At 71.0% G+C, this 42133-nt stretch carries 40 protein-coding genes (1 of these 40 running past the window's edge); 30 read left to right on the forward strand and 10 right to left on the reverse strand.

Features of this window, described 5'->3' with window-relative positions; genetic code table 11:
- Nucleotides 1-419 carry the 3' portion of a 3-oxoadipate enol-lactonase gene (gene pcaD, locus ASG32_RS11940; RefSeq protein WP_056526010.1) on the forward strand. It extends 379 nt beyond the left edge of the window, so the window shows 419 of its 798 coding nt (coding positions 380-798); the start codon falls outside the window, past its left edge; its stop codon occupies nt 417-419.
- Nucleotides 420-477: 58 nt separating this feature from the next.
- Here the strand turns inward: pcaD and ASG32_RS11945 are convergent, their stop codons facing one another.
- The 7 genes from ASG32_RS11945 to ASG32_RS11975 all read right to left on the reverse strand — a co-directional run bounded on the left by ASG32_RS11945 (nt 478) and on the right by ASG32_RS11975 (nt 6854).
- A complete protein-coding gene (locus tag ASG32_RS11945) occupies nt 478-789 on the reverse strand; it encodes a hypothetical protein (protein WP_056526013.1) in 312 nt (103 codons plus the stop codon).
- 337 nt (nt 790-1126) lie between these two features.
- Nucleotides 1127-1540: a histidine kinase gene (locus ASG32_RS11950; protein ID WP_056526017.1), complete on the reverse strand. Its 414-nt coding sequence runs from the start codon at nt 1538-1540 to the stop codon at nt 1127-1129.
- Between the two features lie 194 nt (nt 1541-1734).
- Nucleotides 1735-1980, reverse strand: coding sequence for a hypothetical protein (locus tag ASG32_RS11955; RefSeq protein ID WP_042675621.1), 246 nt, complete (start codon nt 1978-1980; stop codon nt 1735-1737).
- Between the two features lie 98 nt (nt 1981-2078).
- Nucleotides 2079-3698: an ABC transporter substrate-binding protein gene (locus ASG32_RS11960; RefSeq protein ID WP_056526020.1), complete on the reverse strand. Its 1620-nt coding sequence runs from the start codon at nt 3696-3698 to the stop codon at nt 2079-2081.
- Nucleotides 3699-3851: 153 nt separating this feature from the next.
- Nucleotides 3852-4913 (reverse strand): MBL fold metallo-hydrolase, encoded by a 1062-nt coding sequence (locus tag ASG32_RS11965; protein ID WP_056526023.1) that lies wholly within the window; start codon nt 4911-4913, stop codon nt 3852-3854.
- Between the two features lie 140 nt (nt 4914-5053).
- Nucleotides 5054-5290 (reverse strand): hypothetical protein, encoded by a 237-nt coding sequence (locus ASG32_RS11970; RefSeq protein ID WP_020092591.1) that lies wholly within the window; start codon nt 5288-5290, stop codon nt 5054-5056.
- A gap of 307 nt (nt 5291-5597) precedes the next feature.
- Complete coding sequence (locus tag ASG32_RS11975) at nt 5598-6854, reverse strand: transglycosylase SLT domain-containing protein (RefSeq protein WP_056526174.1); 1257 nt, start codon at nt 6852-6854, stop codon at nt 5598-5600.
- 349 nt (nt 6855-7203) lie between these two features.
- Between ASG32_RS11975 and ASG32_RS11980 the strand changes: the two genes are divergently transcribed.
- The 11 genes from ASG32_RS11980 to ASG32_RS12030 all read left to right on the forward strand — a co-directional run bounded on the left by ASG32_RS11980 (nt 7204) and on the right by ASG32_RS12030 (nt 19549).
- Nucleotides 7204-8394: an inositol-3-phosphate synthase gene (locus ASG32_RS11980; protein WP_056526026.1), complete on the forward strand. Its 1191-nt coding sequence runs from the start codon at nt 7204-7206 to the stop codon at nt 8392-8394.
- A 40-nt stretch (nt 8395-8434) separates the two neighbouring features.
- A complete protein-coding gene (locus ASG32_RS11985; RefSeq protein WP_056526030.1) occupies nt 8435-9364 on the forward strand; it encodes a hypothetical protein in 930 nt (309 codons plus the stop codon).
- A 44-nt stretch (nt 9365-9408) separates the two neighbouring features.
- Nucleotides 9409-10590, forward strand: coding sequence for a methyltransferase domain-containing protein (locus tag ASG32_RS11990; protein WP_056526033.1), 1182 nt, complete (start codon nt 9409-9411; stop codon nt 10588-10590).
- Nucleotides 10590-11585, forward strand: coding sequence for a Gfo/Idh/MocA family oxidoreductase (locus ASG32_RS11995; RefSeq protein WP_056526036.1), 996 nt, complete (start codon nt 10590-10592; stop codon nt 11583-11585). The genes ASG32_RS11990 and ASG32_RS11995 overlap by 1 nt, the downstream gene beginning before the upstream one ends.
- 221 nt (nt 11586-11806) lie before the next feature.
- Nucleotides 11807-13408 (forward strand): YcaO-like family protein, encoded by a 1602-nt coding sequence (locus tag ASG32_RS12000; protein WP_056526039.1) that lies wholly within the window; start codon nt 11807-11809, stop codon nt 13406-13408.
- Nucleotides 13405-14277 (forward strand): sugar phosphate isomerase/epimerase family protein, encoded by an 873-nt coding sequence (locus ASG32_RS12005; RefSeq protein ID WP_056526042.1) that lies wholly within the window; start codon nt 13405-13407, stop codon nt 14275-14277. The genes ASG32_RS12000 and ASG32_RS12005 overlap by 4 nt, the downstream gene beginning before the upstream one ends.
- A gap of 85 nt (nt 14278-14362) precedes the next feature.
- Nucleotides 14363-15601, forward strand: a complete 1239-nt coding sequence (locus ASG32_RS12010; RefSeq protein WP_056526049.1) for a glycosyltransferase family 4 protein — start codon at nt 14363-14365, stop codon at nt 15599-15601.
- Nucleotides 15602-15639: 38 nt separating this feature from the next.
- Complete coding sequence (locus ASG32_RS12015; RefSeq protein WP_056526053.1) at nt 15640-16398, forward strand: PIG-L family deacetylase; 759 nt, start codon at nt 15640-15642, stop codon at nt 16396-16398.
- On the forward strand, nt 16388-17017 hold the full coding sequence (locus ASG32_RS12020) for a uracil-DNA glycosylase (protein ID WP_056526055.1): 630 nt from the start codon (nt 16388-16390) through the stop codon (nt 17015-17017). The genes ASG32_RS12015 and ASG32_RS12020 overlap by 11 nt, the downstream gene beginning before the upstream one ends.
- A 152-nt stretch (nt 17018-17169) precedes the next feature.
- On the forward strand, nt 17170-18258 hold the full coding sequence (locus ASG32_RS12025; protein WP_020092580.1) for a lysylphosphatidylglycerol synthase domain-containing protein: 1089 nt from the start codon (nt 17170-17172) through the stop codon (nt 18256-18258).
- Nucleotides 18259-18277: 19 nt separating this feature from the next.
- The gene (locus tag ASG32_RS12030; protein ID WP_199866101.1) at nt 18278-19549 is read left to right on the forward strand and encodes an ATP-binding protein; all 1272 of its coding nucleotides are present in this window, start codon (nt 18278-18280) and stop codon (nt 19547-19549) included.
- On the opposite strand, the gene ASG32_RS12035 is transcribed toward ASG32_RS12030, so the two are convergent.
- The gene (locus ASG32_RS12035; RefSeq protein WP_056526058.1) at nt 19531-20142 is read right to left on the reverse strand and encodes a glutathione S-transferase family protein; all 612 of its coding nucleotides are present in this window, start codon (nt 20140-20142) and stop codon (nt 19531-19533) included. The genes ASG32_RS12030 and ASG32_RS12035 overlap by 19 nt on opposite strands.
- 174 nt (nt 20143-20316) lie before the next feature.
- On the opposite strand from ASG32_RS12035, the gene ASG32_RS12040 reads away from it, so the two are divergent.
- The 3 genes from ASG32_RS12040 (at nt 20317) to ASG32_RS12050 (ending at nt 24521) form a co-directional block, all read left to right on the forward strand.
- Nucleotides 20317-22791 carry a heavy metal translocating P-type ATPase gene (locus ASG32_RS12040; protein ID WP_056526061.1) on the forward strand — a complete coding sequence of 825 codons (2475 nt, stop codon included), beginning with the start codon at nt 20317-20319 and terminating at the stop codon, nt 22789-22791.
- Nucleotides 22788-23249 carry a Cu(I)-responsive transcriptional regulator gene (cueR, locus tag ASG32_RS12045; protein WP_056526064.1) on the forward strand — a complete coding sequence of 154 codons (462 nt, stop codon included), beginning with the start codon at nt 22788-22790 and terminating at the stop codon, nt 23247-23249. The genes ASG32_RS12040 and cueR overlap by 4 nt, the downstream gene beginning before the upstream one ends.
- Before the next feature lie 99 nt (nt 23250-23348).
- A complete protein-coding gene (locus ASG32_RS12050) occupies nt 23349-24521 on the forward strand; it encodes a M20 aminoacylase family protein (RefSeq protein WP_056526067.1) in 1173 nt (390 codons plus the stop codon).
- A 112-nt stretch (nt 24522-24633) separates the two neighbouring features.
- On the opposite strand, the gene ASG32_RS12055 is transcribed toward ASG32_RS12050, so the two are convergent.
- Nucleotides 24634-26034 carry a leucyl aminopeptidase family protein gene (locus tag ASG32_RS12055; RefSeq protein ID WP_082557835.1) on the reverse strand — a complete coding sequence of 467 codons (1401 nt, stop codon included), beginning with the start codon at nt 26032-26034 and terminating at the stop codon, nt 24634-24636.
- 126 nt (nt 26035-26160) lie between these two features.
- On the opposite strand from ASG32_RS12055, the gene ASG32_RS12060 reads away from it, so the two are divergent.
- From ASG32_RS12060 to ASG32_RS12110, 15 genes are all read left to right on the forward strand, one after another.
- Complete coding sequence (locus ASG32_RS12060) at nt 26161-26982, forward strand: hypothetical protein (RefSeq protein WP_091679773.1); 822 nt, start codon at nt 26161-26163, stop codon at nt 26980-26982.
- 436 nt (nt 26983-27418) lie between these two features.
- On the forward strand, nt 27419-30118 hold the full coding sequence (gene acnA / locus ASG32_RS12065) for an aconitate hydratase AcnA (protein ID WP_056526070.1): 2700 nt from the start codon (nt 27419-27421) through the stop codon (nt 30116-30118).
- A 311-nt stretch (nt 30119-30429) separates the two neighbouring features.
- Nucleotides 30430-31116 carry a hypothetical protein gene (locus ASG32_RS12070; RefSeq protein ID WP_056526073.1) on the forward strand — a complete coding sequence of 229 codons (687 nt, stop codon included), beginning with the start codon at nt 30430-30432 and terminating at the stop codon, nt 31114-31116.
- Nucleotides 31117-31333: 217 nt separating this feature from the next.
- On the forward strand, nt 31334-32995 hold the full coding sequence (locus tag ASG32_RS12075; protein WP_056526077.1) for an OFA family MFS transporter: 1662 nt from the start codon (nt 31334-31336) through the stop codon (nt 32993-32995).
- A gap of 76 nt (nt 32996-33071) precedes the next feature.
- Nucleotides 33072-33989, forward strand: coding sequence for a LysR family transcriptional regulator (locus ASG32_RS12080; RefSeq protein WP_056526079.1), 918 nt, complete (start codon nt 33072-33074; stop codon nt 33987-33989).
- Nucleotides 33990-34556: 567 nt separating this feature from the next.
- Nucleotides 34557-35753 carry a site-specific integrase gene (locus ASG32_RS12085; RefSeq protein ID WP_199866102.1) on the forward strand — a complete coding sequence of 399 codons (1197 nt, stop codon included), beginning with the start codon at nt 34557-34559 and terminating at the stop codon, nt 35751-35753.
- 548 nt (nt 35754-36301) lie between these two features.
- Entirely contained in the window at nt 36302-36514 is a 213-nt protein-coding gene (locus ASG32_RS32390) for an AlpA family phage regulatory protein (RefSeq protein ID WP_082557836.1), read from the forward strand.
- 405 nt (nt 36515-36919) lie between these two features.
- Nucleotides 36920-37363 (forward strand): hypothetical protein, encoded by a 444-nt coding sequence (locus ASG32_RS12090; RefSeq protein WP_056526085.1) that lies wholly within the window; start codon nt 36920-36922, stop codon nt 37361-37363.
- Nucleotides 37360-37614 carry a DUF6074 family protein gene (locus ASG32_RS33805; protein ID WP_157861941.1) on the forward strand — a complete coding sequence of 85 codons (255 nt, stop codon included), beginning with the start codon at nt 37360-37362 and terminating at the stop codon, nt 37612-37614. The genes ASG32_RS12090 and ASG32_RS33805 overlap by 4 nt, the downstream gene beginning before the upstream one ends.
- Entirely contained in the window at nt 37611-38174 is a 564-nt protein-coding gene (locus tag ASG32_RS12095) for a hypothetical protein (RefSeq protein ID WP_157861942.1), read from the forward strand. The genes ASG32_RS33805 and ASG32_RS12095 overlap by 4 nt, the downstream gene beginning before the upstream one ends.
- A gap of 309 nt (nt 38175-38483) precedes the next feature.
- On the forward strand, nt 38484-38708 hold the full coding sequence (locus ASG32_RS33810) for a hypothetical protein (RefSeq protein ID WP_157861943.1): 225 nt from the start codon (nt 38484-38486) through the stop codon (nt 38706-38708).
- Nucleotides 38709-38890: 182 nt separating this feature from the next.
- Entirely contained in the window at nt 38891-39163 is a 273-nt protein-coding gene (locus ASG32_RS33815) for a hypothetical protein (RefSeq protein WP_157861944.1), read from the forward strand.
- Between the two features lie 312 nt (nt 39164-39475).
- A complete protein-coding gene (locus ASG32_RS12100; protein ID WP_244491900.1) occupies nt 39476-39883 on the forward strand; it encodes a transposase in 408 nt (135 codons plus the stop codon).
- Entirely contained in the window at nt 39880-40236 is a 357-nt protein-coding gene (tnpB, locus tag ASG32_RS12105) for an IS66 family insertion sequence element accessory protein TnpB (protein ID WP_056526094.1), read from the forward strand. The genes ASG32_RS12100 and tnpB overlap by 4 nt, the downstream gene beginning before the upstream one ends.
- A 68-nt stretch (nt 40237-40304) precedes the next feature.
- Nucleotides 40305-41825 carry an IS66 family transposase gene (locus ASG32_RS12110; protein ID WP_056526097.1) on the forward strand — a complete coding sequence of 507 codons (1521 nt, stop codon included), beginning with the start codon at nt 40305-40307 and terminating at the stop codon, nt 41823-41825.
- Between the two features lie 21 nt (nt 41826-41846).
- Here ASG32_RS12110 and ASG32_RS12115 read toward each other — a convergent pair whose 3' ends face one another.
- Nucleotides 41847-42077, reverse strand: coding sequence for a DUF6429 family protein (locus tag ASG32_RS12115; RefSeq protein WP_056526100.1), 231 nt, complete (start codon nt 42075-42077; stop codon nt 41847-41849).
- Nucleotides 42078-42133 lie beyond the last annotated feature (56 nt).

Here is a 42133-nt window from a genome sequence, read left to right on the forward strand (position 1 = left end):
TGCAGAGCTGGGACGAGCGCGCCGCGACCGTGCGCGCCCAGGGGACGGCGGCCGTGGTCGAGGCGACGCTGGGGCGCTGGTTCACGCCGGGTTTCGCGGAGCGCGCCCCCGAGACGGTACGGGCTGTCCGCGAGCGATTCCTGGCCTGCGATCCGGCCGGCTACGCGGTGTGCTGCGGGGCGATCGGGCGCATGGATCTCCGTCCCGCGCTCGGAGCCATCACCGCGCCCACCCTGGTGATCGCCGGCCGCGACGATCCCTCGACGCCCCCGGCCATGGCCGAGGAGATCTGCGGCGGCATCGCCCAGGCCGAACTCGTCGTGCTGCCCCGGGCGGCGCACCTGCTCGCCGTCGAGCGCGCCGAGGCGGTCGGCGGCTACCTGCGCGCCTTCCTCGACCGCGCCGCGCCGGGCGCGTAGGCGGGCCGCGGCGGCGCCGTCCCGTCAGTCGCCCGAGTGTCCGGGACCGCGCGCCGCTTCAGTGGCAGGCGATCCCGACATCGGCGGGCGACATCCCGCGCGCCAGGCGCCGCCCGGTCCGCAGCAGCGCCTGCCCGAGCAGCGACACGGTCAGCGCGTCGCCGTCCTGCTCGGCCAGTCGATAGGCCGCGAGCAGGGCGTCGCCGAGATCGCCGAGCGTTGCCGTCGGCTCCGCGTCCGCGCGCTCCGGCCGGCTCCCGGCAATCCGGTCGCGTCCGTCCGCCGCCGCGCCGTGCGGTCCCTCGGTCAGCGCGACCGGTCTCGCGCGGCGTCTCGCGTTGCCGTCGTCCTCTGGTGAGCCGTTCCGCATCGTCTTGGTCCCTCAACCACCTCGAGGGTGCACCTACAGGTTGCGGACCGTCAACTCCCTCCGATCGCGCCCGGCGAGCGGTCGAGCGTCGCAGCCGCCGCGGCGGTCGGACGGGGTGTCGGACTGGGTGTTGGACGGGGTGTAGGACGTTCCGCAGGCGCGGGAGCGGCCGGAGCCCGCAGAGCAATCGCCGCGATCCACAACTTTTACGTGCAGGCCCCATGGATCGGCGCGTCCGGGCGAAGGTTCAGGGTCGCCATGAACGCAGCAAGGCCCCCGCGGTCAGCGCCGCGGAGGCCTCGCTCATCCACGCTCCATCAGGAGCGCGCGGACGGTTTTACTTGATGAGGGCCAGGAGAGCCTTGCCGGCCTTGGAGTTCAGCTCCTTGGCGTCGAGGGTGCCGTCGTTGTCCGGGTCGGCCAGCTTGAAGCGCTCGCCGACGGCCGCGAGGTACTCCTTCTTGTCGAGGGTGCCGTCGCTGTCCGGATCGGCCTGCTTCACGCCGGAGGCGCTCAGGCGGCCCTTCAGCTCCTTGGCGTCGAGGGTGCCGTCGGCGTCCCTCTCGAGACGGTCGAAGGTCGCCGAGGCCACCGCCTCCACTTCCTTCATGTCGACGGTGCCGTCGTTGTCGGTGTCGATCATCTTGACGGCGCTCGTCCCGCTCATCGGCTTGGCGAAAGCGGCCGGAGCGGAGAGGCCGCACACCGCGAGGGTGACCGCCGCGAAGCCACTGATGAAACGTGAGGTCATTGCCAGATGCTCCCGAAATTTGATGCTCGATCTTCCTAGTCTCCGACTCACCGTGCCGCAAGTGCGAAATTCGACCCTGTGGGTTGCGTGCTGTCCCGGGCCGCGCTTCGGAGACGCGGCATAGAAAAAGGGGCCGGCGCGAGCCGACCCCCGAAGAGAGCGCACAATCGCCGACAGGCGATTCGCGCGGTGATTCAGTATCCGTAGCCGCGCCGCGTCACCGGGCGGTCGTCGTCGAACCGCTGGCGTCGGTATAGACGATCCTCGTCATAGGCGCGGTCGCGCCGATACTCTTCGCGGCGGAAGTCGCGATCCCGCTGGGCGCGGGAGCGCAGGTCGACACTCGGCCCGTCGGGACCGATGTCGATTCGCTGCGCCGCAGCGGGGACGACGCTCGTCAGGGAGGCGGCCAGGACGGCGCCGGCAAGCAGGGTCTTCATGGGACTCTCCTTCGTGCGTTCGGAGTCCAACCCGTCCTCGCGCCGATCGTTCCCGATGTTCTCCCGTTCTTCCCGGAGCCGACACAGATCCGGACTGATCAGGCGAGCGTCGCCAGGTCCTGAAACCAGTGCTGCGCCTGGACGTAGTTCTTCACCCGCGACGACAGAGCGTGCGGATTGGTGTCGTGAACGACCCAGACCTGCACGGCATCGTCCACGACGATTTCGTGGATGCGCGCGAGCAGCCGGTTCTGCTCGGCCACGTCGAGGCTCGCCTTCACCTTGTCGCAGAGGGCGTCGACCTCGGGATTGCGGTAGTGGCTCCAGTTCACGCCGTTCGGCGCAATCTGCCGCGAATCGTAGAAGCGCAGGATCGCGTAGAACGGGTCGGAGGTGACGTAGGCGATGTTGCCGGCGCTGACGCCCTTGAGGCTCGGATCCGCGGCGCCCTGGCGCCACGCGGTGTAGGCCACCTCCAGCTCCACGGTCTTGAACGCCACCTGGATGCCGACCTCGGCCCAGCTCTGCTGGACGAACTCGTTGATCGGCAGCGACAGCATCTGCCCGGTGCCGCCGGTCGGGATCAGGACCGTGGCCTTCACGGGGTTCTTCACCGAGTAGCCGGCCTCCTCGACGAGCTTGCGCGCCGCCTCGACGTCGGTCCGGATCTTGAAGCCCGGCTTGCCGAACCACGGGCTCGACTCCTGAACCTGACCGACGGCGGGCTGGGCGAGGCCGCCCATCAGCTCGACGACGCCCGCGCGGTCGATGGCGAGGTTGGCGGCCTTGCGCAGGCGCAGGTCGCGCCAGGGCGAGCCCTCCACCATCGACAGGTGGTAGTTCCAGACATGGGGCGTCTCGTTGCCCACGACCCGCATGCCGGCGGCCTTCAGGCGCGGCACCGCGTCGGGCGCGGGCGTCTCGATCAGGTCGACGCTGCCGGACAGGAGCGCATTCACCCGGGCGAGGTCCTCGGGGACGCAGGCGAGGGTCAGCTTCGCGAGCTTCGGGACCCGCTTCGGGTTCCAGTAGCCGGCATTCGGCAGCAGCTCGAGGCGCACCCGCGGCACCAGCTGCCCCATCCGGAACGGCCCGGTCCCCGAGGGCTCGAAGGCGAACTTCGCCCAGTCCTTCCCGACCTTCTCGTACTGCGCCGGCGACGAGATCAGGAACCAGAGCATCTGGTAGGGGAACAGGCTGTCGGGCGTCTTGGTGACGACCTGGACGGTCTTGACGTCGACCTTCCGGTAGCTCGCGACGCCGGGCAGGCGCGGGCGGACCTGGGACGCCTGCCGCTGGTCGAAATGCGGCGCCTCCTTGTTCAGCACCTTGTCGAAGTTCCAGATCACCGCGTCGGCATCGAAGGCCGACCCGTCGTGGAAGGCCACGCCCTCCCGCAGGTGGAAGGTCCAGACCTTGGGGTCGGCCGGGTCGGCCTCCCAGGCGGTGGCGAGGCCGGGCACCATCTTGCCCGGCCGGTCGGCGACGTCGAGTTCCCAGGCGACCAGGGGATCGTAGAGGGTCAGTCCGGTGAACTGGTAGCCGCCCGCGCCCCGGTCCGGCTGGCCGGTCGTGAGCGGCAGGTCGGTCATGGAGATGCCGTAGGTCAGGGCGCCGGGGGCCGCGCCCTGCGCGCCGGCGCGGCCCGCCGCCCCCAGCGCCGCCAGGGCGACGCCCCCGGCCATCAGGGATCGGCGTGTCGGCTTGATCGGGTTCATCGTGTCTCTCGGCTGAAGGCGCGGGCGCCGCACGGAACGGCACCTGCCCTCGGGCGCGCGGCGGCGCGGCCCGGGCCTCCACCCCATGCTGCATACAGAATGATGCACGCATCGTGCCCAATGGCCGCCGGCGTCCCCCGGATAGCCCGGGGGTCAGGCCTCCCAGACCTGGCCGGGCCTCAGGGCGACGAAGCGCTCGGCCGCGATGCCGGCCCCGCCGAGGGCCGCCGCCAGCGCCTCGGCGGGCCGCTCGACGCCCTCGTCCGTGAGCTGGAACGTGCCCCAGTGATGGCCCAGCGCCTGCTCGGCGCCGAGCAGGCCGAAGACCTTCACCGCCTCGGCCGGGTCGACGTGCTGCGCCTGCATGAACCAGCGCGGCTCGTAGGCGCCGATCGGCAGCGTCGCGAGGCGCGGCGGCCCGAACCGCGCCCGCACGTCGGAGAAGAGGGCGCCGTCGCCGAAACCGGTGTCGCCGACATGGTAGTGCACGCCGCGGGGCGAGGTGATCACGAAGGCGCACCACAGCGCCATGCGCCGGTCGTTGACGCCCCGGGCCGACCAGTGGTTCGCGGGCGTCAGGTGGACCTGCAGCCCGTCGCCGAGATCGACCGACTGTCCCCAGTCGCGGGTCTCGACATGCATCGTGTCGTCGTAGCCGCGCAGGATCGTGTCGTTGCCCAGCGGCGCCACGATCAGCGGCTGGTGCGCCTGCCAGAGCCGGGCGAGGCTCGGCCCGTCGAGATGGTCGTAGTGATTGTGGGTGACCAGGATCGCGTCGATCGGCGGCAGGTCGGCGAAGGCGATGCCCGGCGGGTTGACGCGCTTCGGCCCGGCGAAGCGGACCGGGCTCGCGCGCTTGGCGAAGACCGGGTCGATCAGGATGTTCCGGCCGGCGACCTGAACGAGGTAGCTCGCGTGGCCGATCAGCACGACCCGCAGGCCCTCGACGCGCTCGGGCGGCCGGTCGGCCGGGTAGGGGCTGGGGAAGCTCTTGGGCCAGGGCTCGCGCTGCCGCTTGGCCTGCCAGCGCAGCACGTCGGGGAGCGCCTTGTCGGTGGACTGACCGGGCAGGAAGAACCGCAACCCGTCGAAATGGTCGGAGGTCGGGCCGCGGTAGTACGGGTTCCGGCCGCGCCGGTGCGCGGCGTAGCCGACGCCGCCGAGCGTCATGACCGTGGCCGCACTCGCGACCGTGAGCAGGCTGCGCCGTTTCATGGGTCCGAGATGGCCGGAACCGGGGGCCGGTCAAGCACTGCGCGGCGCGGCGGGGAGCCTCAGGGCGGTTTCGGCGCCGTCTCAGGGACGTCGCTCAGCGACGTCTGCAGGGACGCATCAGGCGGCCGGAGCGCGCCGGCTCACTCCACCATCTCGGCAGCGAGGGACAGGCGCGCCCGGTAGACCACCTTGCCGACGCCGTCGCGGACGCAGGCCACGTAATCCTGGCGCTCGACCTCCGGCAGCATGTCGCGGGCGATCGCCGACATGATCCGGGTGACCTTGGCGCGGGCCGCCGGAAGGTCCGGCAGGTCGAATCCGACCTCATCGTGGATCGGCTGGGAGCCGTCGTGCAGGTCGATGAAGTAGCGGGGCATCGGCGCCAAGCATCTCTAAGAGAAGTAGTCTGCCGACAGGATTGGTCTTGCTATGGTTAACAGTGCCTTAAAAGCCGAGCTTTGAGGCCGCTCCACGGTCGGGCGAAGGCCGCTTCCGGCCTCGCTGCGCCGCGCCCGACCCGCCCCGCGCTTCGGGACGCCGCGGGCCGGCGCGGCCCGGCGCGGGAGGCTTCCTCGGCGGACGCGGCCGGGAGAGCCGCCCGTCCGGCGGATCCGGCGGGCCAGATCCGTCGGGCCGAAGCCGCGAGCCGGCCCGCTCAGGCGGGCCGGCGCCGCGATCCGGTTCTCACACGCCGTCCGGCGGCAGCGCCTCCGTCACCTCGACGCGGCGGTTGCCGGCCACCGGAACCGTCTCCTCGGTGGCGGCGACGTCGCTCTGAGCCGGCGCCCTGTCGAGCGCCTCGGCGACCGCCGCCACGCCCTGATAGCGGGTCAGCCGCCGGTCGATCATGCCGTCGATCCGGTCGTGCAGCTCGGACACGGTCAGGCTGCGGCGCTTGCCGCCCGTCTTCTCGGTGAACAGGCCGCGATTGGCCCGCGCCGCGGTGCGAAACTCGCGGCCGGCGACCTCGTCGGGCTTCTCGGAAGAGAGCGACAGGAAGCGCCCGGCGCTCGCGGTGCCGAGGAAATGGGCGAGGTACAGCTCGGTCGTGGTGAGCGCGCGCCCGACCCGGGCCTCGATCCGGTCACGGTCGCGCTTGATCAGCTCGGCCGCCATCAGGGCGGCGACGCGCGGGTCGTTGCGCAGGCCGAGCACCCGGGCGCGCATGCTGCCCGTCACGGTGATCGCGGCGCCCCGACCCTTCACGGCGGCGGCTTCCTCGGCGAGCCCGTAGCGCGCGCCGTAAGCGCGGATCATCTCCAGCCAGGTGCGGGCAACGAACTGGAACAGGCCCTGCGCCGAGGAGGTCGCGGCCTTCGCCGCGGTGTCGAAGCTCGATTCCTTGTCGGCGAGCGCCATCATGTAGACGGGATCGACGCCGGCCTCGTCGGAGGCCTTGACGATCGTGTCGACCACCTTGCGCGGCACGCTGCGCTCGCCGAACTTGACCGCGTCCTGTTCCTGCGTCACCCGCGGCAGGGCCGCGAGGTCGTCCTGGATCAGGGCCGTGGTGGCGGGCTCCTGCTCCGGCAGGGGCAGGCCGTTCCAGGCATCCTTCGCCGGTGCCGATGCCGGTGCCGGTGCGTCTGCCGATGCCGCGGGCGCCTCGGCGGGAACCGCGGGCTCGAACGCGCGTTGAGCGAGTTCCTGAGCGACGCGCGGGCTGGTGTCGACCCGGTCGTGCGCCTGAGCGGCCGGCGCGAAGTAGGCGGGCGCGAAGGCGGCCTGCGGCAGGCCGAACCCGGCGACGAGCCCGAGGGCCAGCGTCCCGGAGATCCGGCTGAGGCCGGTGCGGCGAAGTGACCGGCGCCCTGCGTCGCGCCCGGCCCGCGGCAGCCACGCCACGGCTTCATCCTCGAAATGCCCCGTGCCGGTCAGGGTCTGCGGCACGAGTCGGTTCACGTCGTCGGCGCAACGCGCCGGCTCCGGGAAAACCCCCATCATCGGTCCTCTTCTAGATCGGTCCTTGCGTCCGCCCGGCTCTGACGGCCGGGTTTTTTCTGGAAGCGGCGGCCCTATCGACGCCGGCCGTGACCAGAATGGGACGGCCCCGTGATCCAAGCGTGGCACGGTCAAGGAAGGGTTAACCCTCCCACTTAGGGCCCCGTTAACGCCGCCGACCGGCGGCCGACCGGCCGCGCGCGGGACGACGACGGGGCGATGTTGTCGCATTCGGGTTGGAACGGAGCACCGCCGAGCCAGTTAGGTACGGCCCCGGGGGGGTGAATTTCCGTCCCAGGACGGACCCTTCAAGACGCCACCCGCGTCCGCACAAGGACATCAGTTTCCGATGAGCATGCAGTCCGGTCGCCGCGTCGGTGTCGCCTTCGTTGGCATGGGAGGCGCCGTCGCCACCACCGCCATCGCCGGCATCGAGATGATCAAATCCGGCTCCAACCGTCTCGACGGGCTGCCGCTCGCCGGTCTCTCCGTGGCCGGCATGGCCGACTACAAGGACCTCGTCTTCGGGGGCTGGGACCTGAACGGCGACGACCTCGCCTCCGCGGCGAGCGGGCACGGCGTGCTCTCGAAGGACGACATCGAGAACGGCGCCCAGGTCCTGAAGGGCATTACGCCCTGGCCGGCGGTCGGCAGCGCGAAGTTCTGCAAGAACATCGACGGTCAGAACCGGATCGTCGCCAAGGACCACCGCGAGGCGGTCTCGGTGATCGCCAACGATCTCCGCCGCTTCCAGAAGGAGAGCAACCTCGACGACGTGGTCGTGGTGAACCTCGCCTCCACGGAGCGCTGGCCCGACCTCAGCGACCCGACCCTGAACTCCACCGCCGCCTTCGAGAAGGGCCTGGATTCGAGCGACGAGGCGATCTCGCCGGCGATGCTCTACGCCTACGCGGCGATCAAGAGCGGCATCCCCTACGCCAACTTCACCCCGAGCGTCGCCGCCGACGTCCCGGCGCTCCTCGACCTCGCCAAGGAGCTGAACGTCCCGGTGGCCGGCAAGGACGGCAAGACCGGCCAGACCATGATGAAGACGGTGCTGGCCCCCGCCTTCAAGGCGCGCGCCCTCCACGTCGACGGCTGGTTCTCGACGAATATCCTGGGCAACCGCGACGGCCTCGCCCTGAACGATCCGAACTCGCTGCAGTCGAAGCTCAACACCAAGGGCACGGTGCTCGACTCGATCCTCGGCTACCCGGTCGAGGACCACCTCGTGCACATCCACTATTACCGGCCGCGCGGCGACGACAAGGAAGCCTGGGACAACATCGACGTCACCGGCTTCATGGGCCAGCGGATGCAGATCAAGGTGAACTTCCTCTGCAAGGACTCGATCCTCGCCGCGCCGCTCGTCATCGAGATCGCCCGCGTCCTCGATCTCGCGAGCAAGCGCGGCGACGGCGGCGTGCAGGAGCAGCTCTCGACCTTCTTCAAGGCGCCGATGGTCAAGAACGGCCACGGTCCGGAGCACGCCTTCGGCAAGCAGGAGCAGATGCTCCGCGACTGGCTGGGCGTGCACTAGGTTTCGTCAGAACCAGGGGGCGGCTTTTCGGAACGAGACGATGCCAAGCGAGACTGAGCCGCCCCGTTCCGGGGGCGCCGCGCCGGAGGCGCTGCGCGACCTTCTGGTCGAGATGAACGACCTCAAGCGCGTCCGCTCCGCGGGCCGTACGGGCTCGATCGCCGAGCGGCTGTTCGCGCAGGGCTGGGGGCTGCTGACCGGCGGCGCCGCGCCCGACGATGTCGCCCTCGACATCGCGGCCGTCACGCTGGCCGCGACGCGCCTCTGCGACCTCGACGCGGCCTTCCTGACCGCGGCGGGGCTCTCGGACGAGGCCGCCTCCGCGGTGCTGGTGGCGGGGTTCGACGCCGTCACCGGAGAGTTCGATCCGGACCTCCGCGACCGCCTGCGCGCGCGGCTCGCGCCGCGTCCGGCCGGCCGGCCCGGGCCGCTGCCGGGCTTCGTCGGCGCCCTTGCGCAGCAGCCGCGGGCGGGCGTCACCTGTCCCGGCCGCGCCCGGATCCTGCTGGAGCCGCCGGAGAACCACGCCGAGCACTGCCTGATCGTGGCGGTCTACGGCGTCTGCCTCAGCCCGTTCTACCGGGCCGATCCCGGCACCGTGTTCCTGGCCGCGATGGCCCACCACTTCCACAACGCCGCCATGCCGGATGCCGGCTTCACCGGCGAGATGCTGCTCGGCGACCATCTCGGCCCGATCATGGCCACCACCACCGTCTGGGCGCTCGCCGAGCTCGACGCGCCCCTGCGGGCCCAGGTCGAGCGCGCCCGGGCGGTGCTGCCCGACGACGCCACCGCCGAGGGCCGCGCCTTCCACGCGGCCGACTGCATCGACCGCGTCCTCCAGATCGCCCAGCACCTGCGCGGGGCCTCGACCACGATGGGGATGGTGCTCGACGAGTGGGAACTGGTCCATGCCGGCCCGGTGAAGGGCTTCCACGATCGTGTCCTCGCCGACATGCGCATCCCTTGATCGCCGGACCCGGTCGCCCATCTGCCCGGGCGGCCCCGAGAACCATGATCCCGTTCGAACTCAGATCGCCGGACACCGGCAACCCGCTGAAGGCCGACGGCCCGCACGCCCTGCGCGACGCGGAGACCGGCGCGCGCTGGCCCGTGATCGACGGCATCCCGTACCTGCGGATCAACCGCGCGGGCCTGGTCGAGCGGGTGCTCGCCCATCTCGACGCCGGCGAGCCCGACGAGGCGCTGGCCGCGCTGCTGGTCGATCAGGACGATTGGTGGAACGGGCCGCCGGCCGATCCCGCCGGGATCATCCGCCTGATCAAGACGCGCCGCGAGGCGACCCTCCGCGACGCGGTCGAGCTGCTCGGCTGGGGCCGCGTCGGCGACTACTTCCTGCACCGCTGGAGCGACCCGACCTTCCTGGCCGGCCTGTCGCTGCTGGAGGCGCACTGGAACGAGCCCGTCTGCGTCTTCGAGTTCGCCTGCGGCATCGGCCACTACCTGCGCGAGTTGCAGCGGCGCGGCTGCAAGGTCGCCGGCGCCGACGTGGTCTTCGCCAAGCTCTGGGTGGCGCGCCACTGGGTCGTCGCCGAGAAGGCGCAGCTCGTCTGCTTCGACGCCGGCTCGCCCCACTGGCCGATCCCTGGGGCGCCGGTCGACCTCGTCGTCTGCAACGACGCCTTCTACTTCCTCGACGACAAGGCGGCGCTCCTCGAGAACCTCCGCCAGAACGCCGGCGACGACGGCTGGCTGGCGCTGAGCCACATCCACAACCGCGACTGCCCGGGCTTCTCGGCCGGACGCGCGGTGACGGCCGAGGAGATCGCCGAGTTCTTCCCCGACGCCCTGGTCTACGACGACGCGGAGCTGACCCGGGCGCTGGTCGAGGCGCGGGCGCCGGGCCCGCAGGACCCCGCCGCCCTGCGAAGCTGCGAGGCGTTCTCGGTGGTGTGCGGTCCCGGGATGCGCCCGGCGCCGCGCGCCCTGGTCGACGGCCTGACCCTGCCGAAGCCCGGCACCGTGCTGCGGCTCAACCCGCTCTACGTGCCCGAGGGCGGCGGTTACGTCATCCGCTGGCCCTCGGAGCGCTACGAGGCGGAGTACGCCCCGCGCGCCACGTACCCGCTGCACTCCCCGGGACCGGAGTCGCTGACCTTCGACGAAAGCCTCGATGCGTCGGAAACGCAGCGCGTGCGCGTGCGCGAGTTCGTCGACCTGCCGGAGCGGTGGTGATGGACGCGGTCGGCTGGGGCATCGTCGGCTACGGCTGGGTCGCCCGCGACTACATGGAGCCCGGCATCCGCGCGGCCGGGCACCGGCTGGTGGCGGTCAGCGATCCGAACCCGGAGAGCCGCGCGGCCGCCGAGCGGGCCGGTGCCCGCGTCCACGCCGATCTCGCCGGCCTGATCGCCGAGCCCGCAGTCGAGGCGGTCTACGTGGCGACGCCGAACCACCTGCACCGCGGCGCCGTCGAGGCGCTGGCCGCTGCCGGCAAGGCAATCCTGTGCGAGAAGCCCATGGCGGCGACGCTGGCGGATGCCGAGGCCATCGCGCACGCCGTCGACTCCCAGAGGATCTTCTACGGGACGGCCTTCGACCAGCGGCACCACCCGGCCCACCGGGCGATCCGCAGGCAGGTCGAGGCCGGCCGGCTCGGGACCGTGACGGCGGTGCGGATCGTCTACGCCTGCTGGCTCGGTCGCGACTGGTCGGAGGCCGGGCAGCCCAATTGGCGGATCGACGCCGCCCAGGCCGGCGGCGGTGCCCTGATGGACCTCGCCCCGCACGGGCTCGATCTCGTGGACTACCTGCTCGGCGAGCCGATCGCCGACCTCGCGGCCCTCACCCAGACCAAGGCCCAGGATTACGCGGTCGACGACGGCGCCCTGCTGATCGGGCGGACCGCGGGCGGCGCACTGGCGAGCCTGCACGTCGCCTACAATTGCCCCGACGCGCTGCCCCGCCGCCGCCTGGAGGTGGTCGGCACGAAGGGCATGCTCGTCGCCGAGAACACGATGGGCCAGACGGCCGGCGGCTCGCTGACCTTCGTCGACGGCGCGAGCGGCCGCACGGAGCCGCTCGCCTTCGACGCCGACAGCTCGCCCTTCACCGAGCAGGTGCGCGCCTTCGGCTCGGCGCTGCGCCGGCCCGAGGAGCGGGCCGCGTACGCGGCGTCCCGGGACCTTCACACGATGCGGCTCGTCGCCCGCGCCTACGGGCAGGGGTAGCGGACACAGGATACGCAGCCACGGAGCCACACCCCGGCATCTCCCACCCACGCCCTCATCCTGAGGTGCCCGCGTCAGCGGGCCTCGAAGGAGGGCTCCAGGGATCGCGCGTCCGGCTGGAGCCCTCCTTCGAGGCCTCCGCTGCGCTTCGGCACCTCGGGATGAGGTGCGTGAATGGGACGACGGCACGGCGCACGGTTCGAGGAAGACGGGAACACGACGTGACCAACGCAGACGCCTTCCACGACCAGGACGACCGCGCCCGCCACGAGCGGATCAAGGCGCCGCGCCCCTACCGTTTCGGCGCCAAGCGGCCGATCGAGGGCCTGCCCGAGACCCTGCCCGACCCGGTCAAGGCCTATCTCGACGTGCTGCCGGAGGGGCGCGTCGTCGGCTTCCCGCTGGCGCCGCTCGATCGCACCGGCATCCCGGTCTGGTTCGTGGCCCTGTTCCTCGACGACCCGTTCTTCGTGGGCGCGATGCCGTCTGGGATCGGCTACGGCGCCACCGACGACGAGGCGCTGATCGGCGCCGTGGCGGAGATCGCCGAGAACCTGATGCCGTCCCTCGCGGTGCTGCCCCGCGCGAAGGAGCGGGCGAGCTATACCGATCTCGCCCGCGTCTACGGCGCCAAGTCGGTCGCCGACCCGCTGACCCTGTGCCTGCCCGCCGGCTCCCCGGTCGGCCGCGACACGGTGCTGGAGTGGACGCCCGCGATCCGCCACGCCACCGGCGAGATCGTCCTGATGCCGCTCGACGTCGCCGCCACCGACTATTTCGAGCTGTCGGAGGGCTACAAGCCTTTCACCAACCTGATCACCAACGGCCTCGGCGCCGGGCCCGACGTGCCCTTCGCGCTGGGCCACGGCGTGCTGGAGCTGCTCCAGCGGGACGGCAACGGCCTGCTGTTCCGGGCCCTCGACCAGGGCGTGATGCTCGACCTCGACGGCATCGGCCCGGAGAACGCCGCCATGCTGGCCCGGCTGAAGGCGCTGGGCATCCGGGCGCTGCCGAAATTCGCCACCGACCAGTTCGGGCTGACCAACCTCTACGTCGTCGGCTACGACGAGGATCCGGCGCGCACCCCGGCGCCGATCGCCCTCTCGGCCTGCGGCGAGGCCTGCGACCCGGACCGGGAGCGGGCGCTCCGCAAGGCGCTGCTGGAGTTCCAGGCCGCGCGGGTGCGCAAGACCTTCGGGCACGGTCCCCTCGACATGGCCGCCACGGTGACGCCGCCAGGCTACGTCGACGCCTTCATCCAGAAGGCGCTGCCCAGCCTGGACCTCGAGGAGAGCCGCGCTCTCCAGGCCATGCTCGAATGGATCGAGATGCCGGCGGCCGACCTGCGCGGCGTGCTCGCCGACACGGTCTATTCCGAGCGCAGCACGAAGCGATTTACGGACTTGCCCTCCACTCCGGCCGCCGACGGCCATGCGCGGGGGAAGATCGCCTGCGACCGGCTGCTCGAAGCCGGGTTCGACGTGCTCTACGTCGACTGCACACCGCCGGGCGGCGGGGTCGGCGTCGTGAAGGCGATCGTGCCGGGGCTCGAGGTCGAGACCATGAGCTACTATCGGATCGGCGAGCGCAACACGAAGAAGCTCATCGACCGCGACCATCCGCTCATCCAGTTCGGCACCGAGAGCGAGACTTTGCGGCCGGTGCGTCTGACCCCTGAAGCCCTGGAGCGGTTCGGCGGCCAGCCGCTGTTCGACGTGGCCCTGGCCGAGCGGATCGTCGGGCGGCACTATCCGCTCTACCGCGAGCCGGAATCGCACCACGCGCCGTTCCGCCTCGCCCAGCGGAAGGGGAGGGCGGCGTGACACTCCGGTTCGCCTACAACACCAACGGCGCGGCCAACCACCGCCTCGACGACGCGATCCACCTGATCAAGGCGGCGGGCTACGACGGCGTGGCGCTCACCCTCGACATCCACCATCTCGACCCCTTCGCCGACACCTGGGCGGCGGAAGCCGGCCGGGTGGCGAGCCTGCTGGAGAAGCTGGAGCTGACCTGCGTCATCGAGACGGGCGCCCGCTTCCTCCTCGATCCGTCCGCCAAGCACGAGCCGACGCTGGTGACCGCCGACGCCGCGGGCCGCGCCCGGCGGGTCGGCTTCCTCAAGCGGGCGATCGAGATCGGCGCCATGCTCTCCGCCGAGGCAGTCTCGTTCTGGGCCGGCGTTCCGAAGCCGGGCGTGGATCCCGGCGAGGCCCGGCGCTGGCTGGAGGAGGGGCTCCACGAGGTCGCCTCGTTCGCCGCCGAGGCCAGTGTCGTGCCCTGCCTGGAGCCCGAGCCCGGCATGCTGATCGAGACGCTCGACGACTACGCTTCCCTCTCCGTGCCGGGCCTGAAGCTCGCCCTCGACACCGGCCACTGCCTCGTCACGGGCGAGCGCGCGCCGGCGGCCGCCGTGCGGGAATTCGCCGACCGGATCGGCACCGTGGCGATCGAGGACATGAAGCGCGGCAGCCACATTCACCTGCCGTTCGGCGAGGGCGACATGGACGTGCCGGGTGTCCTCGAGGCCCTGGAGGCGGTCGGCTTCGGCAAGCTGATCTGCGTCGAGCTGTCCCGCGAGAGCCACCGGGCCGACGTGATGATCCCGCAGGCGCTGGAGTACCTCCGCGGCTGCCGGCGCCCCGGCCCGGTCCTGGCCGGCGAGCAGGAGACACGGCGGCAATGGCAGTGAGAGCCGAACCGCGGCGAGGCGAGGATCGGGCACGGGAGAAGGGGCGCCTCGGCGCCTCGCCCGGTCGATGCGAAGGTGCGGCGCGATGAGAATCCTCTTCCTCAGCCGCCGCTACTTCCCGGCGATATCGGGCATGAGCGTCTACGCGCAGAACCTGCTGCGCGAGCTGGTCGGCGCCGGCCACGACGTCACGATGATCTCGCAGTACCGGGGCGACGCCTTCGGCACCCGGGTCTACGGAGGCGGGCCGCCCCCGCCGGTGCCGGGCGTTCGGGTGATCGGCCTGGAGCAGCTCGGCGAGCAGGCGTCGGGCGACTTCGAGCGCGACATCGCCGCGATGGTGGACGCGATCTGCCGCGAGCACGCCCTACAACCCTTCGACATCCTGCACGCGCAATACGGTTACCCGACCGGCTGGGCGGTGCTGCTCGCCGCGCGCGAACTCGGCGTGCCGAGCGTCGTCTCGATCCAGGGCGGCGACGGCCACTGGGTCGGCTCCTGCTGCGAGACCCACCGGGTCGCCATGTGCGAGGTGCTGGCCCACGCCAACGCGCTGCTGATCGGCGGCGCCTCCTTCGTGGACGAGGTCTGCGAGCGGCTCGGGTCGGACCCCGCCCGCTTCACCATCGTGCCCGGCGCGGTCGACACCGACCGGTTCGCGCAGGGCACGCCCGACGGGCTGCCCGCGCCCCATCCGGGCCCAGTGCGGCTGTTCTACCACGGCCGGGTCGACCGCCGGAAAGGCGTGCTCGACTTCATCGAGGCCCTGGCGATCCTGCGCGCGCAGGGCACGCCGTTCGCCGCCACCATCTCGGGGATCGGGCCCGACGTGGACCCGGCCAAGGCGCTCGCCGCCGAGCGCGCCTTCTCGGAGCGCGAGATCGCCTTCACGGGCTACGCCGAGTACGGCTCCGTGCCCGACCTCTACCGCCGCGCCGACGTGTTCGTCTCGCCGACCTATGCGGAGGGCTTCTCCAACACGATCCTGGAGGCGCTCGCGGCCGGGCTCGCTACCGTCTCGTGCCACGCGGTCGGCGTCTCGGACTGCCTGCGCGACGGGGAGAACGGGCTGCTGGTGAATCCGGGCGACGTCCCGGCGCTGGCCGCCGCGCTCACCCGGATCATCACGGACGCCGATCTGCGCCGCCGCATCGCGACGGCCGGCCTGGAGGAGTGCCGGCGCGTCTACTCGTGGCACGCGGTCGGGCGGCAGATCATGGAGGTCTACGCCCGCGTGCGCGGCGAGCGGCCGGCCACCGACTTGTCGCCGGACCTGCCCCACGATCCGACCTGCCGCTTCCGCGCCGAGCCGCACCTGCTCTGAGCGCGCGGCCTGGACCCATCGAGACCGCACCCCGGACCATGCCCACCGCGCTCGCCCTCTCGCCCCATCTCGACGACGCGGCCTTCTCGTGCGGCGGCCTCCTGGCAAGCCTCGCGCAAGCTGGCTGGGGCGTGGTGATGGCGACCCTGTTCACCGGCAGCGTCGCCGAGCCGAGGGGCTTCGCGCTCGCCTGCCAGCTGGACAAGGGGCTCGGACCGGAGGTCGACTACATGGCCCTGCGCCGGGACGAGGATGTCCGGGCTGCCGCGGCGCTCGGCATCGCGCCGCCCGTCCACCTGCCGTTCCGGGAGGCGCCGCACCGGGGCTACGGCTCGGCGCCGGAGCTCTTCGCCGACACGCGCGCCGACGACGGCGTCGCGGCCGAGCTGGCACCGGCCATCGCGGGGCTGATCGCCGCCGGGAGTCCCGATCTCCTCCTGGCTCCGCAGGCGATCGGCGGGCACGTCGATCACGTCCAGACCGTGCGGGCGCTGCGCGGCCTCGCGCCGGCGCAGCCGATCCTATGGTGGCGCGACTTTCCCTACACGGTGCGGGAGGCCGCCCCGAAGGCGCCCCTCGCCGACCTGTTCGCCGACCTCGCCGAGCCGGCGATGCGCCTCGCCCCGGAGGCCCAGACCCGGAAGCGCGCCGCCTGCGCGGCCTATGCCAGCCAGATCGGCTTCCAGTTCGGCGGCGTGGCCGGCCTCGACGCGCGCCTCGCCCGGGAGGAGGGCACCGAGCGCTTCCGCCGGTCGGGCCGCCTCGGCCTCACGATCCCCGGCCTCGATGCCGGCTGAGCCGCGGGCGCCGAAGGCGCTGGCCGATCCGGAAGCCCTCGCGGCCCGCCGTGCCCTGATCGACAGCCCCCACATCGCACCGATCCGGGCGCTGGCGGCGCGCGTCGCGGCCGAGCGCGGCGCCCCGGTCCCGGCGCCCGACCCCCTGGACGGCGGCTTCGGCGCGCGGATGCTCCTCCTCCTCGAGACCCCCGGCCCGGCGGTCCTGCGCACCGGCTTCGTCACCCGCGACAGCGCGAACGGCACGGCCGCGAACCTGTTCCGCTTCCTCGCCGAGGCCGGGCTCAGCCGGGCCGACACGCTGATCTGGAACGCGGTCCCCTGGCTCATCCACGCCGAGGGCGCCCGCAACCGGGCGCCCCGCCGGGCGGAGGTGGCGGCGGCCGCGCCCTATCTGGCCCCGCTCCTCGACCTGCTGCCGCGCCTCGCCGTGGCGGTGCTGGCCGGCCGCTTCGCCGGGGAGGCCGCGCCCGCCCTCGCGGCGCTCCGCCCCGACCTGCCGGTGATCCGGGTGCCGCACCCGAGCCCGACCTATGTCTGCACCGCGCCGGAGGTGCCGGAGCGGATCCGGCGCGGCCTCGCGGAGGCGGCCGCGATCCTCGATCGGACCTCCGGCTGAGGATAGATCGCCCGTCACGGGCCTGCCTTCCCTGGCCTTGCGCCCCGGTTCGGCCTACATGCGGGGCAACGGGCCGCGGTCCGGGAGATTCCGGCACGGGCTGACGGCCTTCGGGCCGGGCCGCGCAGCCGGAAGGGCGGACGCCGATCGGCATGAATTTTCAGGGACAGCACCGGAGCCCGGCCGAGCCGGTCGAGCCGGTCCAGCACGATGCCGAAGCGGGCTCGAAGCGGAAGAGCCGGCGCAGCCGCTATGCCTGGATCGGCACGGCGGCCAGCATCGTGCTGTTCGCCGTCTCCCTCGGCGTCCTGTGGAAGCTCGTGCAGAGCGTCAGCTGGGCGGAGGTGCGCAGCGCCATCGCTGCGGCGACAGCCGAGCAGCTCGGGCTCGCCTTCCTGTTCGTCGGCATCAGCTACCTGTTCCTGACCGGCTACGACGCGCTGGCCCTGCGCCAGCTCAAGATCAAGGTGCCGTACCGGATCACCGCGCTCGCCTCCTTCACGAGCTACGCGGTGAGTTTCACTCTCGGCTTCCCGCTGCTCACCGCCGGGACGATCCGCTACTGGATCTACGCCCGGCAGGGGCTCTCGACGGCCAAGATCGCCGCGCTCACCGTCATCGCCGGCTTCACCTTCTGGCTCGGCATGGGCGTGGTGCTGGGCCTGAGCCTGATCATCGAGGCCGGCCAGCTCGCCGGCCTCGCCTTCACGTCGATCCGGATCAACCAGGGCGTCGGCCTCGCGGCGCTCGCCCTGGTGCTCGGCTACCTCGCCTGGGTCTCGGCCAAGAAGCGTAGCATCACCGTCAAGCAGTGGCGCCTGGAACTGCCGGGCGCCTCGGTCTCCATCGGCCAGATGATCGTCGGGATCGGCGACGTCTGCGCGGCGGCGGCGGTGCTCTACGTCCTGCTGCCGCAGGAGACGACGCTCGGCTTCACCACCTTCCTGGCGATCTACGTGCTCGCCGCCATGCTGGGGATCGCGTCGAACGCGCCGGGCGGGATCGGGGTGTTCGAGGCGACGATCCTGCTCGCCCTGTCGAGCCTGCCGCGCAACGAGGTGCTGACCTCGCTGCTGCTGTTCCGGGGCTGCTACTACGTCGTGCCGTTCGTGACCGCCCTGGCGATGCTCGGGCTGTACGAGATCGTCAAGCGCGCGGGCGGCGCCCGCGATCCCGGGCCTCCGGAGGGCACGGCCGGCCCGTCCGGCCGGGCGTGGCACGACGAGTCCGAGCCCCGCTGAGCGGCCGGCCGCGCCCGCCATGTCCGGCCGCCTGCGCAGCTCCCCCGCCTGGACCGGCGCCGCGATCGCCGCGGGCCTGCTCGGGCTCGCCACCGCCCTGGCCGGGCGGCTCGATCTCCCGCTCATCCTGATCGGCCTCGCGGCGATCTGCCTGGGCGGCTGGCTCGGCGGACGCGGCCGCGAGGCGCCCGTGCCGCGCCCGGCCACCACCACGCCGCGCCACGCCGTCGCCGAGGCGCTTCTCGCCCACGTGCCGGACCCGGTCATCCTGGTCGACCGGCGCACCCTGGTGCTGGAGGCCAATCCCGCCGCCCGGGCGCTCCTGCCGGCCCTCCACCAGGCCCGGCCGCTATCCTTCGCGCTCCGCGACCCGGAGGTCCTCGACGGCATCGAGGCGGTGCTGAGTTCGGGCCTCCCGCGCCGCGTCGCGCTGTCGACCCGGGTGCCGCTGGAGCGGACCTTCGATGTCCAGATCGGCGCCCTGCCGATGCCCGATGGGTCCGGCGTCAGCGCGCTGCTGTTCCTGCGCGACCTCACCGCGGCCCGGCGCCTGGAGGCGATGCGGGTCGACTTCGTCGCCAACGCCAGCCACGAGCTGCGCACGCCGCTCGCCACCCTGATCGGCTTCATCGAGACCCTGCAGGGGCCGGCCCGCGACGACGCGCAGGCCCGGGAGCGCTTCCTGGAGATCATGCGCGTCCAGGCCCTGCGGATGACGCGGCTGATCGACGACCTGCTGTCGCTGTCGCGGATCGAGCTGCGCGAGCACGTCGCCCCCACCGCGATGGTCGATCTCGGGGCGCTCGCCCGCCAGATGGTCGACGCCCAGGGCCCGCCCGCCGAGGCGCGGGGCGCCGCGATCCGGCTGGAGGAGGGGGCGGGCCCCTACGCGGTCCCCGGCGACGCCGACGAGCTGGCGCGGGTGATCGAGAACCTGATCGAGAACGCCGTGAAGTACGGCGGCGGCCGGATCAGCGTCGGGCTCGCCCGCGAGGACGACCCGCGCCTCGGGCGCCGCGTCGTCCTGTCGGTGGCCGATGACGGGCCGGGCATCCCGCCCGAGCACATCCCGCGGCTGACGGAGCGCTTCTACCGGGTCGACGTCGCCTCGAGTCGCGCCCGCGGCGGCACCGGGCTGGGGCTCGCCATCGTCAAGCACAGCCTCAACCGCCACCGCGGCCGCCTCGCCATCGAGAGCGCGGCCGGCGAAGGGACGACCGTGCGGGTCAGCCTGCCCGAGTACGGCGCCGCGCCGCCGCAGTTCGCGGCCGATCAGGCCGGCCCGGTATAGGGGCCGATCCCGAGCCCGGCCTCGACCCGCCCGACCCAGGCGCGGATCGCCGGGTAGTCCGTCAGGTCGAAGCCCCCCTCGTGGGCCATGCGCGTGTAGGCGACGAGCGCCACGTCGGCGAGGGTCAGGATCTCGCCCGCCATGAAGGCCGAGCGCCCGAGGGTGTCCTCCATCAGCCGCAGGGCGTCGGCGCCGCGCTCGGCGAGCTTCGGGTCGAGATCCTCGGGCGCCCGCTTGAGGTAGTGGAGCTGGTAGCGGCGGACCGCGATGTAGGGCTCGTGGCTGTACTGCTCCCAGAACATCCACTGCAGCATGCGGGCGCGGGGCAGGGGCTCCGCGGGGACCAGCGCGGAGCCTTCCGCGAGGTAGACGATGATCGCGTTAGATTCCGACAGCACGGTGCCGTCGGGCAGGGCGACGATGGGCACGCGGCCGGCGGGGTTCAGGGCGAGGAACTCGGGCCTGCGCGTCCCGCCGCCCGGGACGTCGACGTCGCGCCAGACCGCCGGGATACCGAGATGCGCCGCGACCCACTTGACCTTGAGGCAGTTGCCGGAACCCGGGTCGCCGTAGATCGTCAGCGGCTCGCTCATCTGTTTCCCCGTCGCTCCGGTGGGCGGTGACCTTGGCCGGGCGGGCGCGATTCGACAACGGCCGCGGCCCTCATCGACCGGCCGGATCCGGAGCCTCGGTCGCCAGCCCTTGACCTTCCCATCATGGGAAGCCTCATCTGACCGGGCATGGATGCTTCCAACCGGACCACCGCCATGTCGAGATCCGTCGCCCTGACCCTCCCCGTCGCGGGCATGTCCTGCGCCTCCTGCGTCGGCCGCGTCGAGCGCGCCCTCGCGGCGCTGCCCGGCGCCCGGGACGTGGCGGTGAACCTCGCCACCCACCGCGCCAGCCTCGTCCTCGACGGGGCGACGAGCCCGGGCGACGTCGCGACGGCGCTCGCGGATGCCGGCTACCCCGTCCCAGAGACGCAGAGCCTGCTGGCCGTGGACGGGATGTCCTGCGCGAGCTGCGTCGGCCGCGTCGAGCGGGCGCTGGCCGCCGTGCCGGGGGTGACCGGGGCCAGCGTCAACCTCGCCGCAGGCCGGGCCGCGATCCGCCATCCCGAGGGCGTGGTGCCGATGGACGCGCTGGTGGCGGCCGTGGAGACGGCGGGCTACGAGGCCCGGCCGGTCGATGCCGGCCACCCGGTCGACCCTTCGGCCCGTCAGGCCGAGGAGGGGCGCGCCCTGCGCCGCGACCTGATCGTCGCCGCCCTGCTGTCGGTTCCCGTCGTGGTCCTCGACATGGGCGGCCACCTCCTGCCCGCGCTGCACGGCGGCCCGGTGACGGCCCTGGTCCAGGCCGCGCTGGCCACCCTGGTCCTCGCCGGCCCGGGGCGGCGCTTCTTCCTGCGCGGCGTCCCGGGCCTGCTGCGCGGCCATCCCGACATGAACGCCCTGGTCGCCCTCGGGGCCGGCGCCGCCTACCTGTACTCCCTGCTCTCGACTTTGGCTCCGCACCTCCTGCCGGCCGGGGCGGCGCACCTCTACTTCGAGGCGAGCGTCCTGATCGTCACGCTGATCCTGCTCGGCCGGACGCTGGAGGCCCGCGCCAAGGGGCGCACCGGCCAGGCGATCGCGCGGCTGATGGACCTGACGCCGAAGACCGCCCGGGTCGTGCGCGACGGCGCGGAGACCGAGGTTCCCCTCGACGCCCTGCGCCTCGGCGACGTCGTCCGGGTGCGTCCGGGCGAGCGGGTGGCGGCGGACGGCGCCGTGGTGGCCGGTAGCAGCCACGTCGACGAGAGCATGGTGACGGGCGAGCCGGCCCCGGTGCGCAAGGGGCCGGGCGATACCGTGGTCGGCGGGACGCTCAACGGCCGCGGCAGCCTCGACCTGCGGGTGGAGGCCGTGGGCGGCGCCACCGTGGTGGCGCAGATCGCCGCCATGGTGGAGCGCGCCCAGGGCGGCAAGCTGCCGATCCAGGCGCTGGTCGACCGCGTCACCGGGCGGTTCGTCCCGGCGGTGATCGGCATCGCCGCGGTGACCTTCCTGGCCTGGCTGGCGCTGGCGCCGGCCCCGGCGCTGGGTCCGGCCCTGGTCAACGCCGTCGCGGTGCTGATCATTGCCTGCCCCTGCGCCATGGGGCTGGCGACGCCGACTGCCATCATGGTCGGCACCGGGCGCGCGGCGGCGCGCGGCGTGCTGTTCCGCGACGGCGCGGCGCTGCAGGGCCTGCGCGACGTGCGGGTCGTGGCCCTCGACAAGACCGGCACCCTGACCGAGGGGCGCCCCCGGCTCACCGAGATCGTCCCGGCCGCCGGTGTCGCGGAGGACGCGGTTCTGGCCCTCGCCGCCGCCTTGGAGACCCGCTCCGAGCACCCACTGGCCGGCGCCGTCGTGGCGGCCGCCCGCGAGCGCGGCCTCGCCCTATCGGAGGCGGACAGCTTCGAGGCGGTGGCGGGCTTCGGGATCGCCGGACGGGTCGCGGGCCGGTCCGTGGCCCTCGGCGCGCCGCGCTACCTGGAGCGCCTCGGCGTCGCCCTCGACCCGGATCTCGCTGCCCGGGCCGAGGCGCTGGCGGGCGCGGGGCGGAGCCCGATCCACCTCGTCCTCGACGGGCGCCACGCCGCGATCCTGGCGGTGGCCGATCCCGTGAAGCCGGGTGCCCGCGCGGCGGTCGCGGCCCTGAAGGCGCGCGGCCTCGCGGTGGCGATGGTCACGGGCGACGATCCCGTCACCGCCGCCGGCGTGGCGCGGAGCCTCGGCATCGACGCCGTGGCCGCCGGGGTGCTGCCCGGCGGGAAGGTCGAGGCGGTCCAGCGGTTCCGGGCGGAACACGGGCCGGTGGCCTTCGTGGGCGACGGCATCAACGACGCGCCGGCGCTGGCCGAGGCCGATGTCGGACTGGCGATCGGCACCGGCACCGACATCGCCGTCGAGAGCGCCGACGTGGTGCTGATGTCGGGCGATCTGGAGGCCCTGGTCGAGGCCCTGGCGCTGTCGCGGGCGGTGATGGCCAATATCCGCCAGAACCTGTTCTGGGCCTTCGCCTACAACGCCGCGCTGATCCCGGTGGCGGCCGGCGTGCTGGTGCCGTTCGGCGGCCCGGCCCTGTCGCCGATCCTGGCCGCGTGCGCCATGGCGTTCTCGAGCGTGTTCGTCCTGGGCAACGCCCTGCGGCTGCGCCGGGCCGGCGGGCGTCCCGCGGCGGCCGAGGGGCCGGCGCTGTCCGCGAGGCCGGCATGAGCGCGGCGACCCTCACGATCGGCGAGGCGGCGCGCCGGACCGGCGTCTCGGCCAAGATGATCCGCTGGTACGAGGCGACCGGCCTGCTGCCGCCGGCCGCCCGGTCCGAATCCGGCTACCGCCACTACGGCGAGGCGGACCTGCACACGCTGCGCTTCATCCGCCGCGCCCGCGACCTCGGCTTCAGCGTGGACGCGATCGCGGATCTCCTGGCGCTCTGGCGCGACCGCGCCCGGCCGAGCGCCGGGGTGAAGGCGATCGCGCAGGAGCAGATCGCCGATCTGCGCCGCCGCATCGCCGAGATGGAGGGCATGGCCCGGACGCTGGAGCACTTGGCGGAGGCCTGCTGCGGCGACGCGCGGCCGGACTGCCCGATCCTGGACGACCTCGCCGCGGGCGACCATCCACCCGCGCCGCGGCGGCGCGGGCGCGGGATCACGGGGCGTGGGGCGGCGTGAGCGGAGCGCCGCGGATACCGAGCTTGGCCGTTGACGGCGGCTCTGGCCCCGGCTTTGCTGGTCCGGCCCACCCGCAAAGGCCACGAGAGCCCCGCCCCGATGCCCGTCCTCGAACGGATCCGCGCCTTCGCCGACACGATGACGGCGTGGCGGCACGACCTGCACGCCCATCCCGAGCTGCTCTACGACGTCGACCGCACCGCCGGCTTCGTCGCCGAGACGCTGCGGTCCTTCGGCTGTGACGAGGTCGTCACCGGCATCGGTCGGACCGGGGTGGTGGGCGTCATCCGCGGCCGGGGACGCAGCTCCAACCGTGCCATCGGCCTGCGCGCCGACATGGACGCCCTGCCGATCCAGGAGGTGCGCGACCTGCCCTACCGCTCCACCGTGCCGGGCAAGATGCACGCCTGCGGCCACGACGGTCACACGACCATGCTCCTCGGCGCCGCCAAGTACCTCGCCGAGACCCGGGATTTCGACGGGGCGGCCGTGCTGATCTTCCAGCCCGCCGAGGAGGGTGGCGGCGGCGGCGAGGCGATGGTCGACGACGGAATGATGGAGCGGTTCGGGGTCGAGTCGGTCTACGGGATGCACAACATCCCCGGCATGGCGGTCGGCACCTTCGCGATCCGGCCGGGGCCGATCATGGCCTCGACCGATCGCTTCACGATCACGATCGAGGGACGGGGCGGCCATGCGGCCCTGCCGCAGAACGCCGTCGACAGCGTGCTCGTGTCGAGCCACGTGATCATCGCCCTGCAGAGCATCGTGTCGCGCAACCTCGACCCGGTGCAGTCGGCCGTGGTCTCGGTCTGCGCGCTGGAGGCCGGCGAGGCCTTCAATGTCCTGCCGCAGACCGTCACCATGCGCGGCACCATGCGCACGCTGTCCCAGGCCGTGCGCGGCGAGATCAAGGCGCGGATCGAGACCCTGGTGGCCGAGATCGCCGGCGGCTTCGGCGCGCGGGGCGGGGTCGCGTACGGAGCGAGCTACCCGGTGACCGAGAACCATCCCGCCGAGACCGATTTCATGGCCGGCGTCGCCGAGGCGCTGGTGGGTGAGGAGAACGTCGACCGGACGGTGGCGCCGATGATGACCGCCGAGGACTTCTCCTACATGCTCGCCCGCCGTCCCGGCGCCTACATGTTCATCGGCAACGGCGACAGCGCCTCGCTCCACCACCCGCACTACGATTTCAACGACGCGGCCGCGTCGTACGGGGCTTCCCTGTGGGCGCGCCTGATCGAGACCGGGCTGCCGCGCACCGCCTGAGCGCGCCCCCAGCCGCACCGTCATCGCGCGCGCAGCGAAGTGACCCAGGCTGCGCCGTTAGAGGTTGCGCAGCCCTGGGTCGCTTCGCTGCGCTCGCGATGACGAGAGGCGATCAGCTGCCGTAGCGGGCCTTGAGCAGCGCGTAGGTCAGCCGCGCCGTCTGGACCTCGCCGCCCTCCGGCCGTCCGGGCTTGGCGGAGGGGTTCCAGCCGTAGAGGTCGAAATGGCCGTGCGCCTTCGTGTTGGGCGCGAAGCGCCGCAGGAACAGGGCCGCGGTGATCGCCCCCGCGAACGGTCCGCCCGACACGTTGTTGAGATCGGCCACCTTGGAATCGAGCAGGCTCGCGTAGGGCGCGTGCAGCGGCATGCGCCAGACCGGGTCGATCGCCGCCCGGCCGGCCCGCGCCACCGCCTCGGCCAGCGCGTCGTCCTCCGTGAAGAAGGCCGGCAGGTCCGGCCCGAGGGCCACCCGGGCCGCGCCGGTCAGGGTCGAGAAGTCGAGGATCAGGTCGGGGGAGTCCGCGTCCGCGAGGGCGAGCGCGTCGGCCAGGATCAGCCGGCCCTCCGCGTCGGTGTTGCCGATCTCGACGCTGAGCCCGGCCCGGCTCGGCAGCACGTCGCCGGGGCGGAAGGCGTTGCCCGCGACCGCGTTCTCCACCGCGGGGATCAGCAGGCGCAGGCGCAGGTTCAGGCCCGCGCCCATGACCATGTCGGCGGCGGCCAGCGCCGCGGCGGCGCCGCCCATGTCCTTCTTCATCAGCAGCATCGCGGCCGACGGCTTCAGGTCGAGGCCGCCGGTGTCGAAGGCGACGCCCTTGCCGACCAGGGTCACGCGCGGCGCGTCCGCCGGCCCCCAGGTCAGGTCGATCAGCCGCGGGGCCCGGGGCGACGCGGCGCCGACCGCGTGGATCAGCGGGTACCCCTCGGCGAGGGCCGCGCCGTCCGTGACGGCGACGGAGGCGCCGTGGCGCGCGGCCACCGCCCGGGCGGCCGCCTCGATCTCGGCGGGTCCGAGATCGTTGGCCGGCGTGTTGACGAGATCCCGGCCCAGCGCCACCGCGGCGGCGACCCGCTCCACCTCGGCCGCGTCGATGCCGGCGGGCGCCGCGAGCCGGGCCTTCGTGCCGCCGCCGGACCGGTAGCGGCCGAAGCGGTAGCTCCCCATCAGCCAGGCGAGGGCGGCCTCGGCCGGCTCGGGGGCGTTGTCCAGGCGGAAGGTCCCCTCCGGCAGCAGCCCCGGCAGCTTGCCGGCGAGGAGCCTGTCGTAGGCCGCGGCCTCCGGATCGCCGAGGCCGAACAGGACCCGCGCGAGGCCGCCGTCCGGGCCGGGCAGGAGCGCGAGGCTGCCCGCCTTCGGCTTGAAGCCGATGGCCCTGGCGAAGCTCCGCTGGGCGGGCTCCAGGCCGGACTCGACCGCCGCCCAGCCCCCGGTGGTGACCAGCGTCACCGGTACGGCCTGGGTGTCGCCGGTCATGAGCCCGCAGGTCGTCGCCGGAATCTCGGCCTGGATCATGTGCCTCTCGCGTGCCGCCCGGACCGGCGGCTTAACCGGTGATTAGGGTTAACGCTCTATCACCGGCCGGCCGGGAGCGTGAAGCACGTGCCATCGCGTCCGGTCCCGATGCCGGCGGAGCGCACCATGATGACGGCCCTGTTCCGGGTCACCCGATCCCAGGCACGCCCCGGACGCCGCGCCGCCCTCGCGGCCGCCGTCGTCGCGCTGGGCCTGGCCGGCTGCAACACCCGCTCGCCCGAGACGACCGGGTCGATCGGCCCCCTCGGCGGGCCGTCCGCGGCCGCCGCGGCGCCCTCGCGGCAGGACATCGACCGGCTGGCCGAGCGCTACAACGCCGACCCCGCCGACGGGCGCACGGCGATGGCCTACGCCCGCGCCCTGCGGGCCACCGACCAGATCGGCCAGGCCTCGGCGGTGCTGCAGCAGGCCGCCCTGCGCAACCCGCGCGACCAGGCCCTGCTCGGTGCCTACGGAAAATCGCTGGTCGAGGCGGGCCGCTTCCGCGAGGCGATCGACGTGCTCTCCAACGCGCACACGCCCGCCAATCCCGACTGGCGCATCCTGTCGGCGCAGGGCTCGGCCTCCGCCCAGCTCGGCGAGCAGGCCCGCGCCCAGGGCTTCTACGAGGCCGCCCTCAAGATCCGCCCGAACGAGCCCTCGCTCCTGTCCAATCTCGGCCTGTCCTACGCGCTGTCGCGCAACCTCGATCAGGCCGAGCAGACCCTGCGCCTCGCCGCCGACCAGCCCGGCGCCGACGCGCGGGTGCGGGCCAACCTCGCCATGGTGCTCGGCCTCAAGGGCCGCTTCGCCGATGCCGAGGCCGTCCTGCGCCGCGACATGAGCGCCGAGGAGGCGGCCACGAACGTCGCGTCCCTGCGCAGGCTCGCGGCCCAGCCGAATCGGTCGAAGGCCCTGTCCGTCGCGGGCGTGCCCGGGCAAGGGTAGGGCGCCCGCGCCACGCGACTCCCGCCCTTCTGCGGGCTCGCGGACGTACGCAGCAGCACCGGCAACACCCGTGCGGCTCTCCGCTCCCGCTCGGGAGAGGGGGCCTGTCGCGCTCGGCCGCCACCGTCGATGCCCGTTGGAGATGCGCGAGTCGCCCAGGCCTCCGCGGCGCGCGCCCAGTCGCCGCCACGGTCCCCGACAGGAAAACGCACCTGTCATGACGACCCGGTAGCGGCCAGATTCGAAAAGTTCTATATCCCTCCGCGGCTGCGCCGCGCGGCATCACGGGCGTCCAAATCGCCCCCGCGCATCGTCCTGCCCGGGCACTCCCGGGGCGGCGCGCGCCCGTCGGGCGCTACACAGGCCGAACACGGATCTCGTAGCGCAGGTCTTGCCTGCGCGTGTTCGACAACCCGCAGCGAGGATAGAACCAGCCGTGCCCTCACTCGACAGCTTCAAGGCCCGCCAGACGCTCGAAGCCGGCGGCAAGACCTACACCTACTATTCCATTCCCGCGGCCGAGAAGAACGGCCTCGCCTCGGCGGCCGCGCTGCCCTTCTCCATGAAGGTGATCCTGGAGAACCTGCTCCGCTACGAGGACGACCGCTCGGTCAAGAAGGCCGACATCGAGGCCGCCGTCGCCTGGCTCGACCAGAAGGGCAAGGCCGAGGTCGAGATCGCGTTCCGCCCCTCCCGCGTGCTGATGCAGGACTTCACCGGCGTCCCGGCGGTGGTCGACCTCGCGGCCATGCGCGACGCCATGGTGGCGCTCGGCGGCGACCCGCAGAAGATCAACCCGCTGGTGCCGGTGGACCTCGTCATCGACCACTCGGTGATCGTCGACGAGTTCGGCACCCCGAAGGCGCTGGCCGACAACGTCGCCCTCGAATACGAGCGCAACGGCGAGCGCTACACCTTCCTGAAATGGGGCCAGTCGGCCTTTGACAACTTCTCGGTGGTCCCCCCGGGCACCGGCATCTGCCACCAGGTGAACCTGGAATACCTTGCCCAGACCGTCTGGACGAAGTCGGAGAACGGCGCCGACGTCGCCTATCCCGACTCGCTCGTCGGCACCGATTCGCACACCACCATGGTCAACGGCATGGCGGTGCTGGGCTGGGGCGTCGGCGGCATCGAGGCCGAGGCGGCGATGCTCGGCCAGCCGCTCTCGATGCTGATCCCCGAGGTCGTGGGCTTCAAGCTGTCGGGCAAGCTGCCCGAGGGCACCACCGCCACCGACCTCGTGCTCACCGTCACCCAGATGCTGCGCAAGAAGGGCGTGGTCGGCAAGTTCGTGGAGTTCTACGGCCCCGGCCTCGACGACATGGCGGTCGCCGACCGGGCCACGATCTCCAACATGGCCCCCGAGTACGGCGCGACCTGCGGCTTCTTCCCGGTCGACCAGAAGACCATCGACTTCCTGAAGGTCACCGGCCGCTCCGACGACCGGATCGCCCTGGTCGAGGCCTACGCCAAGGCGCAGGGCATGTGGCGCGACGCCCGGACCCCCGACCCGGTCTTCACCGACACGCTGGAGCTCGACATGGGCCAGGTCCGGCCCTCGCTCGCCGGCCCGAAGCGCCCGCAGGACCGCGTGCTGCTCGACGGCGCCAAGCCCGGCTTCGCCGCCTCGATGGAGACCGAGTTCAAGAAGGCCGCCGACCTCGCGCGCCGCTACCCGGTCGAGGGCACCAACTTCGACATCGGGCACGGTGACGTGGTGATCGCCGCGATCACGAGCTGCACCAACACGTCGAACCCCTCGGTGATGATCGGCGCGGGCCTGCTCGCCCGCAACGCCGTCGCCAAGGGCCTGCGCTCCAAGCCGTGGGTGAAGACCTCGCTCGCGCCCGGCTCGCAGGTGGTCGGCGAGTACCTGGAGAAGTCCGGCCTGCAGGAGCCGCTCGACGCGCTCGGCTTCAACCTCGTGGGCTTCGGCTGCACGACCTGCATCGGCAATTCCGGCCCGCTGCCGGAGGCGATCTCGAAGGCGATCAACGACAACGACGTCGTCGCCGCGGCGGTGCTCTCGGGCAACCGCAACTTCGAGGGCCGCGTGAACCCCGACGTGCGGGCGAACTACCTCGCCTCGCCGCCGCTCGTGGTGGCCTACGCGCTGGCCGGCTCGCTGCAGATCGACATCACCACGGAGCCGCTGGGCCAGGGCTCGGACGGCAAGCCCGTCTACCTCAAGGACATCTGGCCGTCCTCGGCCGAGGTCCAGCAGTTCATCGAGGAGAACATCACCTCCGCGCTGTTCAAGTCCCGCTACGCGGACGTGTTCGGCGGCGACCAGAACTGGAAGGACGTCGAGGTCACCGAGGCCGAGACCTTCGCGTGGAACCCGGGCTCCACCTACGTGCAGAACCCGCCCTACTTCGTCGGCATGGAGAAGACCCCCAAGCCCGTCGAGGACATCGAGGGTGCGCGCATCCTCGGCTTGTTCCTCGACTCGATCACCACCGACCACATCTCGCCGGCGGGCAACATCCGCGCGGCCTCGCCGGCCGGCGAGTACCTGCAGTCGCACCAGGTGCGCGTGCAGGACTTCAACCAGTACGGCACGCGGCGCGGCAACCACGAGGTGATGATGCGGGGCACCTTCGCCAACATCCGCATCAAGAACCAGATGGTGAAGGACGCCTCCGGCGGCGTGGTCGAGGGCGGGTGGACGCACTTCCAGCCGTCCGGCGAGAAGATGTTCATCTACGACGCGGCGATGAAGTACGCCGAACAGGGCACGCCGCTCGTGATCTTCGCCGGCAAGGAGTACGGCACCGGCTCGTCGCGCGACTGGGCGGCGAAGGGCACGAAGCTGCTCGGCGTCCGCGCCGTGGTGGCCGAGAGCTTCGAGCGCATCCACCGCTCGAACCTCGTCGGGATGGGCGTGGTGCCGCTGGTCTTCCAGGGCGACACGAGCTGGCAGTCGCTGGGCCTGAAGGGTGACGAGACCGTCACCATCAAGGGCCTCGCCGGCGAGCTGAAGCCCCGCCAGACGCTCACCGCGGAGATCAAGTCCTCCGACGGCTCGGTGAAGCAGGTCCCGCTGACCTGCCGCATCGATACGCTCGACGAGCTCGAGTACTTCCGCAATGGCGGCATCCTGCCCTACGTGCTGCGCTCGCTCGCGGCGTGAGCCTCCGGAGGGCAGCGTCCCCGCTGCCCGCGCGGTAATCAGGCGGCGCCCACCGGGTGCCGCCTGACTCGTTTTCGGTCGGTGCCGTCGTCCGATGCGCCACCCCGTCATCGCGAGCGCAGCGAAGTGATCCAGGGCAGCGCGACGGAGGAAGTCCTTGCGCCGGCTGGATTGCTTCGCTCCGCTCGCAAAGACGGTGGTGACTGACAACCTCGCTTCTGTCGCCGAGCAGGTCGTTTCGCTTGCGCGCAACCTTGTTTCGCGCGTGGGCCGCCCCATAACCCGGCTCCTGAAGCCAGGATGGGACCCCGATGAAGCACCTCAGCAAGACACTCGCCGCCGCCGGCCTGACGGCCCTGCTGTCGAGTGCGGCCTTCGCCGCGCAGGTCGAGCGCGTCCGCGGGACCGTCGACAAGGCCGACGGCGGCACGGTCACGATCAAGACCGACGACGGCAAGACCGAGACCGTCGACGTGAGCGGCGCCAAGTTCGCCTGGGTTGTCCCGTCGAGCCTCGACGCGATCAAGGACGGCGTCTTCATCGGCACCGCCACCAAGGGCGAGAACCCGATGACCGCCCTTGAGGTCGTGCTCTTCCCCGAGTCGATGCGCGGCACGGGCGAGGGCCATTACGGCTGGGATGCGATCACCGACCACACCGCGGGCGCCGGCGCCAAGGTGAAGAGCGCGATGACCAACGGCACGGTGAAGGCCGAGTCGTCGAACGCCCCGAAGGTGAAGAGCGCGATGACGAACGGCACCGTGAAGGCCGACAAGGCGGCCTCGGGCGGCGAGCGCACGCTGACGGTGAGCTACGGCAAGGACGGCTCCAAGGAGATCGTGGTGCCGGCCTCGGCGCCGATCGTGGCCTTCGAGCCCGCCGACAAGGCGATCCTGACCCCCGGGTCGAAGGTGTTCGCCGTGGTCGCCAAGGACGGCAGCAAGGCCGAGGGCAAGCTCGTGGCGGTCGGCAAGGACGGCCTGACCCCGCCCATGTGAGGGCGGCAGCCGCTGCGGGCGCCGGACAGACCGGCGCCCGCAGCGGCGGTCCATACGGCCTCCGGACGGCGCGTTGACGAGGAATCCGCATACAGTCGGCGCCGGACTGGATTAAAATCGACGTCTCAGCGTGTCGCGCGCTGGCACCCTGCACACAAATCGCGCATCGTCCGCCGCCGCGAGGCCCGCAAACGAGGCCGCGGCGGAGGAGTCCATCATGGGTGCTGGAGTGGCAGGCGCGATCGCGCCTGAGGGAACGCCGAGTCTGTTGTCGCGCGAGCGGATCGTCGCCAAGCCGGGCTTCAACCGGTGGCTGGTGCCGCCGGCGGCGCTGGCGATCCATCTCTGCATCGGGATGGCCTACGGCCTGTCGGTGTTCTGGCTGCCGCTGACCCGGGCGCTCTCCGTGGGCAAGCCGGCGCCCGCCGCCTGCCCCGACATGGGCGTGATGACGGCCCTGTTCACCACCACCTGCAACTGGCGGGTCAGCGACCTCGTCACGGTCTTCTCCATCGGCATCGTCGTGCTCGGTCTCTCGGCTGCCCTGTTCGGCGGCTGGCTGGAGCGGGCCGGACCGCGCAAGGCCGGCATCGCGGCGGCCCTCTGCTGGGGCGGCGGCTTCCTGATCGGCGCCTTCGGCGTCTACATCCACCAGCTCTGGCTGGTCTGGCTCGGCATGGGCCTGATCGGCGGCATCGGCCTCGGGCTCGGCTACATCTCGCCGGTCTCGACCCTGATCAAGTGGTTCCCGGACCGGCGCGGCATGGCGACCGGCATGGCGATCATGGGCTTCGGCGGCGGCGCGATGATCGGCTCGCCCCTGGCCGACAGCCTGATCAAGAGCTTCCGGACCGCCGATTCGGCCGGCGTCTGGCAGACCCTCGCGGTGATGGGCGTGGGGTACATCCTGTTCATGCTGGGCGGCGCGTTCGGCTACCGGGTGCCGCCGGCCGGCTGGCGCCCGGACGGCTGGACCAGCCCGACCGCCAAGAACGCCATGATCGCTTCGGGGCACGTCCACCTGCGCGACGCCCACAAGACCGTCCAGTTCTGGATGATCTGGCTCGTCCTGTTCCTCAACGTGTCGGCCGGCATCGGCGTGCTGGCGCTGGCCTCGCCGATGCTCCAGGAGATCTTCGGCGGCGAGCTGATCGGCCTGCCCGGCACCGGCTTCTCGGCCCTCGACGCCGGCCAGAAGGCGCAGGTCGCGGCCATCGCGGCCGGCTTCGTCGGCCTGCTCTCGCTGTTCAACATCCTGGGCCGGTTCTTCTGGGCCTCGATGTCGGACCGCATCGGCCGGAAGGTCACCTACGCGATCTTCTTCGCCCTGGGCGGCCTCCTGTACGCGGCGGCACCCTGGGCCGCCGGCATCGGCTCGCAGGCGCTGTTCGTCGCGATCTTCTGCGTGGTCCTGTCCATGTACGGCGGCGGCTTCGCGACCGTGCCGGCCTACCTCGCCGACGTGTTCGGCACGCAGTTCGTGGGCGCCATCCACGGGCGCCTGCTCACCGCCTGGTCGATGGCCGGCATCGTCGGGCCCTTCGTCATCACCAAGATCCGCGAGGCGCAGGTCGCCGCGGGCGTGCAGGGGGCCGATCTCTACGGCCGGACCATGTACGTGCTGGCGAGCTTCCTGGCGGTCGGCTTCCTCTGCAACCTGCTCGTCCGGCCCCTGGCGCAACGCTGGTTCATGTCCGATTCCGAGCGGGCCTCCCTGGACGTCCGCGCCGGCGCCACGGCCTCGGGGCCGTCCGGCTCCTTCGGGATCGGCCGCGGCGGCTTCAGCGCGGGGGCCGCGCTGGCCTGGGCGGTGGTCGGCATCCCGATCGTCTGGGGCATCGGCATCACCCTGTCGAAGGCGTTCATCCTGTTCCGCTGAGCGGGCACGCTCGGTTGTGGCGGGCCCGGCGGGCCGCTAGGTTTCCGGCGCCTCGCCGTGCCGGGATGCCTTCGTCGTGATCGACAAGCTGGACTTCCTGCTCGCGCTCGCGCGCGAGCAGCATTTCGGGCACGCCGCCGAAGCCTGCGGCGTGACCCAGCAGACCCTCTCGGCCGGCGTGAAGCAGCTGGAGAACCGGTTCGGCGTGCAGCTCGTGCTGCGCGGCTCCCGCTTCCAGGGCTTCACCCCCGAGGGCGAGCGGGTCCTCGAATGGGCGCGGCGCATCGTGGCCGACGCGCGGGCCATGCACGAGGAGGTCACCGGCCTGCGCCGGGGCCTGACCGGCCATCTCCGCATCGCCGCGATCCCGACGGCGCTGCCGATGATCGTGAACCTCACGACGCCCTACCGCGAGCGGCACCCGGACGTGCGGCTGACGGTCGAATCGGCCACCTCCGCCGACATCTTCTCGCTGATCGAGAACCTGGAGGCGGATGCGGGCCTGACCTACCTCGACAACGAGCCCCTCGGGCGGGTGATCTCCGTCCCGCTCTACCGGGAGCGCTACCGCCTCGTGACGGCGATCGGCGGGCCCTTCGAGGGTCGCACCAGCGTCACCTGGGCCGAAACCAGCCGCCTGCCCCTCTGCCTGCTCACGCCGAACATGCAGAACCGGCGGATCATCGACCAGCAGATCCGCGAGGCGGGTGCGGATCCCGCCGCGACCCTCGAGTCGAACTCGATGATCGTGCTGCTGACCCACGTGCGCACCCTGCGCTGGGCCTCGATCATGCCGGAGAGCCTGGTCGACGCCCTGGGCCCCATGGAGGGCGTGCGCACGATCCCGATCACCGCACCCGACCTGGAGCACACGATCGGCCTCGTCGCCCCGCGGCGCGAGCCGTCCACGCCGATGGTGACGGCGCTCGTGGCTATCGCGCGGTCCCTGGCACGGACGCTCGATCCGGATCTGGCCGCGCCGGGCCCTTCCTGAGCGGTCGGCTCCGGGCGCGGGCCGGAACGCGGCGTTCCGCGAGCAAGCCGCGGGTCGCCCGAAGCGCGTACACCGGCAGCGTCAGGACGCGCCAGAGCGCGAGGATCGCCGCGGTGATGAGAATCGCCAGCAGGATCCGCTGCATCGAACCCGCCCTCCAACCGCCGAGCTGGCCGAGAACGCGGGCCGGTGATCGGCCGGCGGGTCGGGCAGCGTCCGGGACGAGCGACGGTTAACGAGTCGTGCTGGCGCCGGGCTGTCGGCCGGCCAGGTCGCGGTTCGGGAGATCCCGGCGACGCCGTGCGCGGGAACGCGCTGGGCAAGGAAAAAGCCGCCCCGTCTCCGGAGCGGCTTCCCGTGGGCGGTCAGGCCGCGAAGCGGCCCGCGGCCTTACTTGATCTTGGTACAATTCCCATGAAATTCGAGGGTGCCGCCTGAAACGAGCAAGCGACTGTTTTGTAATCGCTTTGCGTCTCAGCTTGTTTCGCCGCCATCCGTCCTGTAGCGTGGATCTGTGACCCGGACGTGACCCGGGAAATGGCTCGCGAGGCGCGGTTGCCGGCTCAGATGTTGACGGATGCGCAGGTGCGATCGTTGAAGGCTGACGGTGCATCGCGCCTGATGATCTACGACGCCAAGGCTCAAGGCCTCTGCCTGCGTGTCTCTGCCTCTTCGAAGTCGTGGAGTTTCATCTACCGCCCGAAAGGCAGCGCCAAGCAGCGGCGGTACACGATCGGTGACTATCCCAGCTGGAGCCTGGCCCAGGCCCGCGAGAAGACATTCGCGCTTCGCCGGACTGTCCAGGAAGGCGGGGATCCCGTGGCGGCCGCGCAGGAGCGTATCGCGGCGCTCACGGTCGCCGGCTTCATAGAGCGGTACATCGAGCGGTACGCCAAGAAGAAGCTGCGCTCCTGGCGCGATTACGAGGGGTTGCTCAATCGCGACGTTGTCCCGGCGCTCGGGCAGCGCCGAGCCGAGGAGCTGACCCGTGCCGAGGTGGCAAACCTGCTCGATAAGATCGCGGCCCGCGCGCCGGTTGTCAGCAACAGGGTCCTGAACACACTGAGCGCCGTCTACTCCTGGGGCGTCTCCGAAGGGCTCGTGCCATCCAATCCGGTCACCGGCCTGAAGCGCCGGCATCTGGAAGCTCCCAAGGAGCGGTATCTGTCGGACGAGGAGATCGTAGCGTTCTGGAACGTGACCGAGTCCGCGGCGCCAGCTTACCGAGACACGTTCAGGCTGATCCTGCTGACCGGTCAGAGGCCAGGCGAGTGTGCTGGCATCCGAGCGGAGGAGGTCGATCTCGCTACCGAGATTTGGACGCTGCCCCCCTCTCGAACGAAGAACGGTCGCCAGCACAAGATCCCATTGGTCGGTAGGGCCCTGGAGATCGTGCGCCGGCTCCGTGCGGATCGATCGGCCGGAGCGCTGATCGTCAGCCCTCGCGGTAGACTGATCACGCCTCAGAACCTCGCCAAGGCCTTCGAGAACTTACGGGAAGGCGTCTTCGAGACGAACGTGACGCCGCACGATCTGAGGCGCACAGCCGCGACGCTGCTTGGGAAGCTCAGCGTCGGGCGCCTTACCCAAGGGTATGTGCTCAATCACGTGAGCACGACCAAAAGCTCGGTGACGGGCTCTGTGTACGATCAATATGATTATATTTCCGAGAAGAAGATAGCATTGAGAGCGCTGGACGCGCAAATCATCGCGCTTATTGAAGGTGGCGAGATGGCTTCAAACGTTATTGCGCTGAGAGTGTGAGATGGGCCGCGTCGCACATCTCGAGACTCAATGGGAGGCCAAGAACCTGCGCCGGAACGGCGAGAAAGAGGAATATGCGCACCCTGTAAGTTTTCGAAATTTGACGAGCGAACTTCAGGTGCTACGTCGATTGACATTTGATAAAAGAATTTTAGATGCAATAAGTCTTGTAGACCAGGTATGTAAGGAGAATGGTCTGGTCGATAATCAGGGGCGTTGGAGGAAAAGCCAGCGACCAATTGATGAGCTTCCATCACCAGATATAGCGAGGAAAGCGTCTCAGCTGATCCTTATGGGAATCAGCAAGCGAGAAGCGTTCGCTACCGTCGCGGTCCGATGCTCAGTCCGTGCCGCCAGCTGGGAAGCGGCAATCGCCCAAGTGAAGAGGGCTTGGGAAAAGGGGCGGCCGCAAATTGCCCAATCGGAATCGGACAGGACGGGGGTGCTCAGGAATCCATAGTTAGACATCTGGAGGGTTCCCAAAAATCCTATGACAGCCTGAAAAAGCCTGCACATTGTTCGTGTCGCCCGACGAATGGAGCGACGCGATGGAACAGAGAAAAGGATTGGTTCGCTGGCCGCAGGTGCGTGAGCGGACCGGGCTCAGCCGCACCACGGTGTGGCGGCGGGTCAACGAAGGCAGCTTCCCCGCCCCTGTTAGGATAAGCGCGCAGCTCGTGGCGTGGCGCGCTGCCGATCTCGATGCCTGGGAAGCATCGCTGCAGCCGATCGGCACCGCTGGCTCAAAGGTGGCGGCATGAGAGCGCCCGGCACCCTTGCCAGAGATCGTTGCGTCTATGATGGGCGGCGCCTCGTCGGCACCGTCCGCAACAGTACCAGCGGCGTCCTGGCGTTCGACGCCGACGGCAAAGTGATCGGGACATTCGCCGATCAGAAGCTGGCGACAGCAGCTCTCATACGGATGGGAGAGGGCCCATGAGGGTCCTGCCTCCCCTTGCCGACCTCCGGCGCATGAAGCGGCCGGACCTCGTGGCGACACTGAATGCGTGCGCTCGTCACCACCGGGAAGAGATCGCCCGGATCCAGGCGGTGAGTGAGACCGCCCTGTCTCCCAATGCGCGAACATCCCTCGTGCAGCACCGCCGAGGTCTCAGCAAGGTGCTGCTGCGGGCCAGTCTTGCCAGGATCAATGTGGGAGGTGCGCCATGACCGCTGATCTGAAGGAAGCCTTCCACGTCGCTGCCGTTCGCTTCGTCGGCTGGCGCATCGCGAACGAGGTGCAGTCCCAGTGGGGCATCATTCACAATGAGCTGGGGCGGCGCGCTTATGAGCTCGAGCCGATGGTGGAGTTCTTCGGACGCGCATTCTCGGCCTCCGAAATATGCGCTCATGCGGCGGTGCTGAATGGCCCGCTGCCCCCGCACATCCGCGATCTGTTCGTAGTGATTGAAGACCGAATTGGCGATCCGATCCCCGAGACATACCCCGAAGCCGTTGAGGCGCTGGAAGCGGCCATCGACGTCGAGCACGACCGTCAAAAGGAATACCCGCTGACGGAGCTGCCGATGGTCGAGAAAATTCGGGCTCGATCCTTTGAAGAAGGCGCAGCAGCCATCGTCAAGGCCGTCCAGGGAGCTGCAAAGGCATGAGCGGGCTGATTCTTCCCTTTCCGCGGTCACGGGATCGCGGGTTCATACGCCGCCATGCTGGCCTGATGGCCAGTGCGCCAACTGCGGCGAAAGCCGAGGCTCACCTCCAACGGCAACTGCGGATTCAACGCGAGACACTGATGCGGCGCGGCGTTGATCCGGAACGTATCGAGGCCGAGCTGATCGCGATCGCCGGCAACATCCGCGCGGTGGCCTGCGGCCTCATGCTGGCACCAGGAGGGGCGGCATGACCGGTGCGCAAATTTTCGCTCGTAAGGTCGATGCCACCGGCCGCTCGACCTCTCAGCCGGCGAGTTCAAAGGATCGCAAGCGCAATCGCCCACCTGAGGGGCCATGGGTATGGTTCACCTCGGAAATGATGGAGAGCCCCGCATGGCGAGCTATGTCGTTGAACGCTCGCTTGGTCGTTGATCGCATCACCGTCGAGCATATGGCGCACGCCGGCACGCAGAACGGAGCGCTTCCCGTCACCTTCGACGACTTCGAACGGTTCGGGATCCGCCGCGGCAGCATCGCCGCGGCGATCCAAGAGGCGGCAGCAATCGGCTTTGTCGATATCGCAGAACAGGGCACGCGAGGCTGGGGGGCCTTCAAGGGCCGGGCGACGCGCTTTCGTCTGGCATGGCTCCCGACTGCGGCCGGTGACCCCGAAACGACTCGGTGGCGGCGCTTCACAAACCTCAAAGAGGCTCAGCGCATAGCCTCGCAAGCTCGCCAATCTGGCGATACTCGGCGAGCCTCGAAGAAGGCTTTGCCAGTCACGCAGCCTATGAGAGTGGCCGCGGAATAAATTCAGAAGCCAGTGACGCTGGCGTAACTGTTCCCAGTGACGCACATGGAACTGTTCCCAGTGACGCTAGCGTAACTTCTGTGTCCAGTGACGCTGCTGTTACTACTATTAATATCTCCGGGGGGACTGGGCTGGCGGGCAGCGCGACGCGGGAGGCCTTCGCCACGTCAGCGGCGATCCTGTCTGCATCGTCTTCCCGCCGATCGAGCCCGCCCACTCCTCTGTGTCCGCAATCCGGCTGGCGGCTTCTGCCTTGTCCTGCTCGACGATGATCCAGCTTTCCCCCATAGCCTTGCCAATCGGTGCGAAATGCCCGCTCACATCAAAATCGTTTCCGACCTCCTAGCCAAGGCCGAGCCATCTGACGGCGCGCCAGGAAGCCCTGGGCAGCGGATTTTCTGGGTCGTGCTGTGCGATGACGACGGTGAATGCGTCATGGCGGACAGCTTCGATTACGGTCAGGCGATTGTCGCGGCCCATGATTGCGCGGATGATGGTGGGGCGCGTCTCGAGATCAGGGATGAAGTGATCTGATCCGATCGCAAGCTCGAGGCTGCTCGCCCCTTTCGCCAGCTCGCTGAAGTGCGACGCCGAATGCCAGGACGGCCGATTGCATTCTGTTCGCCACTGGACAGCCAGGAACTGAGAATGCCAGCCTACGGCTTCCGTATCGCACTGAGCGGCATCGCTCGATAAGCGCAGCGGGAGGTTCGCCGATGCTCGATCAGCTCGTCGTGGCGACCAGCCTCTCGATTTCATTCACGCTCGGTGCCATCGCGATTGCGCAAATCGGGCCGTTCGCGGAACGAGCCACACCAGTGCTGGCTTCGGTTGCGATCGGCCTCGGGATGCTAGCGCTGATCGGGGGACTGTCTCAGCTCAATGCAGAAGGTCCAGCTGTCTCTCAGGCGGAAGCGCGGCCGGAATTCGGGATGAGCTGGCGACCACCTGCGCGCAGGCCCCTCGATCACACCGAGCAACGTCCGTAGCCACGTGCGATAGCTCTTATCTATTGATTCTATCGATGATATGGCACGTCGTCTATCGATGGGAGTGATGGATATGCGTCTCGATCTGTTCAGCGACGGCGTATTGATGAGCGTAAGCGCTGTTTGGGCGGCACCTTCCGGCAGACGGTGTGAAGGCGACATACGGAGCGGAATGGGAGCTCCGTCACATGTCAATGTCAGGGCGTATGGCNGTAAGCGCTGTTTGGGCGGCACCTTCCGGCAGACGGTGTGAAGGCGACATACGGAGCGGAATGGGAGCTCCGTCACATGTCAATGTCAGGGCGTATGGCTATGTCGGAGCCGATCCGGCGCCTGGAGCTATTCACCGGGGCCGGTCGGCGGCGGACGTGGTCGGATGAGGAGAAGGCGGCCATCGTGGCCGAGAGCGATGAGCCAGGCACCTCGATCAGCGCGGTGGCACGCCGACATGGACTGAGCGCCTCGCAGCTGTTCACGTGGCGCCGCCTGATGCGTCAGGCTGGGAGGCACGACGGCGAGCACCCACTTCAGTTCGTGCCGGCCGTGATGAGTGCGGGACCGCAGGAGCCGACGTCTGCCGAGCTGAGCCCCGAGCTGAGGGAGCGATGCGGCGGCCACAGCATCGAAGTTGAGATCGCAGGCGCCACGGTCCGCATCACTCAGGGCGCGAGCGCGGCTCAGATCGCCGCGGTGATCCGGGCGCTGAAGGTTTGCCCATGATCGGGCCCTCCGGCGCGGTGCGCGTGATGCTGGCCACCCGGCCGGTGGACTTCCGCAAGGGCATGGACGGACTGGCCGCTCTGGTCCGGGACGCGATGGGCGCGGATCCGTTCTCCGGCACGGTCTACGTGTTCCGGTCAAAACGCGCCGACCGGGTGAAGCTCCTGGTCTGGGATGGAAGCGGGCTGGTCCTCGCGACCAAGCGTCTGGAGGCTGGCCAGTTCTGTTGGCCGAAGATCGAGGACGGCGTGGTCCGGCTGAGCGCGGCGCAGCTCGCGGCGCTCGTCGAAGGCCTGGACTGGAAGCGCGTCCATGCGGCGCGTGCCGTGAGCGTGCCGGCGGTTGCCGGCTGAGCAAAAAGACTGGCAGATGGTCTTCATCGCGGTGGTAAGTCACTGGCGGATCTGCTCTAATCCACTTCGTGGCCGCGCCTGCTTCGCCCTCGTCCGACGATCCCGAGACGCTCAAGGCACTGCTCGCCGAGGAGCGCGCCGAGAACGAGCGGCTGCGCCAGATCATCCTGGCCATGCAGCGCCACCGCTTCGGCCGCCGCGCCGAGAGCCTGCCGGAGGATCAGCTCCTGCTCGGGCTCGAGGAGGCCGAGCAGGTCGAGGCCGCGGGCTTTGCCGCCGAGGAGAGCGAGCCCGCCAAGGAGGCCCGGAGGGTCAAGCGGCGCACGAACCGTGGGACGCTGCCCGCTCACCTGCCGCGGGTCGAGTGCGTGGTCGATGTCGACAGCACCGCCTGTCCATGCTGCGCAGGGACCCTGCACCGGATCGGAGAGGACGTCTCCGAGCGTCTCGACGTGGTGCCGGCTAAAGTACGGGTGCTGGTGATCCGGCGCCCGCGCTACGCTTGCCGCGCCTGCGGGGACGCGATCGTGCAGGCACCCGCGCCGGCGCGGCTGATCGAGGGCGGTCTACCCACCGACGCTCTGGTCGCGCAGGTCCTCGTCTCCAAATACGCCGACCACCTGCCGCTCTATCGACAGGCGCAGATCTTCGCCCGCCAGGGCGTCAGCCTCGACCGCTCGACGCTGGCCGACTGGGTCGGACGCGCTGCCTTCCTGCTCCGGCCCGTGCACGAGCGGCTGCTGGAGACGCTCAAGCGCTCGGGCAAGCTGTTTGCCGACGAGACCACGGCACCGGTGCTCGATCCGGGCCGCGGCCGCACCAAGACCGGCCAGCTTTGGGCGTATGCCCGCGACGACCGGCCCTGGGGCGGGACGGATCCGCCCGGCGTCGCCTACATCTACGCCCCGGATCGCACGGCCGGACGACCGATCGCGCATCTCTGCGGGTTTGCAGGCGTGCTGCAGGTCGACGGCTATGCGGCCTACGAAAGCTTGGCCAAGGGCGGCGCAGTGCGGCTGGCCTACTGCTGGGCGCATGTGCGTCGGCAATTCTATGATCTCGCCGCCGCCTCGCCGATCGCGACGGAGACGCTCTCCCGCATCGCCACGCTCTACCGGATCGAGGCCGAGATCCGCGGGCGCTCGGCCGAGGAGCGACAGGCGGCCCGGCAGGAACGAAGCCGGCCCGTGGTCGATGCACTGGAGGCGTGGTTGCGGGAGAAGCTTGCCCTCCTGAGCCGTAAGAGCAACTTGGCGGATGCGATCCGCTACGCCCTGAGCCGCTGGGCGGGGCTGAGCCTGTTCCTCGATGATGGGCGCGTCGAGATCGACTCCAACACCGTCGAGCGCGCGATCCGGCCGCTGACTTTGAATCGGAAGAATGCCCTGTTTGCGGGATCGGACGGCGGGGGCGAGCACTGGGCGGTGATCGCCTCGTTGATCGAGACCTGCAAGCTCATCGGCGTCGAGCCGCAGGCCTACCTGACCGACGTCATCACCCGCATCGTCGACGGCCATCCGCAGCGGCGCCTCGATGATCTGCTGCCCTGGGCCTACCCGAGCACACCCACGCTCCAAGCCGTGGCCTGAGAAGGCCGCGGCCCTGGCGCGTCAGTCGGCCCGTGTGAACAGGGTCCGAAACAGCGCCTCGGATTGGCGCAGGCCCTCGTCGGTCAGCACAACCGACTTGGCGCGTCCGACCGGGTCGGCGATCAGCCCCTTGGCGTGGAGACGGCCAAGCACCTCCCAGTCAAAGCCCTTCCAGGCCCGACGCTCGTCGTGGAGCGTCAGCCACAGAAGGGCGAGTACCGCCTCGTCGATGCGCTCCTCGTCGACCGCCATCCGCGCAGTTTAGCACGCCGCGCTCAGACCGGGCGTGGTGCCAGCCGATCGGTTAC

The sequence above is a fragment of the Methylobacterium sp. Leaf361 genome (assembly GCF_001424445.1).
Lineage (GTDB): Bacteria > Pseudomonadota > Alphaproteobacteria > Rhizobiales > Beijerinckiaceae > Methylobacterium.

Coding starts and splice junctions, on each gene's coding strand:
- ASG32_RS11945 (WP_056526013.1), bottom strand. CDS start 789: ATGCGGAACGGCTCACCAGAGGACGACGGCAACGCGAGACGCCGCGCG.
- ASG32_RS11950 (WP_056526017.1), bottom strand. CDS start 1,540: ATGACCTCACGTTTCATCAGTGGCTTCGCGGCGGTCACCCTCGCGGTG.
- ASG32_RS11955 (WP_042675621.1), bottom strand. CDS start 1,980: ATGAAGACCCTGCTTGCCGGCGCCGTCCTGGCCGCCTCCCTGACGAGC.
- ASG32_RS11960 (WP_056526020.1), bottom strand. CDS start 3,698: ATGAACCCGATCAAGCCGACACGCCGATCCCTGATGGCCGGGGGCGTC.
- ASG32_RS11965 (WP_056526023.1), bottom strand. CDS start 4,913: ATGAAACGGCGCAGCCTGCTCACGGTCGCGAGTGCGGCCACGGTCATG.
- ASG32_RS11970 (WP_020092591.1), bottom strand. CDS start 5,290: ATGCCCCGCTACTTCATCGACCTGCACGACGGCTCCCAGCCGATCCAC.
- ASG32_RS11975 (WP_056526174.1), bottom strand. CDS start 6,854: ATGGGGGTTTTCCCGGAGCCGGCGCGTTGCGCCGACGACGTGAACCGA.
- ASG32_RS11980 (WP_056526026.1), top strand. CDS start 7,204: ATGAGCATGCAGTCCGGTCGCCGCGTCGGTGTCGCCTTCGTTGGCATG.
- ASG32_RS11985 (WP_056526030.1), top strand. CDS start 8,435: ATGCCAAGCGAGACTGAGCCGCCCCGTTCCGGGGGCGCCGCGCCGGAG.
- ASG32_RS11990 (WP_056526033.1), top strand. CDS start 9,409: ATGATCCCGTTCGAACTCAGATCGCCGGACACCGGCAACCCGCTGAAG.
- ASG32_RS11995 (WP_056526036.1), top strand. CDS start 10,590: ATGGACGCGGTCGGCTGGGGCATCGTCGGCTACGGCTGGGTCGCCCGC.
- ASG32_RS12010 (WP_056526049.1), top strand. CDS start 14,363: ATGAGAATCCTCTTCCTCAGCCGCCGCTACTTCCCGGCGATATCGGGC.
- ASG32_RS12015 (WP_056526053.1), top strand. CDS start 15,640: ATGCCCACCGCGCTCGCCCTCTCGCCCCATCTCGACGACGCGGCCTTC.
- ASG32_RS12020 (WP_056526055.1), top strand. CDS start 16,388: ATGCCGGCTGAGCCGCGGGCGCCGAAGGCGCTGGCCGATCCGGAAGCC.
- ASG32_RS12025 (WP_020092580.1), top strand. CDS start 17,170: ATGAATTTTCAGGGACAGCACCGGAGCCCGGCCGAGCCGGTCGAGCCG.
- ASG32_RS12030 (WP_199866101.1), top strand. CDS start 18,278: ATGTCCGGCCGCCTGCGCAGCTCCCCCGCCTGGACCGGCGCCGCGATC.
- ASG32_RS12035 (WP_056526058.1), bottom strand. CDS start 20,142: ATGAGCGAGCCGCTGACGATCTACGGCGACCCGGGTTCCGGCAACTGC.
- ASG32_RS12040 (WP_056526061.1), top strand. CDS start 20,317: ATGTCGAGATCCGTCGCCCTGACCCTCCCCGTCGCGGGCATGTCCTGC.
- cueR (WP_056526064.1), top strand. CDS start 22,788: ATGAGCGCGGCGACCCTCACGATCGGCGAGGCGGCGCGCCGGACCGGC.
- ASG32_RS12050 (WP_056526067.1), top strand. CDS start 23,349: ATGCCCGTCCTCGAACGGATCCGCGCCTTCGCCGACACGATGACGGCG.
- ASG32_RS12055 (WP_082557835.1), bottom strand. CDS start 26,034: ATGATCCAGGCCGAGATTCCGGCGACGACCTGCGGGCTCATGACCGGC.
- ASG32_RS12060 (WP_091679773.1), top strand. CDS start 26,161: ATGATGACGGCCCTGTTCCGGGTCACCCGATCCCAGGCACGCCCCGGA.
- ASG32_RS12070 (WP_056526073.1), top strand. CDS start 30,430: ATGAAGCACCTCAGCAAGACACTCGCCGCCGCCGGCCTGACGGCCCTG.
- ASG32_RS12075 (WP_056526077.1), top strand. CDS start 31,334: ATGGGTGCTGGAGTGGCAGGCGCGATCGCGCCTGAGGGAACGCCGAGT.
- ASG32_RS12085 (WP_199866102.1), top strand. CDS start 34,557: ATGTTGACGGATGCGCAGGTGCGATCGTTGAAGGCTGACGGTGCATCG.
- ASG32_RS32390 (WP_082557836.1), top strand. CDS start 36,302: ATGGAACAGAGAAAAGGATTGGTTCGCTGGCCGCAGGTGCGTGAGCGG.
- ASG32_RS12090 (WP_056526085.1), top strand. CDS start 36,920: ATGACCGCTGATCTGAAGGAAGCCTTCCACGTCGCTGCCGTTCGCTTC.
- ASG32_RS33805 (WP_157861941.1), top strand. CDS start 37,360: ATGAGCGGGCTGATTCTTCCCTTTCCGCGGTCACGGGATCGCGGGTTC.
- ASG32_RS12095 (WP_157861942.1), top strand. CDS start 37,611: ATGACCGGTGCGCAAATTTTCGCTCGTAAGGTCGATGCCACCGGCCGC.
- ASG32_RS33810 (WP_157861943.1), top strand. CDS start 38,484: ATGCCCGCTCACATCAAAATCGTTTCCGACCTCCTAGCCAAGGCCGAG.
- ASG32_RS33815 (WP_157861944.1), top strand. CDS start 38,891: ATGCTCGATCAGCTCGTCGTGGCGACCAGCCTCTCGATTTCATTCACG.
- ASG32_RS12100 (WP_244491900.1), top strand. CDS start 39,476: ATGTCGGAGCCGATCCGGCGCCTGGAGCTATTCACCGGGGCCGGTCGG.
- tnpB (WP_056526094.1), top strand. CDS start 39,880: ATGATCGGGCCCTCCGGCGCGGTGCGCGTGATGCTGGCCACCCGGCCG.
- ASG32_RS12115 (WP_056526100.1), bottom strand. CDS start 42,077: ATGGCGGTCGACGAGGAGCGCATCGACGAGGCGGTACTCGCCCTTCTG.